Source organism: Flavobacterium paronense (assembly GCF_030409795.1).
GTDB lineage: Bacteria > Bacteroidota > Bacteroidia > Flavobacteriales > Flavobacteriaceae > Flavobacterium > Flavobacterium paronense.
In genome coordinates, this window is record NZ_JAUFQN010000019.1 from 2,076,171 (window position 1) to 2,133,841 (window position 57,671).

Below are 57,671 nucleotides of genomic sequence, written 5' to 3' on the forward strand. Positions count from 1 at the left end.
ACTTCTTTTGATACTGAAAACAACAATGATATTTTAAGAATCTACAATGGTAATAGTGCAACAGCTCCTTTAATTGGTTCTTATTCGGGTACAAATTTACCTCCACCAATCACTTCATCTGCTACAAATGGATGTTTATATTTTGTATTTATATCAAATGGATCGATAACTCAAGCTGGTTGGTCATCAAATATTACTTGTGCTCCAGCAGCTGCTTGTCCTAATCCTCTGGGTGTAACAGCGAGTAATGTAGTTACTACAACATCGCAATTAAGTTGGGTTGAAGCAGGAAATGCAAATTCTTGGCAAATTCTAACTTTACCTTGCGGTTCTCCAGCACCTACAAATAGCGCTACTGGTTGGATTTCAACTAACTCAAATCCATATACTGTAACTGGTCTTACACCAAATTGTTGTAATAAATATTATGTTAGAAGTGTTTGTTCAGGTTCAGAAACAAGTAATTGGACGCCTGCCTACCAAAATCTAGCTGGTAGTTATGTTGTGTGGAATTCAGCTAGTGACGCAAGTACTTTATCTGGAACTTATCCGGGTGGAACAGTTACCCTTTCTTTCACTGGTGCTGGTAACGCTGTAACTATTGATAGTCCTGCTGGTACTGCTACAAACCTAGTGGTAACCGGCAACAACACATTTGCTACTAATGGACCTTCTGATACTCCTCCTTCAAGAAGATTGACATTTACATTCTCTACCCCTGTAATCATTGATAGATATAGTATGGCTGACATTGATATAGATACTTGGGATGATTCATTTGATTTTGTTGGTGTAACATTCACCTCTACAACATCAACTAATGTTACTACTACTCTGACAGGCGCTGTTGCAACAAGTATAGGTGGTAATAATAGCGCATATGCATCATGGTTTGGAAGTACAACTCCAGTAACTAGTTTTTCAATAAATTATTTAACAACAGGCGGCCTTACCCACGCTTATTTAGCTTATGCTTTAAAAGTTGCTACAATTTGTCCTATCCCACTTGCTACTTTGAACGTAAGTGTTAATAATCCAATAGTATGTCAAGGAACACCGGCGAACGTAATTGCGACACCTAGTACTTTAGGAACATATAATTATATATGGACAGTGCCTTCAGGAGCTTCAAACCCTGGAAATGTAGCTAGTTTCTTTACTAATGTAGCTGGAATTTATAGTGTCATCATTACTGATACAACAAGTGGAGCGACCAGTCCTAACGCTTCGGGAACCGTTACTGTTAATACGCCTGTTATCTCAACTTTTAATGCCATTCCTGCTATTTGTAATGGTGGAACTACTCCTTTATTACCTTTAACTTCAATCGAAAGCATTACAGGAACTTGGCTGCCAAACACAATAAATAATTCACAAACCACAACTTACAATTTTACACCAACTATAGGACAATGTGCAAGTCCGGGAAGTATTATTGTAACCGTAAATGACAATATAACACCAACATTTACAACACCAGCATCTATTTGTCTTGGAACCACTGCTCCTACATTACCTCTAAGTTCATTAAATGGAATTGCTGGAACTTGGTTACCAACGGTTGTCGACAATACACAAACTGCTACTTATGCCTTTACTCCAAATTCTGGTCAATGTGCAAGTTCAGCAAGTGTTGTCGTTACTGTAAATAACAATGTAGTAGTACCAACGTTTATATCACCTGCGCCAATTTGTACTGGTGGTGTTGCACCAACATTACCTTTAACTTCATTAAATGGAATTACGGGAACATGGTTACCAAATGTTGTTGACAATACACAAACTGCAACATACACCTTTACTCCAAATTCTGGTCAATGTGCTTCAACCACCACATTATCAGTTACAGTTTATCAAGATTGTTCTTTTGGTAGTTTTGCAAGCGCAGTTTGGTTGACGAATTGTGAGAATAATGATTTCTTTAACACTGTTGGTTCGGGTGCTTCTATCATTGGACCAGTTACAAATGTTTTCCCTAATACTGATTTTGGAACTTATATTTCTAACTCAAACACTTTTAAATTAAGAGGTGCCGAAGTAAAAACATTTAAGTCAGTAACCGCAAATGTTTGTAGCGCTCGATTGAATTATAGAATTTATCCACAATCAGGAACTCCAGGTGCCTTTACTATTTTAGATTTACCATTTTATAACAATTGCGTAAGTGGTTCTTTCCCGAGTGGTGGCCCTTGTAATCCGGGTGATCAAAAATGGCAAGAAGTCTTAAACAATAATGAATCTCCGATAGATTTGACAGCTTATCCTGCCGGTGACTATGTCTTGGAGGTCTTCTATGATGTTACTGGAGATGTAAATGCTACAACACAATGTGATGATACTATTTATATAAATAATAATGGTAATAATTATATCGCTACTTATACATTACAAAATACCCCAGGCTATTTTGGAACAAATCCAACTACATGTAATGGAACAGATGGTTCGATTTTAATTACAAATCTAGCTCCTAATACCCAATATGATTTATCTTATGAAGATGATGGAAGTCCCGTAAGTACAGTTATTACATCGACTACTAATGGAGACTACACTATTACCGGATTGAATGCTGGTGATTATAATAATATATTCATACATGCAAATGGTTGTTTGATAGCTAGTGGCTCCTATTCTCTTTTTGACCCAATTACAACCCCAACATTTGAACCAATTTTACCAATATGTAGCGGTGAAACTTTGAATCCGTTACCAACTACTTCAATTGAAGGGATTACAGGAACTTGGTCACCAGCGTTTAACAATACAGCTACCACCACCTATACTTTTACACCAAATTCGTCGAGTTCTTCTTCTACTAATTTGATTCCTAATGGTGATTTTTCAGCTGGCAATACTGGATTTACTTCTGATTATCAGTATTTAAATGATGCTGGATTATCTGGAGTTCAAAAAGCTTATGGTATAGTAACCGCTGCAAATTTATGGTTCCAATTTTTTCCATCGTGCACAGGACATACTGCTACGTCTGGGAATATAATGGTTGTTGATGGCTCAACTACTAATGCAGGAAATGATAAAGTATGGGCACAAACAGTTACCGTAATACCAAATCAAGACTACACTTTTAGCTATTGGTTACAAACAGTAGCAACTCCAAATCGAGCCAATATTGACGTAACTATTAACGGAACATCCATTGGAGCAATAACAGCACCTGCTACCAATTGCGAATGGGCACAAATTAGCTATACATGGAATTCAGGAACATCTACTTCCGCACAAATAGCCATTTATGACAGAATAATTTTGTCAAATGGAAATGATTTCTCTTTAGATGATATTACATTTAGTCCAAATGTGCTAACCCAATGTGCTACAACTACTGATTTAACAATAACAGTAAATGAACCTGTAGCGGCTACATTTAATACTATTCCTGCTATTTGTAGTGGCGGAATTGCTCCAAGCTTGCCAGCAACTTCTATTGAAGGTTTTACCGGAACATGGACTCCAAGTATAGTTGATAACGAACAAACATTACCTTATACGTTTAATCCAACTGCCGGACAGTGTGCCACTTCAGGTAGTGTCGTTGTAACAGTTAATCCAAATACAACTCCAGTTTTTGAAATTGGAACTTCAATTATAAGTTGCGCCGGAGTATCTCCACAAGTAGAATTACCAACTACTTCTCAGAATGGAATAACTGGAATCTGGAATCCTTCAACCTTGGATTATTCTATTGAAGGGACAACAGTGTATACTTTTACACCAACTTTCGGAATTTGTGCAACTACTGCAACTTTGACGGCGATTATTAGCCCAAATAGTACTCCGACTTTTACTCAAGTACTTCCAATTTGTTCTGGAGCACAATTAACTGCTTTACCAACTACTTCCATAGAAGGCATTACTGGAACTTGGTCACCAGCATTGAATAATTTGGGAACAACTTTATACACATTTACGCCTACTATAGGTTTATGTGCTGTTCCAACTACAATGACAATTGTTGTTAATCCAAATAGTACTCCGACATTTAATGCTATTGCTCCGTTATGTACCGGTGAAACTGCTCCTTCTCTTCCATCGCCATCGATTGAAGGAATAACAGGAACTTGGTCACCAGCTGTAATTGACAATACAACTTCTGGAACTTACACATTTACTCCAACAGCTGGACAATGTGCTATTAATGGTAGTCTTTCTGTAACGGTTCAAAGTGCTTTTGATTTCGAATTATCAGGGCAATGTGTAGGTGAAGATTTTATTTTGGAAGTTACCGCAGTTAATAACACCATTAATCTTAACACAGCTAATTTTGTTTGGTTTAATAGCAATAATCAAGCTGTTGGTAATAATTCAAGCACTTTTAATGTAACTGAATATTTAAATTCAACGGAACCAATTGAAGAATTGCCTATCACTTTTTCATTAACTGTTACTAATTCTGATGGTTGTTACAGAACAGAACCGATTACATTACCTAGAATTTTCTGTGGTATTCAAAAAGGAATTTCTGTAAACAATGATGGGGATAACGAATTCTTTGACCTGACTTTATTGAATGTAAAACATTTGAGCATTTTCAATAGATATGGAATGAAAGTCTATACCAAAGGTGGTTATACCAATGAATGGAAAGGACAATCTGATAAAGGTGATGAATTACCGGATGGTACTTATTATTATGTTATTGATTTCAAAGATAATCTTCCAGCGAAAACGGGTTGGATTTATATCAACAGAGAAAATTAAATAAAAAACGTCCCGAAAATATTGGGACGTTTTTTTTATGATAGGTTTTATTAATTAGTCAATTCCGTATTGATCGAACAAGTACATTAACGAAGCCATCGTTGCTGCACCAAGTTCTAGTTCTCGTTTATTTACTGCATCAAATTTATCATTTGCTGCATGATGATAATCGAAATAGCGTTGCGAATCCGGAATCAATCCTGCTTTTACAATTTTTGCAGAAGTTAGATGTCCAATATCAGAACCTGTTTCTCCAATTGTAAAACTATGTATCAAATAAGGCTCGAATAAATATTTCCAGTTGGTTATTTTTTCGAAATTAACGCCATCACATTCAAAGGAAAATCCTCTTGGCGAAAATCCACCAGCATCACTTTCAAGGGCAAAAATGTGGTTTTCCTTATATGTTTTTGATAACTCTTCATATTTTTTCCCGCCTCTGCTTCCAAATTCTTCATTCATAAAAAGCACCACTCTGATCGTATTTTTTGGTTTGTAATTTAGTTTTTTAAACAGTTCAATTACTTCAATACTCTGCACAACACCAGCGCCATCATCATGTGAACCGTCTGCCAAATCCCAAGAATCAAGATGTCCTCCTACAATCATAATTTTTTCAGGATGCTCGAAACCTTTGATTTCACCAACTACATTATAGGAAATCACATCATCAAATGTTTGACAAGAAAGTTTCATAAAGAATTTTAAAGTATTATTCTCTTTAAGTTTTTTACTCAATAATTCTGCTGCATTAGTACTAATTGCTGCAGTTGGAACATATTGTTCCTTTGGCAAATCACCATAACTTTGTGCTCCTGTATGTGGAAAATCGTCTAACCTAAAATTCATTGAACGCACAATAGTAGCCACTGCACCATATTTGGCTGCGTCTCTAGCTCCATAATATCTTTGGTCAACGCAATTACCATACGATTTGAAAGCGTCTATATTTTCAGGTTCAAAAGGTCGGTTATAAAAAACAATTTTCCCTTTTATTTTATCTATACCAAGAGTTTCCAATTCTTTTAAACTATGCACTTCAATAACTTCAGCTGTTAATCCATTTTTTGAAGTGGCAATTGAACCGCCAAGTGCACAAATTGGTATATTTACTTTGGTTTTATTATCTAAAATATAAGCGGTTTCTTTTTCACCTCTTACCCATTTTGGCACCATAACTTCCTGAAGATATACTTTATCCAATCCTAAAGTTTCGAGTTGTGCTTTTACATAAGCCACTCCTTTTTCTGCTCCAACTGAACCCGACATTCGGGAACCAATTTTGTTGGACAAATCATCTAACCAAGAATAGCAATTTGATTTCGTCAATGAATAATTGTAAATATTCTTTAGCATTTGTTGGTCGTTGCTTTGCGAATAAATAATGGATGTGAATAATAAAACGGATAAGACGATTTTTTTCATAATTTAATTTTTATCAAAAATATATTAAAAAACATTTGGTCACAGAAAAAATATTCATTTACTTTGTTTTTCAAAGTACTTTAAAATGGAAAACGAAAAATACCTTAAAGACATTTCAGAAATCAAAAACATCATGGATAAATCATCCCGATTTATTTCATTGAGTGGATTTTCCGGAATATTAGCGGGAATTTATGCGCTGATTGGCGCTTGGCTTGCTTACAACACTATCTATTTTGATACGACAACTTTAGGTGAATATGATAATCTAATAGTCACTCAACCTATGATTGAAAGACTATTTATTATTGCGTTTACTGTTTTGATTGCTTCTATTATTACTGCAGTTGTAATGAGTGCTAAAAAAGCTAAAAAAAATAATGATAGTATTTGGAACGCTTCTTCAAAACGATTGCTAATTAACTTTATGATTCCATTAGCGTCAGGTGGATTCTTCATTTTGTTTTTAATTGAAAAGGAAATGTTTGGTTTGGTTGCTCCTTTAACTTTATTGTTTTATGGTTTAGCTTGTGTAAATGCTAGTAAATACACCATTGGTGATATTCGTTATTTAGGAATTACCATGATTTTGCTAGGGTTGCTTTCAACATGGTTTCTCGGATATGGATTGTTATTTTGGGCATTGGGATTTGGTGTTTGTCACATTGTTTACGGAAGTATGATGTATTTTAAATACGATAGAAATTAATCTTGAAAACCATCATACAAAATATCAACAAATCTTTTGATCACCGAATTCGTCTCGGGATTATGTCAGTGCTGATGGTCAATGAAAGTGCCGATTTTAATATGCTCAAAGAAATGCTAGGCGTTACCGATGGAAATCTTGCCAGTCATACCAAAGCCTTGGAGACCGAAAACTATATTATGATTGAAAAACAATTCATCGGAAAGAAACCAAACACGAGGTATATTGCAACGACTGAAGGAAAAAAAGCATTTAGAGAACACATTGAAGCATTGGAAAAACTAATCCAAAAAAGTTAATCTATTTTTTTATCCATAAACTTTGAATTTCAAAGTACTTTTAAATAAATTAAAATCGTATTTCACAATTATTAACTCAAACATAAAAACAATTAAATCATGGAAATTTCAGAAAAAGAACCACAAGAAGAAAGAACTGGCTTCTTTCAATCAACAACCGCAAAAATGCTAATGGTAGGATTCCTAACTTTAGTCTTATTAATTCCGCTATTTTTTGTGCAGGATTTAATTCGGGAACGTTCACAACGAAAAACAGCAATGGTTGATGAAGTGACCAATTTATGGGGAAAAGACATTTTATTCTACGGACCGATTTTACGAATTCCGTACACCAGTTATGAAGCCTACAATGTCACCAATCCCAAAACTGGAGTAACAACAATCGAGAGAAAAGCAGTAAGTAATTATGCTTATTTCTTTCCGAATGAATTGAAAAATACTTCAAATATCAAGAAAAATGAATCGCTGAAACGCGGTATTTTTAATCATGTTGTCTTCAAGGCAGACATGAATTTCAATGGAAATTTCACAAGTCCAAATTTTACAAAATTGGGCATAACCGAAGAAAATATTCAATGGAACAAAGCATCCATAATTGTAAAAACTACCAATCTAAAAAGCATCAAAAGCGAATTGAAAATTCAATTAAACAATGACAAATTCTCTTTTGAACCACAAAATAATGACAAAAGTGATTACAGTATTTTAGCCACAAACAGCTTTGATTACAAAGCCTTAATCAAAAATGATAAAATCAATTTTAATTTTGGAATAACCTACAACGGAAGCAATAGCGTGAAGTTTATTCCTGTTGGAAAAGTTACTACCGTAAGCGTAGATTCTGATTGGGAATCACCAAGTTTTGAAGGTTCATTTGCTGCGAGCGATACCACAAAAACCATAAATAATAAAGGTTTTCACGCCGATTGGAAAATTCTGGATATCAACCGAACATTTACACAACAATATGTGAACGCTTTGCCTGATTTGGATGATTATCTGTTTGGAGTAAAACTTATCCAAACTGTTGATGAATACCAACAAAACGAACGTGCTTCAAAATATGGTTTTCTGGTTATTGGTTTGACTTTCCTGATTTTCTTCCTAATTCAATCGGTTAGCAAAATCAATATTCATATTTTCCAGTATTCTATGATTGGGTTGGCGCTGATTATGTTTTATACTTTGCTGATTTCAATTACAGAACACAGTACGTTTAGCTTTGCTTATACCGTTGCCGGAACTTCAGTTGTCGCTATGATAACTATGTATTCTATTTCGATTTTGAAAAATAGAAAGTTTCCAATGTTCATCGGAATTTCGCTTTCAGTTTTATACACCTTCATCTACGTGATTATTCAAATGGAAGATTACGCATTATTGGTTGGCAGCATTGGATTGTTCTTAATACTTGGAGCTGTGATGTATTTCTCTAGAAAAATCGATTGGAGTAAGTGAATTTGTAACTGATAAATAAATTATAATGGAACTATTCGTTGAAAAAGATTCAATAGTTAGAGAAATCTGGGGAAAGAGCGATACGGTGCTTTTTATATTTGCCGGAGCTTCTGCTGAGTTTGCGCTAAATAAGGCTGTAGACTGGCTCTATTTTACAGGAAAACTGCCTTCGGATCCTTTGGGAAGATTGTTTTCTACAGTAAAGTATGCAAAGTCGATTGTCTTTTCGCCTAAGGATGATGCGAATGCTTCGATTGATGTACTCAGAAAAATACACGGTAAAGTAGAACAAAACAGAGGTACTCAGATTCCAGATTGGGCTTATCGCGATGTGTTATTTATGTTAATTCATTACTCAATTGCATCTTATGAGCTTTTGGAAACAAAATTGACTTACGATGAAAAAGAAGAAGTCTATAATGTTTTTCATCGTGTCGGAACAAGAATGGGGTTATCTGAGTTGCCTTTAAATTATAAAGATTGGCTACCTATAAGAGAATCACATTTGAAGGAAAACTTAAAACAAAGCAAATACACTTTTGACCTATTTAAACAATATAAAAAGCATCTTGGAGTACTGAGATATAAAGTGCTGATAGAAGCTCAAAAATTAGTAGTTCCAAAACATGTAAAAAAGGAATTATATCTAAATGATTTCTCCTTACTCACGATTGTTATCCCTATTTACAAATTCAGTCGAAATATAAAGATTGATAAATTCTTTAAAAATATATTGCTCCCAGCTAAATATAAAACAGAAATTAAAGAGTTAGATATACATCCAGGATAACATAATTTTCAAAAGAAAAACCTGTTCAATTGAGCAGGTTTTTTATAAATTAAAATTCCATTCTTTGTTTTTATCATACCAAAGTTGTCCATTAGAAACCGTCAACGGAGAGTCAAAATTATTAGTATATAAACTTCCTGTTCCTAATCCTTGAGGCATCAAATTACTTTGCAAAAAAGTAAATTGAGCAATGGCGTTCAAACCAACATTACTTTCCAAAGCGGAAGTAATCCACCAACCAATATTTAATTTTTCAGCTATAGAAATCCACTCTAAAGTTCCTCTAAATCCGCCAACAAAACTTGGCTTTAAAACGATGTATTGTGGCTTAATTTCTTGAAGTAAATTCTCCTTTTCCTTAGTAAAAAAAACGCCAATAAGCTCTTCATCTAAAGCTATAGGAATTTGGCTATTTTTACACAAGACTGACATCGTGTCAGTGTGTTTTTTTTTAATGGGTTGTTCAATACTATGAAGTTTAAAACCAGTTATTTGGTTAATTTTATATAAAGCTTCATTTTCATTGAAAGCACCGTTAGCATCAACCCGAATTTCAATAGCTTTTTCATCAAAATTAGCTCGGATAAAGCGCAACAAATCGATTTCTTTATCAAAATCTATGGCTCCAATCTTCAATTTTACACAACTAAAACCTTGTGAAATTTTGTCCTCAATTTGAGCTTTCATGAACGCTTCATTACCCATCCAAACCAAACCATTTATCGAAATGCTTTTAGTGTTTTTTGTAAAATCAGAAGGAAATAAAACAAATGGATTTTCACTTTTTAAAGACAAAAAAGCCATCTCAATTCCAAATTGAATTGATGGAAATTCGACTAATTCTTCCCAAAGTTTTTGCTCTCCGAGATGCATATTTTCACATGTCCATTTTAATTTTTCTTCATAATCGGGTCTGTCATCTGCAGATAATCCACGAAGAATTCCGCACTCACCTATTCCTTTTTTACCGTCTTTTTCCAAGATGATAAACCAGGTTTCTTTATCGGTTAAAATGCCTCTTGAAGTTCCTGAGGCTTGTTTGAAATTGAGTATGTATTTGAAGTAAGATGCTTTCATCATTAAAGCGAAATGCTTTCTCCAATATCTAAAAGCATTAAATCTTTTCCAGCGTCAAAGAATTTCTTTTTGGCTTCATCGTGATTGATAATAATAAAACCAAATGTATCATAATGACAACCTAAAATCTTATCGCAATCAACAAAATCTGCAGCCATGATAGCATCTTCAACATCCATAGTGAAACAATTACCTATTGGCAAAATCGCTAAATCCAATTTAGTTCGCATCGGAATTAGTTTCATATCCATTGTAAGTGCTGTGTCACCGGAAATGTAAATATTTTTGTGCTCGCCTTCAATTACAAAACCACCGGGATTTCCGCCATAAGTAGCGTCAGGAAAAGAACTTGAGTGTATTGCGGCAACATATTTAACTCTTCCAAAATCAAACTGCCAGCTTCCGCCGTGATTCATCGGATGATATTGAAACCCTTTATTACCAAAATAAGTAGCTATTTCCCAATTGGAAACAATAATCGAATTGTTGTTTTTAGCAATAACCTCAACATCTGCAATATGATCAAAATGAGCATGCGTTATGAGAATATAATCTGCTTTTAAGGCAGCAATATCAATATGAGTAGCTTTTTCATTTCCTGAAATAAACGGATCAACTAAGATGTATTTTCCGCTGACTTCAATTCCGATACAAGCATGTCCGTAGAATGTAATTTTCATAATTAGATATAATTAACCAATAAATCAGAAATAAAATAGATTAAACTCAAAGCCAGTAAAATTGAGAGAAAGAAGGTGCTCAATGCTAATTTCTTTAACTCAGGATCTAACAGTTTTGGATTTCTGTTTTTACGCACTCTTATCAAATGACCAGCTAATGGAAAGTAAGCGGCTACAAAAATGTATTGATCAAAATGAAAGTCATTTAAAAAAGCAAAAGCAACTACCAAAACCATGGCAGACAAAACTAAAAAATAATGGTATTTTTTTGCCCACGCACCGCCCTTTTGAACAACAATTGTATTCTTACCAGCTTTTCGATCGCTAGCTTCATCACGCATATTGTTTAAATTCAACACACCAACGCTCAAAAAACCTATTGCTGTTGCAGGCAATAATAAAAGCCAATCTATTTCTTTTGAAAACATAAAATACACACCAAACGTGCTTACTAATCCGAAGAAAATAAAAACAAAAACATCACCATATCCGCGATATCCATAAGCGCTATTTCCAACAGTATATCGAATAGCCGAAGCGATAGCTAAAATTCCCAAAAACAAAAAGATAAGTGAATAAAGCAGATAACTTTCCTTGAAAGCAAAATAGATTAGTGAAATGGCAAAACCTAAGGTAACAATTGAAGTTAAAATCATTGCGTTTTTCATTGCAAATGGCGTAATAACTCCTTTTTGAATGGCTCGTTTTGGTCCAACTCTATCATCGTTATCAGTGCCTTTTATTCCGTCACCATAATCATTGGCAAAATTGGAAAGAATCTGCAATCCTAAGGTTGTGAGCAAAGCAAAAATCACAATGTTCCAATTAAACATAGCTTGTGACATAGCATAAAAACTACCAACAATAATTCCCGAAACCGAAAGTGGCAATGTTCTTAATCGTGCGGCTTCAATCCAATGTTTCATTTGATATAATATTAAATCTAATTATTTTTTCTGCTTTCTGCTACTGCTTACTGAACACTTTTTATGGCAACCATTTCTTTTCAAAATTTGGTTTTCTTTTTTCTAAAAATGCATCTCTTCCTTCTTTGGCTTCATCAGTCATATAGGCTAATCTTGTAGCTTCTCCTGCAAAAACCTGTTGTCCAACCATACCGTCATCTGTTAAATTCATTGCAAATTTTAGCATTTTTATAGATGTTGGTGATTTTTCCAGAATTTCTTGCGCCCATTGATAAGCTGTATCTTCAAGTTCAGCATGAGGAATAACGGCATTGACCATTCCCATATCAAAAGCTTCTTGAGCCGAATAATTTCTTCCCAAAAAGAATATTTCACGCGCTTTCTTTTGTCCAACCATTTTTGCCAAATAAGCCGAACCATAACCGCCATCAAAGCTCGTTACATCAGCATCGGTTTGTTTAAAAATTGCATGCTCTTTGCTGGCTAAAGTCAAATCGCAAACCACGTGCAAACTATGTCCGCCACCAACTGCCCAGCCGGGAACAACACAAATAACAGCTTTTGGCATAAAGCGAATTAGACGTTGAACATCTAAAATATTTAATCTATGATATCCATCATCTCCAACATAACCTTGATGACCTCTTGCTTTTTGGTCACCTCCTGAACAAAATGACCAAACACCATCTTTGGAACTTGGTCCTTCAGCCGAAAGCAGAATCACCCCAATTGAAGTATCTTCTTGCGCATCATGAAAAGCCTGTAATAATTCAGCTGTGGTTTTAGGACGAAATGCATTGCGAACATCAGGGCGATTGAAAGCTATTCTAGCAACACCATTGCATTTTTTATAAGTTATGTCTTCAAAATCTTTAACTGTTTTCCATTTAATTGAATTCATGTAAAAACTAAAATTTGTTAAAATAATAAGTTAAGGAAAATAAATCGCTCTATTTCAGCGTAAAAATAAAGCATTTTTTACTCTTAACTACAAAAACAAATTGTAAATCCTTATGACTAAATCAATATTTCACATTCCTTTCCTATATTAGATAAAAAGCTATTTTAGTTATGTTGATTAAAGATGATTTGATTAAAAAACGAAATGAACACTTGGAGTAAAATCAAATGACTTTACAAAAATGGACCTACAGGAATCACATTCTTACAGGTTTTTATTTTTATTTCTATATTTAACAAATAAAATCCATAGAAATGAAACTCTTTACCACCAAAGAAAAATTCCGAATTCTATTTAGTTTCCCAGTAATTATTGCCTCACTTGGATATTTTGTTGATATTTATGATTTATTACTTTTTGGCATTGTCCGTATTCCAAGTTTAAAAAGTATGGGTTTGGATGCAGATAAAGTGGGCACGATGATTATTAATTATCAAATGATTGGACTAGTCCTTGGCGGAATTATTTGGGGTGTTTTTGGAGATAAAAAAGGACGGCTTTCGGTTTTATTTGGTTCTATTATAGTTTATTCGTTAGCCAATATCTCTTGCGGATTTTTACCTCAAATGAATTTTGCGGACAAAGGAACCATTTATGCTGTCTTACGTTTCATTGCTGGTATTGGTTTAGCTGGCGAATTAGGTGCAGGAATAACATTAGTTTCAGAAACCCTACCTAAAGAATTGCGTGCTATCGGAACTTCAATTGTGGCTGGTTTTGGCGTACTTGGTGCTGTAGTTGCCCAATTTACTGTTGAATTAGCCGGAAGTTGGACAACAGCTTACATCATTGGCGGATTACTGGGTTTGGCATTATTAGTATTGCGAATTAGCGTAGCTGAAAGCGGAATATTTAAAACTGTCAAAGAAAACAAAGCAATAAAACGCGGTGATTTCTTTTCCTTTTTTTCTAATAAAGAGCTTTTTCTTAAATATATGCGTTGTGTTTTTATTGGAATTCCCATCTGGTATTGCATCGGGATTTTGGTTTTTATGGCAAACCAATTCGCACCCGAAATGGGAATCGTTTCAATCAATCCCGGAAAAGCGATTATGTGGTGCTATATTTTTGCATCGATTGGTGATTTTTCTAGCGGATTCATTTCGCATGCATTCCGCTCACGAAAGAAAACTATTTTAACAATGCTTTTATTTAACGCTGTTGGCGTTTGCTTACTTTTCTTAAGTGGACACAAAACTGAAAATATGTATTATTTCTATTGTGCCTGGGTTGGACTGGGTGGCGGTTATTGGGCTATGTTTGTCACTGTAGCAGCAGAACAGTTTGGCACTAACTTAAGAAGTACTGCAACCACGAGCGTTCCTAATATGGTTAGAGGTTCTGTCCCGATTATGCTTATTGGTTTTGATTATCTAAAACAAACTCGCAGCGTAATTGTTTCTGCCGCAGTTATAGGCGCTATTGCTTTTGGATTGGGAATTTATGCAACATTTACTATCAAAGAAACTCATGATAAAGATTTGGACTTTGTAGAGTAATGGAAAGACTCTTTTAATATTAAACAAAAAAAAGCAGCGATAAAGCTGCTTTTTTAATTATTTTTTGTTGCGCTATTCATTTTTCAAAGACGCCATATCGATTACAAAACGGTAACGCACATCGCTTTTTAACATTCTTTCGTATGCTTCATTGATATCCTGCATCTTAATAATTTCAATTTCGGATACAATGTTGTGTTCCCCACAAAAATCGAGCATTTCTTGGGTTTCTGCAATACCTCCTATTAAGGAAGCAGCTACAGCTTTTCTTCCCATTATTAAGGGAACAGTATTTAAAACGGGGTCTAATCCACCTAAATAACCAACCAAAACCAACGTTCCGCTAATTCCTAACGTAGTGATATACGGATTTACATCGTGTACATAAGGCACTGTATCAATAATTAAATCAAATTTTCCCGCTACTGAAGCCATATGAGCATCATCTGTAGATATGATTACGGCATCGGCACCTAAATCTAAAGCATCTTTTTCTTTGCCTGGAGATCTTGAAAACAAAGTTACTTCAGCACCTAATCCTTTCGCTAATTTTATAGCCATGTGCCCTAATCCGCCTAAACCTACTACAGCTACTTTACTTCCTTTACCTACTTTCCAATGACGTAATGGAGACCATGTAGTTATTCCGGCACAAAGTAATGGAGCGACAGCAGCTAAATCTAAATTAGCTGGTACTTTCAAAACATAATTCTCATCTACTACTACTTTTTCAGAATAGCCACCGTACGTAATTCCGCCAAGATGTTTGTCGACACTATTGTAAGTACCAATCCATCCGTTTAAGCAGTATTGTTCTAAGTCTTGTTTGCAGCTATTACATGTTCGGCAAGAATCGACTAAACAGCCTACTCCAGCAAAGTCACCTACTTTTAGTTTGGCTACACCGCTTCCTACTCTAGTTACTTTACCTATAATTTCATGTCCTGGAACCGTAGGATAAGTTGTGAATCCCCAATCGTTTCTTGCAGTGTGCAAATCAGAGTGACAAACGCCACAAAACAGGATTTCGATTTCTATATCATTTTCTAAAACCTCTCTGCGCTCAATGGTCATTTGCCCTAAAGGAGCATCAGGAGCACCTGTCCCATATGCTTTTACATTTGTTGTTGTCATATTTTTTTGGCTATAAATTATGTTTTTGTTTACTCTTGAAAGATAGTGTTTATTCATTGGATCAACTAAAGTTCATTGATAGTATTTGCAAATAGTGATATAGTTCACTTTTTTGTTTTATATTGATTATTTTAAAATCTCATTAGATAAATTTGTGATGAAAAAACAATCACAAAAAACAAAAAAATCCAAATGGTGTTAACGCCATTCTAAAATTTACCTTTGTATCTTTGTAGCGAAAAAAATGGAACATGGAAACCCTTTTAGATACTAATTTGCCTGTAGGAAAGCCTAAATGGCTGAAAGTAAAACTACCTATTGGTCAAAAATATACTGAACTCCGTGGCTTAGTCGATAAATACAAACTCAACACTATTTGTGCTTCGGGTAGTTGCCCAAATATGGGTGAATGCTGGGGCGAAGGCACCGCTACTTTTATGATTTTGGGAAATATTTGTACACGCTCCTGTGGTTTTTGTGGTGTAAAAACTGGTCGTCCGGAAACGGTAGATTGGGATGAACCCGAAAAAGTAGCGCGTTCTATTAAAATCATGAAAATCAAACATGCCGTAATTACTAGCGTTGATCGCGATGATTTAAAAGATATGGGGTCTATCATTTGGTTAGAAACCGTTCAAGCAATCCGCCGAATGAATCCCGAAACAACTTTGGAAACGCTAATTCCCGATTTTCAAGGTGTAGAAAGAATCATCGACAGAATTGTAGAAGCCAATCCTGAAGTAGTATCGCACAATGTAGAAACCGTTCGTCGTTTGACACGTGAAGTTCGTATTCAGGCGAAATATGACAGAAGTTTGGCTGTTCTAAAATACTTAAAAGATCAAGGAATTCGTAGAACCAAATCGGGCATCATGCTTGGTCTTGGTGAAACTGAAGAAGAAGTGATACAAACCATGAGCGATTTGCGTGACCAAAATGTTGATATTGTTACCATTGGACAATACTTACAACCAAGCAAAAAACATTTGCCTGTAAAAGAATTCATTACTCCGGAACAATTCGCGAAATACGAAAAATTGGGTAAAGAAATGGGATTCCGTCATGTTGAAAGCGGTCCGTTAGTACGTTCCTCTTATCACGCTGAAAAGCATATTCTATAATTATTTTGAATTTTAAATTCTAAATGAAAAAAACACTTGTCGCCATTAATGGTTTTGGCCGTATTGGAAGAAATCTTTTCCGGTTGCTGCTTAATCATTCTTCAATTGAAGTCGTCGCCATTAATGATATTGCCGACAATAGAACGATGGCTCATTTGATAAAATACGATAGTATTCATGGTGTTTTACCTTATGATGTTTCCTTTGATGACACATCGATAATCGTTGACGGAAAGCCGTATTTGTTCTTTCACCAAAGAGAAATCAATAATATTAATTGGAACAATATTGATTTTGTAATAGAATGTACTGGTAAATTCAACACATTTGATGATATTAACAAACACATTTTAGCTGGAGCCAAAAAAGTAATTCTATCAGCACCTTCTGAAGTACCAGAAATTAAAACTGTAGTTCTTGGTGTAAATGAAAATATCCTGGACGGAACTGAAAATATAGTTTCTAACGCTAGTTGCACAACCAATAACGCAGCTCCAATGATAAAAATCATTAACGAACTGTGTGGTATTGAGCAAGCTTATATCACAACCGTGCATTCCTACACAACTGACCAAAGTTTACACGATCAACCGCATAAAGATTTACGTAGGGCTCGGGGTGCAAGCCAAAGTATTGTTCCAACAACAACAGGTGCAGCCAAAGCATTAACTAAAATTTTTCCGGAAATGGAAGGTAAAATTGGCGGTAGTGGCATTAGAGTACCAGTTCCTGATGGCTCTTTAACTGATATTACCTGTTATGTAAAAAAAGAAGTTTCGATTGCTGAAATCAATGCTGCCTTTAAAAATGCATCTCAAACTTTTCTCAAAGGAATTCTGGATTACACAGAAGACCCAATCGTTTCTGTTGATATTATTGGCAATAAAAATTCGTGTCTTTTTGACTCGCAATTAACTTCCGTCATCGGAAAAATGGTAAAAGTTGTTGGTTGGTATGATAATGAAATTGGTTATTCTTCCAGAATAATTGACTTAATTCTTTTGTTAAGAAAATAATTTCCCTACATTTAGCCTCCCTAATTTTTATTGGCCAAGCTAAATGAAATGGATTTTGATTTTCCTGTTATTTCCTATTGTCTTTTTTGGGCAAAGAATGTCAATAAAAAAAATTGATAGTACTGCTTATTACATACAACTGGCCAACTTCAATAAAAAGACAAACAACTATAAATCTTCATTAGCTTTTTCTCAGAAAGCTTTTAATTACGCCAAACTTAATAATAAAATTAAAGGAAAGGCAGATGCCTTATTTTCGCTTGGCTTAACGTATTTTGAGTTAAAAAAAATGAATGATGCTCTGGAGTCTTTCACCAATAGTGCCGAATTATACAATCAACTTTTGCCATCAACCGATTATGCCTTGTGTTACTACAATATGGGCCTTTGTTATATGAGTTTGGAAGAATTTGACAAAGCTGAAGATAGTTTTGATAAAGCAGAATCCGTTTATAAAGTTTTGAAAATCGATGCTTCTCCCTTTATGAATTTACAAAAAGGTATTTTATATAAAAATAACGGAAAGACAGAATTGGCTTCCAAGTTATTTAATGAAATCATTTCAAAAGACGATAGTAAAGATTTATTTAAAACCAAAGCCGAAGCTTTATACCAATTAGGAACGATTGAAGAAAAATTAAACCATTACAATTTAAGCGTTAACTATCTTAATAGAGCGTTAACCTTAAGTACAAAAGATAAAAATTTAGATCAAAAAGCTAAGATATTATTAGATTTAAGTATGTCTTACGAGAAACTTCTTGACTTAAAAAAATCGTACATCTATCTTAAAGCACACATAGAATTAAAAGACAGTCTTTCCCATCTGTACAATAAAAAATTAAATGTTAATGATTATGTAAGTTTCAAAGAAAGTGAACGAATGAAGGCCATTGAGCAAATGACAAAAGAATATGAAGCTCAACAAAAGACTAATAAATTTGCTAAGCTTATTAGTATTTTAGCTATTGCTCTGATTACCATTTTGTCGCTTTTGAGTTTGTCATTATATAAAAATAATATTATCAGAAGCCAATCAAACAATATCTTAAAAGAGAAAAATTTTGAATTACAAATAGCAAAAGATAATGCTGAAAAAGCATCTAAAGCTAGAGCAGAATTCCTTTCAACTGTAAGTCATGAATTAAGAACTCCATTAAATGCAATCAATGGAATTACACATTTGTTGCTTGAAGACAACCCAAAACCAAATCAATTGCATTATTTAAATTCGTTAAAATTTTCAGGCAATTACTTATTGACGTTTATTAATGAAATCTTAGAAATTAACCGAATTGAATCAAGCAACATTGAAATTGAATATATCAATTTTAACATCAAACAATTGCTGCTGGATATTCAAAATTCAATGACTGAAATTGCTTCAAATAACAACAATAAATTCACTTTAGAAATTGATGAAAATATCCCCGAAATAGTTCTTGGCGACCCAACCAAACTCTCTCAAATATTTATCAATTTGATTAATAACGCACTCAAATTTACTAAAAATGGGGAAGTTAAAGTGATGGCTAAATTAATCGAAACAGGGGATGATTTTTCAAGAATAAATTTTGCAGTAAGTGATACTGGAATTGGGATACCCGAAGATAAACAGGAAACTATTTTTGAGAGTTTTTCGCAAGGTTCAATTGAAATAAACAGAAAATATGGCGGAACAGGTTTAGGTTTAACCATTGTTAAAAAAATAGTAGATTTACTTGGAGGAGAAATCAATTTAGAAAGCCAAGTTGGTGTTGGGACAACATTTGATTTCGAATTAAATCTATTTAAAGGAACCAAAGAAGTTATCACTGAAAAACCAAAAATGTACTCGGATGATATATTAATAGGTAAAAATATTTTGGTTGTAGAAGATAATAAAATCAACCAAATGGTAACTAAAAAGATGCTGGAGAAAAAGGAGGTTATATGTCAAATTATTGACAATGGTGAAGATGCTGTTGAATTATTGAGCAAAGAAAATAATTTCGATTTAGTATTAATGGATGTTCATTTACCAGGCATAAATGGCACTATTGCAACACAAAAAATAAGAGAGTTTGATATAAAAAAGCCAATCATTGCGTTAACGGCTATTTCTCTAAATGAAAATAGAGAAATGCTATTATCTTTTGGCATGACCGATGTCATCACCAAACCTTTTGAACCCGAAAATTTCTACAGAATTATTGCCTTGAATTTGAGTTAGAACTGTAGAATTAATTCTTTGATTAACTTTCTAACTTGAGGTTCCGCTTTTGCTGCTGCTTTTAGAACTTCATCGTGGCTCACTTCTTCCATACTTGCTTCAACATCTCCCATATCTGTAACTACAGACAATCCAAAACATTCGATTCCCATGTGTCGAGCTACAATTACTTCAGGAACTGTAGACATTCCAACACAATCAGCACCAAGAATTTTTACCATTTTGTATTCAGCAAAAGTTTCAAACGTTGGACCTTGCAAACCAAGGTAAACACCATCATGAACTGTAATATTATTTTCAACTGCTATTACTTTGGCTTTTTGAATCATAGCTTTATTATAAGCTTCATTCATATTCAAAAATCTAGGGCCAAAACGCTCGTCATTTTTCCCTCGTAACGGATGCTCTGGGAAAAAATTAATATGATCTTTAATAATCACAACTGAACCTACTTCATAATCAGAATTTACCCCACCAGAAGCATTGGAAACAACTAATTTAGTAACTCCAAGATATTTCATCACACGAACCGGAAAAGTTACTTGCTTCATGTCGTAACCTTCATAAAAATGAAAGCGCCCTTGCATTGCCATCACTTTTTTATCGCCAATAGTTCCAAAAACCAAAGCTCCTTTATGTCCTTGAACAGTTGACACAGGAAAATTTGGAATTTCGTTGTATGGTAATGTAAATTCAATAGTGATATCGTCAGTAAAACTTCCTAATCCAGATCCTAAAATAACACCATATTCAGGCGTGAAATTGGTTTTATTTTTAATATAATTAACGGTTTCTTGTACAAGTTCCCACATAGTTTAAAATAGTTTGATCAAAAGTCTCTTGATTACTCAAAAATTGACTTTTTATTGGTAAATAAAATAATTGCTTTCTTAAAATTTTAGCATCCAAACGTACAAAATCTTTTTCAGTTGTAACGATGATTTTATCAATGGCTCTACTTTTAATGGATAAAATTTCGCTCTCACTAAAATGATGATGGTCAGAAAATGTCATAATTTCATCAGTATCAGCTTGTAAAAATTCGAAAAAAGGTCTTGGTTTTGCAATTCCGGCAAGTAAAATTTTTTGTATTAATTTAACTTCACTAACTGCTAAAGTTGTTTCTTCATTATAGACTTTATCGTCATAAGAAACACAGCTAAAAAAAATTGGTAAATCAATTCCTAATTTCTTTTTGATGTTTTCTTGTTGAAGTTCTGTACTGTTTGCCGGGCATTTAGTTACAATGATTAAATTCGCTCTTTTAGCTCCGTTTCTGCTTTCGCGAAGATTGCCTGTTGGCAATATATAATCATCGCAAAACAAATCGTCATAAGCCGTCAAGAGTATATAAAAACCTGCTTTTACTTTGCGATGTTGAAATGCATCATCTAACAAAATGATTTCTGGCTTTGTTTTTTGTTTTAACAATTGTTCGATTCCGTTGCGTCTGTCAGCATCAACAGCAACCTGAATAGTTGGAAATTTTTTAAAATACTGAAAAGGTTCATCACCCAGAGTTTCCGCATTAGCATTGGCATCAGCCAAAATAAATCCTTCTGACTTTCTTTTATAACCACGACTTAAGGTTGCCACTTTATAATTAGGCGAAAGTAGCCGAATTAAATACTCAATTTGAGGTGTTTTTCCAGTACCACCAAAATTTAAATTCCCAACAGCAATAACAGGAATATCAACTGAATACGATTTTAGTATACCTTTATCATAAAGATAATTTCTTAAAAAAGTTATAAAACCATACAATATGGCAAAAGGAAAGAGTAATTTTCGCAACAAATTCATACTACGAAAGTAACGATTTTTTATCTTTGAATAAAAATTATTCTGATTACAATACGCAATGAAAAAACAGTGTCTAAAAATATTTTTGATTTTTTTTCTTATTTCATCAGCAGCATTTTCTCAGGAAAATGACAATGCTGCTATTCTAAAAATAATTTTTACCAAATATTATAAAACCGAAAAAGTTATTGCCAAAGGAAGATTACAATTGCTTAATTTTTATTGCAAAAAAGCACCAAATAACGAAGAAGTTTTGGAAGTAATATCCCAAAGTGATTTACTCAAAAAAAACGCTGCCGAAATCAAAAAAGAAATTATTGTTGGCATTGATGAAGATTGGTCTGTAGCTTACAACCTGTTATTTGACAATCAAAATCAATATTTGAAAAGCAAAGTTAATGCGTGTTTATCTTTTGAAGAATTTAAAACTGTTTCTGATCGAGAAGGTCTAAACAACCAACGTTTACTGATTATAAACAAACCAATATATTTTGATAACAATAATTTTGCTTTAGTTAAAATTGCTTTTTACAGAAACATTGAGCACAACAGCGGTAGTTTTTTGCTACTTGAAAAAGTAAACGGTATTTGGGTAATTAAAGACTATTTAAATCAATGGGCAACATGAAAATAAAAGAAATACTATCAATTTTAGAAGAAATGGCGCCTTTGGCTTATGCCGAAGATTTTGATAACGTTGGTTTGCTTGTTGGAAATCAGGAAAACGATGCTACAGGAATTCTGGTTTGTCACGATGCTTTGGAAACTGTTATAGAGGAAGCCATTACCAAAAAATGTAATTTGGTTGTTTGCTTTCATCCAATCATTTTCTCAGGTATAAAAAAAATTACGGGTAAAAATTATGTAGAGCGTTCAGTTCTTAAAGCCATCAAAAATGATATTGCCATTTATGCAGTTCATACAGCTTTAGACAATCATAAAAACGGTGTTAATAAGATTTTTTCAGATGCGTTGGGTTTGATTAACACAAAGATTTTAATTCCCAAACAGAACTTTATTCAAAAACTAATTACCTATACCATTCCCGAAAACGTAGAAGAATTGCGCAATGCCTTATTTGATGCCGGTGCCGGAAAGATTGGCAATTATGAAGATTGTAGTTTTAATTCAAAAGGTATTGGGACTTATATGGGAAACGAAGACAGCAATCCTCAACTTGGAGAACGATTCGAATTTGTTGAAACACCTGAAATTAAAATCGAAGTCACTTTTGAAAAACAATTACAATCCAATATACTAAAAGCACTTTTTAAAAATCATGTATACGAAGAAGTGGCGTATGAGATTTATGATTTGCAAAATACACACCAAAACATTGGTTTGGGAATGATTGGCGAACTAGAAAAACCAATGAACGAAGACCATTTTTTTGCGTTTGTAAAAGACAAAATGCAATGTGGCGGAATTCGGCACAGTATATTGCGAGGAAAACCAATTCAAAAAGTTGCTGTGCTTGGCGGTTCAGGAAGTTTTGCTATTAAGATTGCAATTCAGGCAAATGCTGATGTTTTCCTGACTTCTGATTTGAAGTATCACAACTTTTATGAAGCTGAAAATCAATTGGTTTTGGCCGATATTGGGCACTTTGAAAGTGAAAGATTTACAAAAAATTATATTGTTGATTTTCTTAAGAAAAAAATCCCTAATTTTGCAATCATTTTTTCGGAAGAAAATACAAATCCAGTTAAGTACTTATAAAATATGGCGACTACAAAAGAACTAAATGTTGAAGACAAATTAAGAGCTATTTATGACCTTCAAATCATAGATACAAGAATTGATGAAATCAGAAATGTACGAGGCGAATTGCCTTTGGAAGTGGAAGATTTAGAGGATGAAGTTACTGGTTTAAGCACTCGTTTAGATAAATTAAAAAGTGATTTGGTTACTATAGAAGAGCAAATCAAAACTAAGAAAAACAATATTGACGATCATCAGGCAGCCATAAAAAAATATACGGCTCAACAAAAAGAAGTTCGTAACAATAGAGAATTCAATTCTTTGACAAAAGAAGTAGAATTTCAAGAATTAGAAATTCAATTAGCTGAAAAACAAATTAAAGAATTAAAAGCTTCTATAGATCATAAAAAGGAAGTGATTTCAAATTCTAAAGAAAAATTAGATCAAAAATCAACTCACTTAAAACATAAGAAAGCTGAATTGAGTGATATCATGGCAGAAACTCAAAAAGAGGAAGCCTTCTTAACCGAGAAATCAGCTGAATATGAAGCGCTAATCGAAGAAAGATTATTAGCAGCTTACAAAAGAATTCGTTCAAGTGTTCGTAATGGTTTAGCAGTTGTATCCATTGAACGTGGTGCTTCGGCTGGTTCATTCTTTACGATTCCACCACAAACACAAGTAGAAATTGCTGCTAGAAAGAAAATCATCACCGATGAACATTCAGGAAGAATCTTAGTAGATGCTTCTTTAGCAGAAGAAGAAAGAGAAAAAATGCAAAAATTATTTGCTCACCTATAATATACTAATCCCGATTTATTCGGGATTTTTTTATGAAGAAAATTCAATTCTTTATTATCACTAAATCAGTTGGGATATATCTCAACGTATTGAGCTATGTCAATTTGGAAGTAGCTAAAAACAAAGCATACGAACTTTTTAGTCAACCCAGAAAAGGCAGAATCAAAAAAGAGAAAATGCCAAAAACATTACAGAACGTAACTTATGAAACCTTTGAATGCCAAAATGAAAAGTTTCAAACCTACATTTGGCATGGCAACGACGAAATAATACTATTGGTTCATGGATGGGAAAGCAATGCTTCTCGTTGGAAAAAATTATTACTTTATTTAAAACCTTTAGGTAAAACCATTATTGCTATTGACGCACCAGCTCATGGATTAAGTGATGGTAAAGAATTCAACGCACCAAAATACGCAGAATACCTTCATGTTTTAATCCAAAAATACCAACCTAAAATTATCATTGGTCATTCTATTGGTGGCGCTGCTATTGCTTATTATCTGAACAAATATCAAAATACAGAAATTGAAAAAATAGTTCTACTTGGAGCGCCTTCCGATTTTAAAATTTTGAGTGACAACTTCATTAAACTTCTGAGTTTAAACAACAGAATTAAAATGCAATTAGAGAATTATTACCACGAAAAATTCAACATTCATATCGATGATTTTTCGGGTCACAAATTTGCCAAAAACTTTACCCAAAAAGCTTTTATCGCACATGATAAAGAGGATAAAGTAGTACTAATAGATGAAGGTCGGAAATATGCCAGCACTTGGGAAAACACCATCTATATAGAAACAACTGGATTAGGACACAGCATGCATGACGGAGAATTATACCTTAAAATAGTTGATTTTATTACCCAAAACTAGAATTAGTTTTTAATAATTTTTTGAATAAAACTTTTCCCCATTTCAGAAACTTTAACAAAGTACAATCCACTTGATAATTGAGATGCATCAATAATCTTATCAATTGGTAAATTAGAAGTATAAACCAATTGTCCTAAACTTGTATAAATTTCAATAACAGCATCAGTAGAAATCAAATCACTTGACATTATAGTAAACTGATTCGCTATTGGATTTGGATAAATATGAAATTGAAATTTTTCTTCTCCCTTAACGCCCAAAGATTCATTGAAAACTCTTTGAATGGCTGCTTGCATATTAGGAATAGGTCCTATATTTCCAGACACACCTGTTCCTTGAGCAATTCCAGTTTCTTGCATTATATTTTTTAATTGCTGAGGACTCAAATAGGCATTTCTTAAACTAAAATAATAGGATTGTAATATTGCTGCACATGAGGCTACAATTGGTGTAGCTGAACTTGTTCCGTTAAATGTTACATAACTTTGATTAAAATCATTCCCTATCAAGGTGTAAAAATTTCCTAATTTACCTATTGTTTGTACATTTTCTCCCCAAGCTTGTAAATCAACTCTTGAACCATAAGTACTAAAAGAAAGTTTATCATGATTTACTGTTGAAGTACCAGCACCAACAATTATGGCACCGCTATCACCTCTTGCCATATAACTTGCAAAGGTTGATGAATCTAAATTAACCGAACCATTGCCTGCAGCTGCAACTATAGTAATACCAGAATCAGTTGCTGCTTTGGTTAAATCCCAAATAACTTGATTGTATTCTGCCATTACATAATCAGTAGAAGTAAATGCGGTGGTTTGCATTTCATAAACAATAACATTACCACTAGTAGAATTATTAATACATTGAGAAACCGCATTAATTCTATCATAGCCGGATTGCTGCCATTCGGGAAATAAGATTAATTCTTGAGCACCATAAGCTAAACCTGAAATACCATAACTTCCTTTATCAGCATACAAAATTCCAAAAACGCCTGTTCCATGCTCCGTATAGGCTTCAGTAGCGCTTGTAGAAATGGTCATTCCACTAGCTAAACTGGCATTAGCATCAGCTAATTCCTCATGGTTTTTATTAAAACCATATTCAACATCTCTCAATTTTATATTTTGTCCATTCAAACCTAAATTCCACGCATATTGCATATTTACTCCAGGATTTGATTGAATATAACCTTGATTAGCTTCATAATTTGCTGTAGTCGGCGCAATATCAACGGGTGGTTTTATGGGTTGAAGAGAAGTCAAACAACAGTATTCAACAACATCCAATTTTTCAAGAGCCATACCAACTTCCAAAAGACGTGAGTTAGTAGGATTTTCAATTTTGATTTTAAATATATTCCGAAGCTTTCTAACGGCGTCATAATTTCCATGGAGCTGCTTGGCATTTTCTTCCATAGTATTTAATGTGTTCTCCGAAATCGTAATGCCTTTTTGAAACTCAATCCCATACTCTTCAACAAGTACTTTAAAATCAGGATTACTTTCTTTAAGTTCTTGAAAAAAAGACGTTGAATAAAGTGGAACGTTTAAACCAAAAGAAACAAACAAATCGTGCTTAGAATCTGAGGTCAAATAAAGTTGCCCTTTTCGTTGCTGAGCAAAAGAAGTTGATACAATAATTATAAATAGATAAAGTAGATTTTTTTTCAAAGCTTAAAGAATCAATAAGTTAAACATCAAAAGATTGTAGTGCAATATAAGAATCTTTTCAGTTACTTTATCTTAATTCAACTTCACAAAACATTTTTTTATCTAAAACATAACATTTTGAGATTCTGAAACTTTAAAAAATTATAATACCCTTTTTATTTTTTTGCCATTTCTTCAAAAAAAATACATCCCAACAATAAAAATTTCCTATTTTTAACAAAATCATTACTAAATACTTTTACTAATTATTCTTAATCATGAAAATAGATAAAATACAAGCACTTCGTGGTCCAAATATTTGGAGTGTTCAACGTAAAAAATTAATCCAAATGCGCCTTGATTTGGAAGAAATGGAACAATTTCCAACCAATAAAATTGAAGGTTTTCGTGAAAGAATAGAAGCTATGTTTCCAACTATGATTGAACATCGTTGCTCCGAAGGTACACGCGGCGGTTTCTTTTCCCGTATTGAGCGAGGCACATGGATGGGTCATGTAATTGAACATATTGCTTTAGAAATTCAAACCTTGGCCGGAATGGAAACTGGTTTTGGAAGAACTCGCGAAACCAAAACTCCAGGAATATACAACGTTGTTTTTAGTTACACTGAAGAAAATGTAGGAATGTTTGCAGCCGAAAGTGCCGTTGCTATTGCAGAAGCTTTAATTGCCGGAACTGATTATGATCTTGAAGCTGATATTCAAAAAATGCGTGAAATTAGAGAGCGTGTTCGTCTTGGACCTTCTACAGGAAGTATTGTTGAAGAAGCTGTTGCAAGAGATATTCCTTGGATACGATTAGGAACAAATTCATTAGTACAATTAGGTTATGGTATCAATCAAATGCGTTTTCAAGCTACAATTACCTGCAAAACAAGTAGCATAGCTGTGGATATTGCTTGTAATAAAGAACAAACTAAAAAAATGCTCGATGCCGCTTCAATTCCGGTTGCCAATGGAGGAATTTGTGTTGACGAAGAAGATTTAGATGAAGTTATCAGAAAAATTGGCTACCCAATTGTTTTAAAACCTTTAGATGGAAATCACGGAAAAGGAGCTTCTATCAACGTAAAAAATAGAGAAGATGCAGTAGAAGGTTTAGCTTATGCCAAAAAATATAGCCATCGCGTTATCGTTGAAAAATTTATTACGGGCTATGATTTCAGGGTTTTAGTTATTGATAATAAATTAGTAGCTGCTGCCAAAAGAGAACCAGCACATGTCAAAGGTGACGGAAAAAATACCATCCAACAATTAATTGACGAAACCAATAAAGATCCACGTCGTGGTTACGGACATGAAAATGTGTTAACCCAAATTGACGTTGATAGAGATACCACCGATTTATTAGAAAAATTAAATTACACTTTAGAAACCGTTCCTAAAAAAGATGAAACTGTATACCTAAAATCAACTGCAAACTTGAGTACTGGCGGAACTTCTATAGATGTTACCGATATGATGCACCCTGAAAACATCTTCCTTTGCGAAAGAATTTCGCGTGTCATTGGTTTAGATATTTGTGGTGTGGATATCATGGCTGAAAACCTAACCCAACCTTTGAAAGAAAATGGAGGTTGTATTCTTGAAGTTAATGCTGCACCAGGATTCCGAATGCACTTAGCACCATCAGAAGGACTGCCAAGAAACGTTGCTGCACCAGTTATTGACATGCTTTATCCTCCTGGGAAACCGAGTCGAATTCCAATAATTGCAGTTACTGGAACCAATGGAAAGACTACTACGACAAGACTTTTAGCACATATTGTAAAAAATAATGGTTATAAAGTTGGTTTCACCACATCGGATGGAATTTATGTTCAAAACCATATGATGGAAAAAGGAGATACTACCGGACCCGTTTCTGCTGAATATATTTTGAAAGATCCAACGGTCGAATTTGCTGTTTTGGAAACCGCTCGCGGCGGAATTCTTCGTTCCGGACTTGGCTTTAGCCGATGCGATATTGCTATTATTACTAATATTCAGGAAGACCATTTGGGCTTGAGCGATATTCACACTTTAGATGATTTGGCTCGAGTAAAAAGTACGGTTGTCAAAAGTGTTAAGAAAGATGGTTGGGCCATTTTGAATGCTGAAGATGAGCAATGTTTAAAAATCGCAAACGAATTAAGTTGCAATGTTGCCTATTTTAGTATGGATGAAAATAATCCAATTGTAAAACAGTTTTCTAAAGAAGGAAAGATTGTAGCTGTTTATGAAAATGGATTTATTACCATCAAAAAAGGAGAATGGAAAATGAGAGTCGAAAGAGCTACTCACGTTCCGTTAACTATGGGTGGAAAAGCCAAATTCATGATTGCCAATGTTCTAGCTGCCACTTTAGCAAGTTATTTACAAGGATTTAAAACGGATGACATTAGTTTATCATTACAAACATTTATTCCAAGTGCTGCACAAACACCTGGAAGAATGAATATTTTTGAGTTTAAAAAATTCAAAGTATTAATTGATTTTGCTCACAATCCTGCTGGGTATAAAGGTATTGAAGACTTTTTACAAAGTGTTGAAGCCACCAAAAAAATTGGAATTATTGCTGGTGTTGGTGACCGTCGTGACGAAGACATTAAGGAATGTGCCAATATTGCGGCTCGTATGTTTGATCATATTATCATTCGACAAGAAAAACATTTGCGCGGTAGAACGGAAGAAGAAATCATCGGACTCATTATGGAAGGTATTGCCGAATCAGGTAAAACAGTTACTACAGAGATAATCAAAAAAGAAGTTGAAGCTATTAAACATGCTATCGATAATGCCGAAGAAGGAAGTTTCATTACAGCATTAAGTGATGTTGTGACCAATGCTATTGAAATTGTTCAAGAATATTTGGATAAAGAAAGTGAAGCTTAAATAATAAATACTAAAAATCCCAAACCACAACAGTTTGGGATTTTATCTTTTTAATAGATGAGAAAACTACTTTTAATTTTAGGCCAACTGGAATTTCATATTCCAAATTACGAAAAAACCAATTTAGCTGTTTCGCAATCAACTATTGGTTGGCAAATTGACCATAGCTTAATCGTTATTAATGCCGTAGTTCAAGAACTCAAAAACTCCAGTCCAAAAAATTATAGATGGAAGTTTAATAAGATGCGGCTCTTAATCAAAATAGTAAATAAAATTCCGAGAGGAAAAGTCAGAGTGCCTAAATCGGTCAAGCCTATTGATACTGCTAAGATGGAAGAATTAAAGAACAAACTCGAATTTGCCAGAAAGAACATTGCCGACATTTCAACACTTCCGCCTAACAGCTATTTTACACATCCTTTTTTTGGAGATTTGAATTTAAAAGCTACGATTTGGTTTTTAAAATTGCATACGAAGCATCATTTGAAGATAATTGAGGATATAGTAAAAACTTCTTGATTAAGTCTTCTGCGGTTTCTTTCTAGCAGCCGGAAACAATACGTTATTCAATATCAATCTAAAACCAGGTGAGTTGGGATGCAAATCTAAAACGGTTGGCTCATCTCCTACTCGATGTTGGTAATCTTCGGGATCATGACCGCCATAAAAAGTGAAAAATCCTTTTCCTTTTTGCCCATGAATATATCTTGCTTCGTCATTCAATTCGTTTTTCCCTAAAATCAATACGTTTGACTTTATCAATTCACTGTCAAAAGAAGTCGTTTGTCCCATAAAACCTTTGATAAGTTGCGTATGATTTTGGCACAACATGCTAGGAATAACATCCCATTTTGCGGAGAATTCCATCAAAGTGAAATAATCTTTTTCAAACGGAATTCTTCTTTTTTCAGTCATGTCAATATCCGAAAACTCATAATGATCGGGCTTTCTGTCCAAAATAAAATCTTTGAAAGCAAAAGTTTTTGAATAATCAATTTTTGATTGATAATTGGGTTCGCTATCATCGCCATCAAACATGGGTTCACATATATCAGCTCCGTTTGCTGCTAAAGCAATATCAAAACTATCGGTTGCCGAACACATAGCAAACATAAATCCACCACCAATAACGAAGTCCTTAATCTTTTTGGCAACAGCCAATTTCTCTTGAGAGACTTTAGCAAAACCTAATTTGGCTGCCAAAGCTTCGGCATCTTTCTTTTGTTCGATATACCAAGGTGCGTTTCTGTAGGCTCCATAAAACTTTCCGTATTGACCCGTAAAATCCTCGTGATGCAAGTGGAGCCAATCATACAATAATAATTGATCGCTCAAAACTTCTTCATCATAAACCACTTTAAACGGAATTTCGGCATAGGTCAAAACCATCGTAACGGCATCATCCCAAGGTTGTTTTCCTGGTGGAGAATATACTGCAATCTTTGGTGCTTTTTCCAAAACCACGGTTTCCATGTTTTGTGATGGGCTTGATATATCAGCTAAAATTGATTGCATTTCTGCATCGGATAAAATTTCGAAACTTACTCCCCTGATTTGGCATTCCTTTCTAATCTCGGGAACATCGGGTAACAAAAAGGAACCGCCACGATAGTTTAACAACCAACTGGCTTTGTAACTTTTATCTAGCGCCCAATAGGTAATTCCGTATGCTTTAAGATGATTTTTTTGCGTAGTTTCATCCATGGGCAACAAAATAAAATTTGCCTTAGCAGAAAAGGAAAGAAGCATCAGGAAAATATAGAGTGTCTTTTTAAACATCTTTAGTGAAATAATGAAACCAAAGATAATAGATTTACTGTGAAGAAAAACATAAAAAAATCCCGAGAATTAGTCGGGATTGTATTTTTAAAATGGTACGTCGCTGTCGTCGTCATTGGAATTAATATTGCTTCCAAAAGCTTCGTTGGCGGATGGTAAATTCTTAGTCATAAACGGATTATCATCGTGATTCATTTTCGATGGTAAATCATCAAAAGTGCTACCATATTCCTCGAGGTTATCGAACTTTCCTAAATTTCCAATGAACTTCAATCGGATACTTTCTAAAGAACCGTTTCTGTGTTTGGCAATTATAAATTCGGCCTGGCCTGCAGTTGGTGAAGCTTCTTCATCATCCCATTCATCAATTTTATAATATTCGGGGCGATAAATAAATGATACTATATCGGCATCCTGCTCAATTGCTCCCGATTCACGTAAGTCAGAAAGCAATGGTCTCTTGCTCGAACCACGTGTTTCAACAGCCCGCGATAACTGAGATAAGGCAATAACTGGAACTTCCAATTCTTTGGCTAATGCCTTTAAATTTCTGGAAATAGTTGAGATTTCCTGTTCACGATTACCCATTCCCTTTCCGTTGCTTCCACCGGCAGTCATCAATTGAAGATAATCGACAATGATAAGTTTTATTCCATGTTGCGATGACAAACGACGCGCTTTTGCTCTTAAATCAAAGATAGAAAGCGATGGTGAATCATCGATATATAATGGTGCTTTTTCTAAGTCTTTCACTTTCGTGGAAAGTTGCTCCCACTCGTGTTTTTCGAGTTTTCCGGTTCTTAATTTTTCGGAAGACAAACCTGTTTCAGAGGAAATCAAACGTGTAATTAACTGTACTGAAGACATCTCAAGAGAAAATAGGGCTACAGGTTGTCCAAAATCTATTGCTATATTTCGTGCCATAGAAAGTACAAAAGCTGTTTTTCCCATACCTGGACGAGCTGCAATAATGATCAAATCTGAAGGTTGCCAACCCGAAGTTATTTTATCTAACTTTTCAAAACCAGTTGCAATTCCGCTTAAGCCTTCTTTATTAGCGATTTCTTCAATACGTTTTTTGGCTTGGATTACAAGACTTTGAGCTGTTTCAGAACTTCTTTTTATATTTCCTTGAGTAACTTCATATAATTTCGATTCCGCTTTATCTAATAAATCAAAAACATCTGTAGTTTCATCATACGATTCTTCGATGATTTCGGAAGAGATTTTTATTAAGCTACGTTGAATATATTTCTGTAAAATAATTCTGGAATGAAACTCGATGTGAGCCGAAGATGATATCTTTTGAGTAAGCTGAATAAGGTAAAAATCACCACCCGCTAAATCTAATTTGGCGCTCTTTTTTAGCTGAGCCGAAACTGTTAATAAGTCAATAGGCTGAGAATCTGTGAATAATTGAAAAATAGCTTCAAAAATGTGCTTGTGTGCTTCCTTATAAAAAGCATCTGGTTGTAAAATATCGATTACCTCATCAACCCCTTTTTTATCAATCATCATGGCGCCGAGCACAGCTTCCTCTAAATCGAGTACTTGTGGCGGGAGCTTACCTTTTTCTAGGTTTATAATAGTAGTTTTATCTACTTTTATAGGGTTCATATTTCTGAGATTTTCCATGTAGCGAAAGTAACTATTTTGATGTGATTATTGGGATTGAGTTATTCAAAAAATATGTTTATAAGTTTCTTTTTTTTGTTAACAACCAAAAAAAAATCCGAAACTGTAGGGCTTCGGATTTTAGTATATTTTATAAGAAATTACTCTTTATATTCGCCCATTTTGCTGTATTTGTCCATCCTTTGAGCAACTAAATCTGCTGTTGATAAATCTTTTAATTCGTTAAACGCTTTCATAATATATTGTTCAACCGTTTTGAAAGCCGTTGCTTTATCATAATGTGCACCACCAAGCGGTTCCGGAATAACATCATCAACCAATTTCATTTTTTTCATATCGGTAGAAGTCAGTTTCAAGGCTTCGGCAGCTTGCTCTTTATACTCCCAGCTTTTCCATAAAATAGAAGAACATGATTCAGGAGAAATAACCGAATACCAAGTATTTTCCATCATCAAAACTCTATCTCCAACACCTATTCCTAATGCACCACCAGAAGCACCTTCGCCTACAATGACGCAAATTATTGGTACTTTCAAACGAATCATTTCAAAAATATTTCGGGCTATAGCTTCACCTTGTCCTCTTTCTTCTGCTTCTAAACCAGGATATGCACCAGGTGTATCAATTAAAGTTACAACAGGAATATTGAACTTTTCTGCCATTTTCATCAAACGCAAAGCTTTACGATACCCTTCAGGACTTGCCATTCCGAAATTACGTAGCTGACGCATTTTAGTATTGATTCCTTTTTGTTGTCCGATAAGCATAAAGGACTGACCGTCAATTTGACCTAATCCGCCAATCATCGCTTTATCATCTTTAAAATTTCTATCACCAAAAAGCTCCAAGAATGTACCTTTTGTCAAATTGGTAATATGCTCTAAAGTATACGGTCGGTTCGGATGACGTGATAATTGAACACGTTGCCAAGCCGTTAGATTTTTGTATATTTTTCGTTTGGTTTCTTCTAATTTTTTTTCGATTTGTTTGCAAGTCGCAGTGACATCTACATTGGATTCCGATCCAATTATTTGGCATTTATCGAGTTGATCTTCCAGTTCTTTTATAGGAAGTTCAAAATCTAAATATTCCATAGGTTAGTTTGTTTTGATTTAATCGAATAGCAAATATAAAATTTTAAATCGTGATAAAAAGTACTTTTTAAGTTTATTGTAAACAAAATTAATCTTTCAATAGTGCTCTTTTAAATTCGTTTTTTATAACTTTTTATCACAGAATTCAACAATACTGTAATCAAAATAATTACCGCTCCAATGTAAAACTCAAAGCTCATTCTCTCTTTTTCTTTAAATATCAATACGGCTAAAATTATCCCATAAATAGGTTCCAAATTGATGGTAAGCATCACTGTATATGGACTTAAAAATTTCATTATAGAGGTAGAAGCAATAAAAGCATAAGCCGTACAAACCGAACTTAAAATCATTAAATACATCAAATCTTTTACAGAAAGCAAGAAGAAAGTTGGTGAAAAACTATGGGTAACTAACAAAAGAAAAGTAAAAAAAACTACACCTCCACTTAGTTCATAAAAAGAGATTACAATTGGGTCGTACTCTTTTACAAATTTGCTATTGATAACGGCAAAAAGTGCCGAAAGAAAAGCTGATGTTAAAGCAGTCAACATTCCCCAAAGATAATTTCCTTGTACATTAAAAATAATATAAAGTCCAACTACGACGAGTAATCCGAAGAAGACTTCGTAATAGACAATCTTTTTTCCATACAAAATGGGTTCTAGCAAAGAAGCGAAAAAAGCTCCAGTGGAAAGACAAGCTAAAGTGACCGATATGTTTGAGATTTTAATCGCGTGAAAAAAAGTGTACCAATGTAGGGCAATGATTAATCCGGCAAATAAAAATTGAAATGTCGTTTTCGTCGAAATCTTTAGTGGTATTTTTTTGTATACCAAATAAACCGAAATAAATCCTACCGCAAAAAGCATTCGAAACCAAACCAAGGGCAAAGCATCAAGAGAAATCAGCGCACCCAATACTGCTGTGAATCCCCAAATGAAAACAATTAAATGGAGGTGTAAATAACTCTTGAGATTATCGCTTGGCATTTCTGAGCAAATAAATGGCTAAGATGCCAAAAATAATATTGGGAGTCCAAACTGCAAGTAATGGCGGTGCAGTAGCTTTTTCGGCTAAAACCCCAAACACTTTATCCAAAAAGACAAAAGCAAATGCAAGAATAATTCCAATTGCTAAATTAGTCCCCATTCCGCCTCTTCGTTTCATTGAAGAAACTGCAACCGCAATGATAGTTAAGATAAAAGCAGAAACCGGAATACTATATTTTTTATAAAGCACTACTAAATAAACGTTTATATTTGAAGAACCACGAGCTTTTTCTTTGTCTATAAATTTATTTAATTCATTTAATGGCAAAGTTTCAGCAATGTAAACCACCGGAGTTAGATCTTCTAAATCAAATTTAAAAACAGTGTCTTTAACTTCTCCAGATTCTATTATATCCCCAAACTCACCAACTTTTCTTTTGGTGTAATTGTATAATGTATAATTTTTTTTGACTGGATTCCATTTAATTCTGCTGGCAAGTAATTTATATTTCAACTTATCTTTCTCAAATTTTTCCATAGAAAAATTAAAAGCCGTTTTGGAAACTTCATTAAAATTACTCACAAAAATATATTCGTTTTTACTAGTTTGACGAAACACATCGGTATTATTACGCATATCACTGACTCCATCTGTAGTTAAGTAAATGAATCTAAAACTTTTAAATCCAGCACTAGCATTAGGCACCAAATAAATAGTCATCATTAAAGCAAAAAGAGAAACAATCGTGGCGCCAATAATATAGGGTCTAAGAAATCTAGAGAATGAAATACCTGAACTCAATATCGCAATAATTTCGGTATTATTGGCAAGTTTTGAAGTAAACCAAATAACCGATAGAAATAAAAAAATTGGAAATAAAAGGTTGGCGAAATAAATGGTAAAATCTAAATAATATCTTGCTATAGCTGAGAATGCCACGTGATTCTCAATCATTTTATTGACTTTTTCCGATACATCAATCACAATTCCAATCGGAATAAACATCAGCAACATAACGATGAATGTTCCTAAGTAGCGTTTTAGAATGTATTTGTCAATTATTTTTAGCATAGACTATAATCTTTGGCTCATTTGTTTTACCATCATGTCTTTCCATGATCTGAAATCTCCCGCTAAGATATGTTTTCTTGCTTCACGAACCAACCACATATAGAAGCCTAAGTTATGAATTGTTGCAATTTGTTTACCTAAATATTCATTAGCAGCAAAAAGATGACGTAAATAAGCTTTGGTATATTCAGTATCTACAAAAGTATGACCCATTTCATCTACTGGTGAAAAATCGTCTTCCCATTTTTTGTTTTTGATATTTATTGTTCCGTTTGCAGTAAATAGCATTCCGTTGCGGGCGTTACGTGTAGGCATAACACAATCAAACATATCAATTCCGAGAGCAATGTTTTCTAAAATATTTATTGGTGTCCCAACCCCCATTAAATAACGAGGTTTGTCTTCGGGCAGAATTTCACAAACCACTTCAGTCATGGCATACATTTCTTCTGCTGGTTCACCAACTGATAAACCGCCAATTGCATTTCCTTGTTGTCCAGAGTTAGCAATATATTCCGCTGATTGTTGACGTAAATCTTTATAAGTACTTCCTTGAACAATTGGGAAAAAAGTTTGGTCAAAGCCATATTTTGTGGGTACTTTTTCTAAATGATTGATGCATCTGTCTAACCAACGATGTGTCATCTTCATTGATTTTTGCGCATAGCGATAATCGCATGGATATGGCGTACATTCATCAAAAGCCATAATGATATCGGCACCAATTGTTCGTTGAATTTCCATTACATTTTCGGGTGTAAAAAAATGCAAAGAGCCATCGATATGCGATTTGAATTTAACACCTTCTTCTTTTATTTTTCGGTTAGCCGAAAGCGAATACACTTGGTAACCACCAGAATCTGTTAGGATATTTCTATCCCAATTCATAAACTTATGTAAGCCACCCGCTTTTTCGAGAATAGCGGTTTGTGGACGCAGGTATAAATGATAGGTGTTCCCGAGAATTATATCTGGATTAATCTCTTCTTTAAGTTCCCGTTGGTGCACTCCTTTGACAGAAGCAACGGTACCAACAGGCATAAATATTGGAGTTTCAATTACGCCGTGGTCAGTAGTTATACTTCCGGCACGCGCTTTTGAATTAAGGTCTTTCGCTAATAAATCAAATTTCATCTATTTCTTTTAATCAGTCGGCAAAGATAAAAGAATTAGGATTCAGGATTTGGGATTTAATAATTTATTTAACAGTTATATTTTATTACCAAATTAGTCACTTATAGAAATATAGAAACCACAAAGCAATTTGATTGTAAATAAATATATCTTTGTTAAAATTACCTAAAACAACAATTATGAGCGATACTATTTACCAAGAACAGCATTTAAAAAGTTCCGATTTTATAACCGATGTAGTAATCGGAATGAGCGATGGCTTAACCGTTCCTTTTGCACTAGCAGCAGGATTAAGCGGTGCTGTTCATGATAATGGCATAGTCATCACAGCCGGAATTGCCGAAATAGTTGCAGGTTGCATCGCGATGGGATTAGGAGGCTATTTAGCCGGAAAAACAGAACAAGAACATTACGAAAGCGAACTAAAAAGAGAATATTTTGAAGTGGATAACTACCATCAAAAAGAAATTGATGAAGTAAAAGAAATTTTTGCTGATTATGGAATTGATGAAGCTGGACAAACTCTAATAGCAAATCAATTAGCCAAAGACAAGAAAAAGTGGGTTGATTTTATGATGAAATTTGAATTGGGTCTAGAGGAACCACATCCAAAAAGAGCCAGAAATAGTGCTCTAACTATCGGAGTCGCTTATTTTATTGGTGGCCTTTTGCCTTTGTCAGCTTATTTTTTCACTTCTAATCCACAAGACGGATTACTAGTTTCTGCCATCATTACTACTTTATGTCTTTTTGTATTTGGCTATTTTAAAAGTAAAGTAACTGGACAACCTAAGATTAAAGGGGCTTTAAAAGTAACCGCTATTGGTTTAATTGCTGCTGCTGCTGCATTTAGTATTGCTAAATTTATATCTTAATTATTTGAATCTTATTATTTAAAAGTGCTAAATCTTAGGGGTTTTTATAACTTTTCATAACTTTAAAAACAACTAAAATATTTAAATCGAATTATCTGATTATCTTTGCGCCATTATAATTTTTAACTACAAAAAATGTCTAACACACAACAACTTCAAGATTTTACAACACAAACCAGAAGAGACATTCTTCGCATGGTACACGCTGTAAACTCAGGTCATCCTGGTGGTTCTTTAGGATGCGCAGAGTTTTTAACGGTATTGTATCAACATCAAATGAAAAGAAATGCGGGTTTCACTATGGACGGTATTGGTGAAGATTTATTCTTCTTATCCAACGGTCATATTTCTCCTATTTTCTATAGTGTTTTGGCACGTAGCGGTTATTTCCCCGTTGCCGAATTGGCTACTTTTAGAAAACTAAACACCCGTTTACAAGGTCATCCAACAACCCATGAAGGATTGCCTGGCGTTCGAATTGCCTCTGGTTCTTTAGGACAAGGAATGTCGGTGGCTATTGGTGCGGCGCAAGCTAAAAAACTAAATGGTGATACTAATTTAATCTATTCTCTTCATGGTGACGGAGAATTACAAGAAGGTCAAAATTGGGAAGCGATTATGTATGCTTCAGCTAAAAAAATTGACAATTTAATTGCAACAGTTGATTTAAACGGGCAACAAATTGATGGTTCAACTAATGATGTTTTGAACTTAGGAAATTTGAAAGCTAAATTTGAAGCTTTTGATTGGGATGTATTAGAAATCAAAGAAGGAAACAACATCGAGGCTATCATTAAAGGTATGACTGAAGCCAAAAGCAGAACCGGAAAAGGAAAACCAGTTTGTGTCTTGTTGCACACCGTTATGGGACATGGAGTTGATTTTATGATGTACACTCACGCCTGGCATGGTAAAGCACCAAACGATGAACAATTAGCAAATGGATTGGCACAGAATGCTGAAACTTTAGGAGACTATTAGAATTATGAAAAAATATACAAACACAGGAAGTAAAGATACTCGTTCGGGTTTTGGAGCTGGAATGACCGAACTGGGACAAAAGAATGAAAATGTTGTAGCACTTTGTGCCGACTTAATTGGTTCATTAAAGTTTGACGATTTTAAGAAAAACCATCCAGAACGATTTTTTCAAATTGGGATTGCAGAAGCCAATATGATTGGGATAGCAGCTGGTTTAACTATTGGTGGTAAAATTCCGTTTACGGGAACGTTTGCTAATTTTTCTACCGGAAGAGTTTATGATCAAATTCGTCAATCGGTAGCGTATTCTGATAAGAATGTTAAGATATGTGCGTCGCATGCTGGATTGACTTTAGGAGAAGATGGAGCAACACACCAAATTTTAGAAGATATCGGTTTGATGAAAATGCTACCAGGCATGACGGTAATCAATACTTGTGATTATAACCAAACGAAAGCAGCAACTTTGGCGATAGCAGACCATCACGGCCCAGTTTATTTACGCTTTGGTCGTCCTGTTGTACCTAACTTTACGCCTTCGGATGAACCTTTCGTAATTGGAAAAGCGATTATACTTAACGAAGGTAACGATGTAACCATTATTGCTACTGGACATTTAGTTTGGGAAGCTTTAATTGCGGCGGAAGCGTTGGAAGCTAAAGGCATTTCGGCTGAAGTAATAAACATTCATACAATTAAACCTTTGGATGACGCTGCTATTTTGAAATCAGTAGCAAAAACGGGCTGTGTGATTACCGCTGAAGAACATAATATCTTAGGTGGTTTAGGTGAAAGTGTCGCCAGAGTTTTAGCTTTGAACAATCCAACACCACAAGAGTTTGTTGCGGTAAATGATAGCTTTGGTGAAAGCGGAACTCCGGAGCAATTAATGGAAAAATACAAATTAAACAATCAAGCTATTGTTGAAGCTGTAGAAAGAGTAATCAAGAGAAAGTAATTCTTCTCAAATTATATATTAAAAAAATCCCGTTCAAATTGAACGGGATTTTTTATTAATTGCCATGACAACTTGGATCCAGGTAATTTTTCTTTCCATTTCCTGAACCTCCACAAGTTGGTATATCTGCTAAAGGATAGGCATCACCAGTTATAGGGTTTTTGATTTCACTCGCAGTTGTATAAAAATCACCATCATCATCAACGTCTAAAAAATCTGGAACTTCTTCATTTTTATAACTTCCATCAGGTTGCAAAATAGGCGTGCCGTCGTCAGTATTATCAGGATTTGCAACACCTTCTGGCAAAACGTAAACATAACCATCTGGAACACCTGTTGTGATAGAAACGGTACCATCATTATTTACAATTGACGTTGCCAAATCTTCTTGATAAGATGGTATCCCATCAGCATCTTGATCTGCTCTTTGGATTTCATATAATTTAAAACTAAATATAAGAGGCGAATAAGAAGGGATTCCACCTGTAGAATTACTAAAATAGGCTAATCCGGATGGAACAAACATTACTCCAGCACCAAAATCATTAAAAGATGTTGTCCCATCAGGATTCCCTGAATAGGTTCCTGTTTTAAACTGTGGAAATATTTCACTCCAACCTCTTATGACTCCAGTCAGATTAAAATAAGTTTGTGGATTAATTGATTCTTCAAATTCTTCTGATTTGATAGTTGTAACATCAACTCCGCTAATAGTTTCTGTACTACTAAAAATATATTCTCCTCTGTAAGATGTTAAAACTCTATCGACATTACATGGTGATTTACTTGTGGCACCAGAACCTTGTCTTAATTCTAAAAAGTATATTTTATATACAACATCAATATCATTTTGTCGAACCTTAACCATCCTTGTTTTTATTGGATATTGTGTTTGGTCCCAAATAGATGTTTGAGTTCCTCCTTCTGGAATTAAAGTAAAAGTGACATCCTGATCGTCAGTTGCTCCCGGATTATTAACTACTTCAATATAATGGGTATGCATATAGGTTTCGATATTGGCTAAATCCTTTGTATATTGTTCAGCGTAATCGCGAAGAGGTTCCGAACTACTATCACTTTTAGAGCAAGAAAATACTGTTAAAACTAGAGTAAAAAGAAAAATAATTTTTAAAAAGTTATTCATTATTGTTTGAATTTTGAGCTCGCAAGATACAATATTGATTTATTTTTGTAAACAATTTAACGTTGATTTTGGAAAAAAAATGAGAGTAGATAAATATTTATGGTGCGTCCGCTATTACAAAACCAGAAACATGGTAACAGAAGCTTGCCGAAAAAATCATATTACTGTTAATGGTCAAGTAGCTAAGCCTTCAAGGGAGGTTTTTCCGATGGATAAAGTTACCTTTAGAAAAGATCAAATTACATATTTGATTCAGGTTTTAGATATACCACAAAATCGTGTTGGTGCAAAACTAGTAGACATTTACAGAAAAGATGAAACACCTCCTGAAACCTTTGCTCATCTAGAGTTACTTAAACTTTCCAAAGAACATTATCGCAAAACCGGAACTGGAAGGCCAACAAAAAAGGACAGAAGAGATTTAGATGATCTTGAATTAGGTACTGAATAAATAAGTTGTCAAAATATAATATCGGTTGAAAAGTAAACTTATATTAATTTATTACTTTCTTCGTCACCACAATTCCATCAACTGATTTTATTTGAACCAACAAAACTTCATTAGTTAAACCAATACTGAAATTAGTTTGCAAGGAATTGATATTGTTTTTTTCTAGTAGCAACCTTCCTCGGATATCAAAAACTTTTAAAGTAGACATCATAATGTTTCCTGAAGAAACCTCAAACTCATTGCTTGGCTTGTTTTTATAAATCACAACAGTATTTTCATTAAATACTGGGTTTAAGTTTCCTAAAGTTTCAGTAGTGTAACGCAACACAAAACGATCATCAAAAGTACCAATACTTGTAGTAAAACTATACGGTCCATTTTTCAAATCATATATTATATTTAAAATTTTATCTTCTAAATATATATTTTGAGTTGTAAATAATCCATCATAATCTATTAAAGAAATGTTGTAAGTACTGGCAATAGTTGATTTATATCCTAATGGAATATAATCATTTACATCAAATGGCAATGGTCTACCTTGTATACTTAATTTTGTATCATCTACCTTTGAATAAAGTGTAATTGCATTACCAACATCTACCATTTCTCCATCAAACAAACGATCTAATCCCATAGTTGCTCCGTCAACATAGCCTAATAATACTTGTTTAAAAGCGCCTTGTGTATTGTATACATTTATCCAATAACGATGTTTTTCTATTTCAGATGTAACTGTAGTATTAGGTGTTGTCATTTTAAAAAACTGATCATTATTACCTGCGATACGCATCGTGTTTTTAAAAGTGGCGTTTCCATTAGATAGTCCTTTGATAAAAAATCCTTGACCCGATGCAATTTTACCATTTGGAGGTAAAACGCTAACACCAGGATTATTAGTAGCTCCACTAGGAACACCTCCAACAACTCCTCCTAAATAATTATATATTGCGTAATCACTTCCTGTATATTGGTAGGAAGCATTTAATGGTGTATTGTGTGTCCAAAAATATAACGTCCCACTTAATGTAGCAGCATTAGAAGCGTCCAATAAAAAAGCATCTGCTGAGAGAGCACTTGGGTATGGGTTCCCTAATAAATTAAACTGACTTGCTACACCTGTTGTTGGTATTGTAATAGTTCCAGTGTTTGGTACTCCAATAAAATTTGCTGTAAATGCTTGTGGTGTTGCTGGTGCAGCAATTGGAAAATTTGTAGGTGCTCTCCAAATATATCCTTTACCAGAAACCATACTAGTGGTTCCAGGATTAGAAATATATTGCCAAGAATTAGTAGCAGAATTAAACTGCAAAAATAAACTTGTAGGTGATAGAGGAGAAACATCCAATAAAATTTGAGGACTAACTGGACTAGACCAATAAGTATAATCAAATTTAAACATTGGTGTTGATACTCTTTTATAAGTAATATTTCCAGTATTTGAAATAGGAATACCATTGTTATCTAAAGAATTGACTTGAACTAAACTTGAGTTATTATCAAAAGTTAGCGAACCGCCTGTTACTCTAACATCATTTTGCACAGTTAATGTATGACCAGTGTTGAAGACAACAGTTCCAGAAATCACCTCAACAGAACACGCTTGCAAATTGGTAGTTGAAGAAAAACTACCATTAAAAATGGCTCTAGTTGAACTATTTGGGAGTCCATTACTCCATGCAGTTCCGTTCCAAGTTGTAGATACAAAAGTTATAGAAACAGAATTACTATAAACCAGAGGACATGAACCGCTTTGTAATACTACTCTATAATAGCGCGTACCACTAAAACTTCCAATAATAGCAGATGTTAAAGTACTAGTTGTATTAGTTATAGAGGTTAATCCAGTTGTAAAAGTTGCATTTGTTGCGTATTCCCATCTAACAATTGGCCCAGAGAAGGCTGTCAAAATTAAATCATTAGGCAGCCATGCAGAGCAAATAGTTTGGTTTGCAGACAATGTCCCTGTAGTAACAGATGGCTGTACTGTAATTGTAGCTGTAGAACTCGTAGAACAACCATTTGCTCCCAATGCTGTACCAGTGTATGTTATTGTACCATTTGGTTTTGCATAGATAAATGAAGCTGGTGTTCCTGCTATGTATGGATTAGTTGCTGCACTATCAAAATATAAATTGGTTACTGGTGACCAATTTACTTCTAGCGCTAAGTTACCTGTAATTTTAAAATTATCTACTGCCCAACCATAACCATAAAAAGCATCAAAATAGAATCTAAATTTAACCGCGGGATTTCCAACTAAACTATTTAAGCTTACAGTAACATTTACAAAACCCATAGAATTAACAGCAGGTGTAGAAGACGTTTGAGTAGAAACCGTAGTCCAAGTAGTACCACCATTTATTGATGCTTCAACTCGCGCTATATTGCCTCCTAATAATCTTAAATAATGCCAAAAACTTAAACTTGCAGTATTATAGGCTGCTAAATTAATTGTTGGAGACTCTAAATATGTTCTTGTTCTTGGACTGCCTGGGGATGAGCCTTGTGCATCTGAATTAGTGAAATAAAAACGAGAAGCATCATTACTACTTAAATTAATTCCACCAGACCAAGTACCAGTATAACTATATACACTATTACGAAGTGTCCAGTCGGAATTTGCTATAGTTCCTCCTGTTGAAGAATTATATGTTGTCCAACTATTTGCTCCATTAAATGTTTCCTCATAAATTGTAACTTGAGTAGCTGTTGCTAAACTAGATGTTAAGAGTTGTGTTTGCCCTTGACATATAGTTGCCGTAGCAGGAACAACAGTAATTGGAGGAGGTTCTGGATTAACAGTTACGGTGAAGCTCAAATTTGAAACACAAAGACTTCCGGAGGATTGAGAGGCTGTTAAGGTATAAAGAGTCGTAATTGTAGGACTAAATGTATATCCAGCTCCTATTGAACCAACAATTCCTGTTGACGGAGTCCATACAAAAGTAGTATAGGATGCTGTTGAGCCAGAAACCGTAACAAGAGGAATCGTCTCGCCACTACAAATAGTTGCACTTGTTTGACTTAACGAAATTACTGGTGCAGTAGTTATAACGGCATCAACTTTAGTAAGTAGTGATTTACAAATATTTGAAAGTTTCCAGTTATAAGCATACCAATATGTGGAGTTATCATTGTCAGTACCTAAAAGATTCGCCACTGAGGATGTATAAGAACTATAATCATTACTTACTACATTAATTAACAATCCTGAAGTAGGCAAAACATCCGTTGACAATTTATAAGTACCAGGAGTTAAATCAATATTAAAATTTATAGTTTGAGGTGTATTTCCTCCAGCCACACTAGTAAAATAAGGATAGGATGCAATTATTACATCTGAAGAATTTCTTATTGTAAATGTCCCACTTTGTCCAGAAACTAAGGGATAAATATCTATTGACTGTAAATTTGTGGAAGCAATGACAGAAAAACTAATCTTTACTGGAGTAGTTGATGTTCCTAAAGACCCACCATGACTAAGTGGCGAAACAGGTCCAACAGTGACTAAACCACCTGGAGCTTTTGATTGTGCATAGTATGAGGTTGTAGCAGAAAGTGTTGGAGTTACAAAACTATTTCCAGTTCCTAAAAGTATTGTTCCTGCTGAGTCTGCAAACCATTCAATAACTGAACCTGAACTAGCAGTAGCTGTCAATGTTGTTGATCCTCCTCCACATAAAACTCCATTAGTTACACTTAAATAATTTGAAGTTGAACAATCTGTACTAAAAGTTTGGTACAAACTCCAAACACTACTGTCTGATCCTCCACAATTACCTCGAACCCATACATAATACAAAGTAGCAGCGGAAAGCCCAGTAATAGTAGCTGAATTAACTCCAACCCCAACGGAACCTGTTGGTGTTGCTGTTATTGCTGGTTGAGAATTTGAGTTACTAACATAATAGTCATAACCATTGGAAGGTGGAGATAATGGTGGATCCCAAGAGATAGTAACATCGTTTATACCTACAGAATTAACTACAATGTTATCTGGCTCAAAACATGTAGGAGATACAATAACACTAATATCATCTATTAAAATTTTAGATTGATTGGCGGAACTATTGCCTTGAAACCCAAGATAAAAAACACCATCAGCTATTGGTGTAAAATCTACAATGGCTGTTTGATATACTGTATTAACAAAACCGGGTAAATCCAATATAGTTATATTCATTCCTGCTGCTGAAGCACCAGATCCTATACGAACTTTAAGATCTTCAGAAAATAATCCGGCAGTTAATGTGTTGTATTTAAATTTCAAACGATAAGTAACGCTTGTTAATAAATTTAATCCAGGAGTAAAAAACCAATCATCTGTACTAGCTGTATTTGTAGCTAAGTGATAAGAATTAGGCGACGAAGCTGGTAATGTATTTTGAACTTGCCATGCTACACCATCTGCATTGTCATTGGCAACTGTAAAACAAGTGGGTAAAGTATTAACTGGTGTTGCGTCAAAATTTTGAAAATAAGGTATTGGAAAAGCACCACACAATGTTGTTGCAGACACAGTCAAACTATTGGTATTGCAACTCAAGCCAACAGCACGAACTCTAAAATAATAAGTAGTTAATGGACTTAAACCAATTATAGACAAACTTGTTGAATTACTTGTTGAAGCATTAGAATAACCTGGTAAAAGCGTACTAAAAGTATTTGTAGTTGAAACATCAATAGCATAATCGGTTGCTCCGGTAACAGCATTCCATGAAGCTGTAAATGAATTCCCTCCAATAGAGGAAGAAGCAACGCTTAATGGTTCTGATATACAAGTAGTTTTTGATGTTGAAATCATACTACTTAAATTATAAAACGGACCTCCTATACAACCCGAATTGTATGGTATTGCCCAATAATAATAAACCGTATTTGGTGTCAAACCTGTTTGGGTAAAAGTAGTAGCATTAGAAATACTGACTACAGTGTATGTTGCCGAAATCACATCGTTAACAGCCCAATAAACTCTATTTGGAATCTGAATGTTAGTAGGTGCTGTATTAACTGTACTTCTTAGTATTAAATAATTTGTCGGTGACGGAACTGCCGCTGTAAAGCTATTTCCAACAAAACTAGTTGCAGTCACACTTGTAGTTCCTACTGAAAAAGCTGAAGGAACTCCCGTTGGAGTTACACAATTTGTTGAAGGTGTATAGGTGTATTTTAGACCGCTATTTGGGTATTCTGTAATACTGGTTCGAACTGTACTTGAATTAGCTGTTCCGTTAATTGTTTTTCCAGACCATGGTACATTTATATTACTAGAGCCTTGTAAACGATTATTAATATCACCCTGTAAAAAACTATTGTTCACCCCACGAATTCCAACTTGTGCATCGTAAGTTGTTGCAACCGTAGGCGAACAAACACCGTATAAAATCTCAATAACATTTGTTGTTTCATTTAACCTAATTTGAAAATTAAAATTTCCTGGAGCTATCTTTCTTGCTGCATTAGTCCATTGAACTACAAAAACTCTATTGGGTGAAGTACCAATAGTACTGTAAACGATATTATCAGTAGGTGTACCCGAAATCAAATCCCTTCCCAAAGCACTAATAGCTCCTCCATTAGTATAAGGTGTTGCCACACTTAAAGGTAAATAGTTGGTTGGAGTTGGTTGAACACCAAAAGAAATAAAACCATTCGGACTAATATAACATTGCGTTTGGTTTACTCCTTCATAATTAAATGTAAATCCAATAGGTGCTAAAAAAGCACTTCCTAAAACATGATCATCCCATGGAGCTGTATAGGCAGTTGATGGGGACGTTAATGCTGTATAACTTGAAATAGATTCCCCAAAACCATAAGTAGATACCTGAGAAAAACTAAACTGATTTACTAGTATAAAAATAGCAGTCGAAAAAAAAACAAAAAATTGCTTCTTTTTGAACAAGGCTAAATTTGGGGTAAAAATTTTAATCATATTCTTTACTTAAACTTTGAAAAAAGTAATGTAACTTAAACTAAGTTAGAAACTGTAAATTAATCACAATCATTATTATACAATTAGCAAATGTCGTAAAATTATATGAATTTTTAAAAAAAAATGTGTTTGAAACCATTATATCAAGTAAAATCGTTTAAGTGTAAAATAATATCGATTAATATTTATTTAATTGTAATAAAATTCTTTTTCATTTTAACTGATTTATAAAAACATTTAATTTTAAAAGTTGTAAAAAAAGGAATCTCTTTTTTATCTTTGGAAAAACATTACAATGAGTCAAAACATCATACTAAACGATCTAGAAATTAAACATAAAATAAAAAGAATATCTTATCAAATATTCGAAACTTTTGCTGAAGAAGATGAAATAATTTTGGCTGGAATTGCCAATAATGGTTATGTTTTTGCTGAAAAAATTGGAGAGATTTTAAAAGCTATATCTGATATAAAAATAACGTTATGTGAAGTTAAAATAGACAAACAAAATCCTTTTAACGAAATCACGACTTCTATCCCAAAAGAAATTTACTTTGAGAAGAATATAGTTCTAGTCGACGATGTTCTAAACTCAGGGACAACCTTAATATATGGTGTCAAACATTTTTTGGAAACTCCCGTAAAAAAAATTAAAACTGCCGTTCTGGTTGACCGAAATCATAAAAAATTTCCCGTAAAAGCTGATTTTAAAGGGATTTCACTTTCTACTTCACTAAAAGAGCACGTTCATGTTGTTTTCGAAAACAATAATAATTATGCCTATTTAGTCTAATAAACGAATAATTTCTTCTGTTATGAGTTGTGGATTCTTATCATCAACTAAAATTGTATAAGTGGCTTGATTATAATAATAACTTCTTTCAAACAAATGCTTTGCAATAAACTCATTTAATTGTTCTTCAGATTGATTAGCAACAAGTGGTCTGATCATTTTTTCTTTTTTAAGTCTTTCCGCAATAACACTTAATGAAGCTTTTAAATAAAATGAGATGCTGTTTTCTCCGGTCAAAAGCAAATGACTATCTGCATAACAAGGTGTTCCTCCACCCGTACTAATAATTAAACTTTCCTCATTTTCCATGATTTCTTTGAAGATTTCATACTCAATTTTTCTAAAATAAATTTCCCCTTTCTGTTTAAATAGTTTACTGATACTTAAATTGGTCTTTTCTTCAATCAAATTATCTAAGTCTACATATTTAACTCCTATTTTTTCTGATAACAACTTAGCTATTGTAGTCTTCCCAACAGCCATATATCCAACTAAAATAACTTTCTTCATTACATTAAAACCTTATATATTAAGCCATTAACAGCCATTGTCAAAAAAAGCCAAATTTATAATAAAATTGCTTTGAAATATAAATAATAAGGTCTTATATTTGCACCCGCATTCAAGAAAAGAAAAAGACTCGATAGCTCAGTTGGTAGAGCACATCACTTTTAATGATGGGGTCCTGGGTTCGAGCCCCAGTCGGGTCACATTTTTTTTCTTAAACACACTTAAAGACTCGATAGCTCAGTTGGTAGAGCACATCACTTTTAATGATGGGGTCCTGGGTTCGAGCCCCAGTCGGGTCACAAAAAGTCGTTCGCCATGGCGAATGGCTTTTTTTGTTTTTTGGCCATGTGGAGAAATTGGTAGACTTGCCAGCTTGAGGGGCTGGTGTTCGAAAGAACGTGTGGGTTCGAATCCCATCGTGGTCACGAATAAATAAAAAGATAGTAAAAAAACATCAAGCTCGCTTGATGTTTTTTTACTATCTTTTTATTTTCAAAGCGGAGCTTTGTGGGAAAGACAAAGTCAATCCCATCGTGATCAACAATAAATAGGAAAATTCAAGATCGCTGTAAATATTTTTTACTATCTTTTATTTTCAAAGCGGAGCTTTGTGGGAAAAACAAATTCAATCCTATCTTCGTCAAGGGTAAATCAAAAAATATCCCATTCCAACTATTCGGAATGGGATATTTTAATAACTAACCTCAAAATTTATTTAATTAATCCTTGCAATGGTTTCAATTGTTCCATATTAATGTTGGCACTTTTTAATAACGATATCATGTTTAAGATATTATTGGGATTCATATCGTTTCCTAAAATTCTAACCACGGCAAAACCGTTTTCTTTCTTTTTAGCAAAAAAGATAAACTCATCGATATTATCCACATCGCCAACAAAACTGACCGAAGCTCCATCTTTACCAGAACCCACTTTCATCAACTCTTGGTATTCTTCATTCTTAAGGATTTGAGTTACTTTTTGACTTTCAACATCATATTCTGCTTTGTTAGTAGTGTCCAATTTGAAAGCCAAAACATTCATTTTATCAAATGATCCTAACGCTGTTTTTTGTTCAGCTGTTAGCTTTGTTTTATCAATATTGATGATACCCGGAGAAACATCCAACGCTACAAAATTTTTCTTTTCAGCACTTTCTACAAAATACTTCTGAAGCGTTGGTTCATTATTACAACTTGTAAGTAATAATGATATTAGTGTGGCGAGGTAAAATGTAATTTTCATGATTTTACTTTTTACCCTTTGATGCTTTTGATGCTTTTTTCAGGTCATCGCCTCCAGGTAAATTCATTTTATCTGTCAATACAGAAAGCTCGTTCAAATCAAAATCACCAATCAAGGACATCAAAACCGTTTCTTCGTTTCCTGAACCTTCTACAAACATCATCAGCTCTTTAATTTGTGAGTCAGATGCTCCGGATTTTACATAAATTTTGACGCTTTTACCTTTATCATTTATTTTCATTAACTCCTCAAGTGATGATGATTTGATATATTTATCTGAAATCGATTTCATCTCGTCTGATTTCTTATCACTTTGTGTAACAAAAACCCTTAGGTTGTCTAATTTTTTTATCAAATTCACATATTGCTGTGATTCTTTGTCTTTTACTTCCATTTTGCTCAAAAGCGCAAACATTTTTTTGTTAACGACTACAGATGTTATTCCTTCTTGGTCTTCAAACTTGTCAAACACACTTTGTGCAAAAAAGGTAGTTGTGCTTAACACTAATACTAAACTTAAAATTAATTTTCTCATGATTTCTGATTGTTTACTTTTTAAAAATTCTGTTTTTTGATTGTTCATATTCATTTAAATAACCTATGCTTCCAATACCTTTATTTACATGTTGCGAAATCATAGCCAACGCTTTTTGCGTTTCTCTGAAGGCTACTTCCGGATCATCATAAGTACCTAAATCATTTGACTTTGGTTGATTATAATTATTGAATGTAAATAAACCCACGCCAAGTAAAACCGCCACAGATGCTGCAACTGACAACCAAACTACACGTTTGTGTTTCTTAGTGTTTAATGGAATTGTTGCTGTAAATTGTTCTTGTTTTGCTTGAACTGCATAACCAAATATTGGTTTATATTGTTCTAGATGCTGCGCAACATCCGATGAAGCAAAGTAATCTTTCAATTCTTTTTCTTCTGCAATAGTGGTTTCTGCTTCGAAGTATTTTTCTAGTAATTTTTCTATTCTATCCAATGCCATAATGATGTGTTTTTATCATTTTTTCTCTTATAACTTTTCGTGCTCTTGATAATGACGTTCGAATGGCTTGCTCATTCATTTCTAAAACAGTGCTCATTTCTTCGAATTCCATTTCTTCAATGTCTCGCATTTGAACTATCAGCTTTTGTTGTTCGGGTAAGTCATTCATTATTTTTTCAACCCATTTCCAAGTGTCGCTATCTTCAATTTTTTGTTGCAAACTTGCTTCTCTGTCTGTGAAATTATTGTGAACAATTCTCATATTGCCCGCACGTTTAGATTTCAACTGGTCTAAACAATAATTTTTTGTCATGGTCATTGCAACTGCTTCAACACTTTTATATTCGTCCAACGTTTCGTTTCTGTTCCACAATTTTACCAAAACTTCCTGAGTTGCATCTTCTGCTTCTTCGGTGCTAACGAGTAAACGTTTTGCAACTCGAAAGAGCTTATCCTTAAAAGGATTTACAAGCTGCATAAACTCATTTTGATTCATTGAAACTTATTTGATTAGTTGGATACAAGGGCAAGACGACTCACATTTTTATTTGTTACAAACAAAATAAAATTATTAACCTGTTGGGTTTAATTAAAATAAATTTAAAATCACTAAAAAATTATCAAATTTTAACACATAGAAACATAGAAAGAAAAACAATATAGACCAATTCTTGGTTACACAGAGCTTTGTTTTACTATAAAAAAGTGAAACGCCTTTACAAAATCATTAAAAACTATGTTTCTATGTGTTTAAAAATTATCAAATTCGAATTTCACCCAACGGGTTAAAATTATTAACCTAAACTTTGTAAATTTACGTTTATTAAAATAAAAGCTGCTATGAAAAAATCTATCGTTTTATCGTTATTACTATTCTTATTTGTCATTCCGTTTGGTTGTTCCGATATGGATGACAATGCTGTTCCGGCTAGTGTTGAAATAAAAGATTTTGTCTGGAAAGGGATGAATTTATACTATTTGTGGCAGGCTGATGTTACTGATTTAGCTGATGACCGATTTGCCAATCAATCCCAATTAAATACCTTTTTGGAGACTTTTGCATCACCAACGGAGTTATTCAATGCGCTTCGTGTGCCTTCTCCAACAGATAGATTTAGTGTGATTTACAGCGATTATACTGTTTTGGAAGGCGTGCTTTCAGGAAATACGCTAAATAACGGAATGGATTATGGTTTGCGATATAAAACCGGAAGTACTACAGATATTTATGGATGGGTTCGGTATATCATTCCAAATTCTGATGCTTCTACTAAAGCAATTTCCAGAGGCGCTATTTTTTATGCTATTAACGGAACACCATTAACTATTGACAATTACCAATCACTTTTGTCCAATGATACCTACACTGTAAATTTTGCCGATTATGATGGAGGTGCAATTACACCAAACGGTCAATCATTAAGTTTGACCAAAACCAATTTAGCTGAAAATCCAATATTAATGAGCACCGTTATTAATCAGGGAACGCACAACATTGGCTATTTAATGTACAACGGATTTTACGCTAGTTATGACAGTCAATTGAATACCGCTTTTGGTAGTTTTGTTTCGCAAAATGTAACCGATTTAGTGTTGGATTTACGTTATAATTCTGGTGGTTCTATCAATACCGCTACCAAATTAGCAAGCATGATTACAGGGCAGTTCACCGGTCAATTATTTGCCCGACAACAATGGAATGCCAAAGCGCAAGCCTATTATTTAGCCAATAATCCTGGTTCTTTAGAAAACAAATTTGCTTCTGGTTTAAATGGCTTGCACCTCAACAAAGTATATATACTGACAACAAAAGCTACGGCTTCAGCAAGTGAATTAGTAATAAACTGTTTAAAATCTTATATCGATGTGGTTCAAATTGGAGATGTAACAACCGGAAAAAATGTTGGTTCGATAACCTTATACGATTCGCCAACTTTTGCAAAATCCAATGTAAATCCGAATCATAAATATGCTATGCAACCAATCGTGTTGAAAATAGTTAACAAAGATAATTTTGGAGATTATACTAATGGAATTTTACCAACAACTTCATTGCCCGAAAACTTTGGTAATTTGGGCATTCTGGGTAATGTTGACGAACCTTTATTGAATGTAGCCATCAATCAAATCATCGCCAGCGGGAAAATGGTGCCTCAAGTACCAAGCACTATAGAACGTGATTTTACAGATGCTAAATCAATAAATCCGTTGCGGAGTGAGATGTATTTAGATAATAAATAGGTTTATCTAAATAGTTTGTTCGGGGTTTGTTCGGGGTTTGTTCGGTAAAATGCCCATTAGGGTACCACAACCCCGAACAAATACCGAACAAATACCGAACAAAACCCGAATAATGCATTTACTATTAGCACGAAATTAGTTTAATTTTTGAGATTGTGTGAATTCCCTTTTGGTGCTTTTCCGTTTCCATTTGTAGCGTCATTGGTTCCTGTTCTATTAGAAGCGGTTCCATGATTGGCATACTGTGATGCACATGAAAATAAAACTACTGCATCAATAACAATAAGCCTATTCGGATGTTAAATAAAGTTTTCATAAATCAATTATTTGAATTACTATAAATGTACTCACTACTAAACTCCTAATTACCAAAAACTTATAGGCTAATATTATATAATTATGACTAAATCATTGCCATCGGAAAAATAGTCTCGTTTTTTCTAAATAGAATGGAGTAAGATGTAATTAGAAAATAAAATAATTATGCTTTTTTAATTGAAAAACTATTTCTGTAAGTTTTTATTGCTTTACACAAAAGATGTTTTTATATTCGCACCATAATTATCCCCAAAAATTATAACCTACTTTAGAAAATCGAATTATTTTACTAGTTCGATTTATTTTTTTATTATTTATTTCAATTGGGAGCGCTGAAAACCAAGTTTTAGAGTAAGCAAAATTAAACATACCTTTATGAAAACAAAATTACTTTTACTAGTAGTATTATGTGCTTTTTTTAATGCGAATGCAACGGTTTATTATGTAAATAAAAACGCCACTGGGACTAATAACGGTGCCAATTGGACAAATGCATTTACAACTATTGAATTAGCATTCTCTAATGCTATTGTTGGTGATCAGGTTTGGGTTGCCGCCGGAGTATACAAACCAGCAGGCACCACAAGAAGTGCCACTTTTACCATTCCAAACGGAGTTGAAGTTTATGGTGGGTTCGCTGGAACTGAAACTAGTTTAGCACAAAGAGATTTGACTGTTAATACCACTACTTTAAATGGTGACATTGGAGCAGCAGGAACACAAACTGACAACTGCTACAGCGTAGTTACGTTTACCAACGCTAGCAACTTAACAAAATTTGATGGGTTTAAAATAATAAATGCCTATAATAACCTATCATCAACCTATGGAGGTGCCATCAGAAATAACAATGGCGAACCTACTATTTCAAATTGTGAATTTCTAGCCAATTATGCTTTTTATGGTGCGGCTGTTGGAAGTAGCACAGGTGGTGCTCAAACCATGACTTTACTAAATTGTAAAATGAGAAGTAACAACGCCGTATACGGTGGTGCTGTATACGCTAATCTTGGAAATGTAAAAATAATTAATTGCGAAATCTATACTAATACCGCATCCTATGGTGGAGGAATACAAAGCGAAAACGGAAGTCTTTTTATTGACCGATGCAAAATAAGCGGTAATTCTGCAACTAATACTGGAGGCGCTATACGCTTAAGTAATTCAAGTGCTAAATTGGAAATGTACAATAGTTTAATTGTAGGTAATCTTGCTGATGAAGGAGCCGTATTGAGTTTAGCGCCAATAAGCAATCAACAGGTTCATAAAATCATCAATTGTACTATTTCAGGAAATAGAAATATTAGTACTTCAACCTCTACCTCTACCCTAATAGTTTTATCTTCAGCTAATAATAGTATTATTGCTAATTCGATTATTTGGGGTAATGTATGTTACCGACAATTATTAAATGGTAATGCCAACAATTGTATTATTTTAGGTAATTATCTGCCAGATAACTCTACTAACATTTCAACCACTAATCCTGGTATGATTTCTATGGGCGATGGAAACAATGCTCCGTTTACGCAAGATGCTTATAACTATAGAGTACCTTCAACATCTAATGCCGTTAATACGGGTAATAATTCATTTGTAAATTCGTTATACAATTTAGATTTAGATGCCACTACTAGAATTCAAGACACAACTGTAGATGTTGGTTCCTATGAGACAAACCCATTTTTATCAGTTGATGATTTCGTTAAAAACAGAGTTTCAATAGCTCCTAATCCTGTTTCAAACACTATTACTATTACTGCAACTAAATCATTTGATGGTGATACTAAATATTCAATTTTTGACATCAATGGTAGAGAATTAAAGTCTGATGTACTAAATAATTCAAACACGATAAATGTTGAAGATTTTGCTCAAGGTGTTTATATCCTTAAAATAAACGGCATCGATAAAGGAATTAAATTTTCTAAAGAATAAATAACTTTAAAAAAGTAAACAAAGTAAAAAAGGCTAACCTCTCAGTTAGCCTTTTTCATTTATAAAATTATATTCAACCCCAATTTAAAATTCCTGCCTCGAGTAGAATACCCCACATTTTCAACAAATTCTTCGTTGAAAATATTGGTAGCTGAACCAAAAATAGTCAACCTACTTTTAATCAATTCATATTTAACTAAAGCATTTACCAATTGGTAAGAACCCAACTTTGTTGTTACTACGCCAAAGGTATTTCCATCAAAAAACGCATCGTTACGCCCATCAAAATACTGGTAGTTTACACTAAAAAGTGTTCTGCTTGTTGCTTGAAAATCAAAACCCGCATTAACTTTGTGTTTCGGAATTAATCGGTCTACCGCTTTATCCACTTGTGTAAAAGTATAGTTTCCGTTAAGTTGTAGTTTAGATGTTAGGGCAATGTTTAAAGATGTTTCAACGCCTCTTGCTTTGGTTTCTCCATTTACATTAATATAGTAAGCATCAAAAGTAGATGGATCAAAATAAAAATCAATGGCGTTGGTTTGGTTACGGAAGAACCCCACAGCGTTCAGTCTTACTTTTTTGTTTACCAACTCCGTTTCAAAACCAGCTTCAACGGTAGCATTTTTTTCCGGAGTTAAATTGGCATTGCCATATTCTGAATACAATTGATACAAACTTGGTGTGACATAAGCTGTGCTGTAAGAAGCCAAAACTTTCAAAGGAAATGAAGTCTTGAAATTGTAAGATGGATTAAAATTGTAAACAAAATTATTACCATAAGCGCTATGATTATTCAATCGCGCTCCGGCATTAATGTTCAAACCAAAGTTAGCATTATACACCAAAGTAGTATAACCATCAATGATGTTGAACTTGGTATTTTCGTTTGTAAGAGTGCTGAAAGGCGTTTGACTTTTCATATCGTTAAACTGATAATTGACACCCAAAATCAGGAACAGTTGGTTACTAAATTTGTATTTATTAAATCCATCAACAACAATACTTCGTGATTCATACAAAGAATAATCAATCGTGTTGGAGAACGTGTTTAACTCCTTATAATCGCGTGTTATTTTGGTAAAACCAGAGTTCAATACAAATTCTCCTTTAGTGTATTTGTATTTTGGCGAAAACCCAAACCGAATTTGTTTCGAAGTTGTAACATTATCAGCCGTATCATCAAAACCTGTATTGTCAAAAGCTAAATCATACTTGTTTTTGATTCTATCATAATTACCAAAGAAATCTAAAGTCAATTTCTGTGTCGCTTTAAAACCAAGCTTTGCCATAAGATTTTGTCTCGAAAAAGAATCGGGTTCATAATTTTGCCCTGCAATTTGCGACATGCCTTTGGTTTCAGTACTATTGAATCCGGCTAAATAGTTTGCCTTTTTGAAGTTGCCATTCACGGAAAGCCCTTGGTTAAAATCTTGTCCGTTGTATTTGTGATTGTCCGCGGTGTTATTCGAGCCAATATTGACATACGCATTGCCTTGAATTTCTTTTTTTGCCGATTTTTTCAACGTAATGTTAATCACTCCAGTTGCTGCACCAGTACCATAAAGCGTGCTTGAAGCGCCTTTCATAATCTCAATTTTCTCGATTTGTTCTGCCGGCAATAACCGCAAATCATACTCAAAACTAATTCCGGAAGCATCGGTAACCGGAATACCATCAATCAAAATCAACACCTGACGGTTTTTTCCTCCTCGGATGTAGTAGCCTAGGTTTTTTCCGTTTGCCGATTGGTTTCCGTTGATTTCAACTCCGGCGACTTGCGATAAGACGTTTGCCAGACTTTGACCAGACTT

Annotated in this window: 45 protein-coding genes and 3 tRNA genes (2 of these 48 cut by a window edge); 25 read left to right on the plus strand and 23 right to left on the minus strand. The window is 34.0% G+C overall.

What is annotated here, in order from left to right:
• A protein-coding gene (locus QWY90_RS10330) for a CUB domain-containing protein (protein WP_290285850.1) crosses the window boundary here: on the plus strand, positions 1–4,722 show its 3' portion. Its footprint begins 3,564 nt before the window's first position; only the last 4,722 of its 8,286 coding nucleotides appear in the window; the start codon falls outside the window, past its left edge; it ends in the stop codon at positions 4,720–4,722.
• A 54-nt stretch (positions 4,723–4,776) separates the two neighbouring features.
• On the opposite strand, the gene QWY90_RS10335 is transcribed toward QWY90_RS10330, so the two are convergent.
• The gene (locus tag QWY90_RS10335) at positions 4,777–6,147 is read right to left on the minus strand and encodes a M20/M25/M40 family metallo-hydrolase (protein WP_379691506.1); all 1,371 of its coding nucleotides are present in this window, start codon (positions 6,145–6,147) and stop codon (positions 4,777–4,779) included.
• 85 nt (positions 6,148–6,232) lie between these two features.
• Here QWY90_RS10335 and QWY90_RS10340 point away from each other — a divergent pair, with 85 nt between their 5' ends.
• The 4 genes from QWY90_RS10340 to QWY90_RS10355 all read left to right on the plus strand — a co-directional run bounded on the left by QWY90_RS10340 (position 6,233) and on the right by QWY90_RS10355 (position 9,403).
• Positions 6,233–6,856, plus strand: a complete 624-nt coding sequence (locus tag QWY90_RS10340; protein WP_290285851.1) for a hypothetical protein — start codon at positions 6,233–6,235, stop codon at positions 6,854–6,856.
• Positions 6,857–6,858: 2 nt separating this feature from the next.
• A complete protein-coding gene (locus QWY90_RS10345; RefSeq protein ID WP_290285852.1) occupies positions 6,859–7,155 on the plus strand; it encodes a winged helix-turn-helix domain-containing protein in 297 nt (98 codons plus the stop codon).
• Between the two features lie 99 nt (positions 7,156–7,254).
• Positions 7,255–8,613 (plus strand): cell envelope integrity protein CreD, encoded by a 1,359-nt coding sequence (gene creD / locus QWY90_RS10350; RefSeq protein ID WP_290285853.1) that lies wholly within the window; start codon positions 7,255–7,257, stop codon positions 8,611–8,613.
• Positions 8,614–8,638: 25 nt separating this feature from the next.
• Positions 8,639–9,403, plus strand: a complete 765-nt coding sequence (locus tag QWY90_RS10355; protein WP_290285854.1) for an oxygenase MpaB family protein — start codon at positions 8,639–8,641, stop codon at positions 9,401–9,403.
• Between the two features lie 42 nt (positions 9,404–9,445).
• Here QWY90_RS10355 and QWY90_RS10360 read toward each other — a convergent pair whose 3' ends face one another.
• The 4 genes from QWY90_RS10360 to QWY90_RS10375 all read right to left on the minus strand — a co-directional run bounded on the left by QWY90_RS10360 (position 9,446) and on the right by QWY90_RS10375 (position 12,987).
• On the minus strand, positions 9,446–10,480 hold the full coding sequence (locus QWY90_RS10360) for an o-succinylbenzoate synthase (protein ID WP_290285855.1): 1,035 nt from the start codon (positions 10,478–10,480) through the stop codon (positions 9,446–9,448).
• A gap of 2 nt (positions 10,481–10,482) precedes the next feature.
• Positions 10,483–11,160, minus strand: a complete 678-nt coding sequence (locus QWY90_RS10365; RefSeq protein WP_290285856.1) for a metal-dependent hydrolase — start codon at positions 11,158–11,160, stop codon at positions 10,483–10,485.
• Between the two features lie 2 nt (positions 11,161–11,162).
• A complete protein-coding gene (gene menA / locus QWY90_RS10370) occupies positions 11,163–12,086 on the minus strand; it encodes a 1,4-dihydroxy-2-naphthoate octaprenyltransferase (protein ID WP_290285857.1) in 924 nt (307 codons plus the stop codon).
• Between the two features lie 61 nt (positions 12,087–12,147).
• Complete coding sequence (locus QWY90_RS10375; protein WP_290285858.1) at positions 12,148–12,987, minus strand: 1,4-dihydroxy-2-naphthoyl-CoA synthase; 840 nt, start codon at positions 12,985–12,987, stop codon at positions 12,148–12,150.
• Positions 12,988–13,301: 314 nt separating this feature from the next.
• Between QWY90_RS10375 and QWY90_RS10380 the strand changes: the two genes are divergently transcribed.
• A complete protein-coding gene (locus QWY90_RS10380) occupies positions 13,302–14,546 on the plus strand; it encodes an MFS transporter (protein WP_290285859.1) in 1,245 nt (414 codons plus the stop codon).
• A 72-nt stretch (positions 14,547–14,618) separates the two neighbouring features.
• Here the strand turns inward: QWY90_RS10380 and QWY90_RS10385 are convergent, their stop codons facing one another.
• Entirely contained in the window at positions 14,619–15,680 is a 1,062-nt protein-coding gene (locus tag QWY90_RS10385; protein WP_290285860.1) for an NAD(P)-dependent alcohol dehydrogenase, read from the minus strand.
• A gap of 251 nt (positions 15,681–15,931) precedes the next feature.
• Here QWY90_RS10385 and lipA point away from each other — a divergent pair, with 251 nt between their 5' ends.
• The 3 genes from lipA (at position 15,932) to QWY90_RS10400 (ending at position 20,029) form a co-directional block, all read left to right on the plus strand.
• Positions 15,932–16,801 carry a lipoyl synthase gene (lipA, locus tag QWY90_RS10390; RefSeq protein WP_290285861.1) on the plus strand — a complete coding sequence of 290 codons (870 nt, stop codon included), beginning with the start codon at positions 15,932–15,934 and terminating at the stop codon, positions 16,799–16,801.
• Between the two features lie 23 nt (positions 16,802–16,824).
• Positions 16,825–17,817 carry a type I glyceraldehyde-3-phosphate dehydrogenase gene (gene gap / locus QWY90_RS10395; protein WP_290285862.1) on the plus strand — a complete coding sequence of 331 codons (993 nt, stop codon included), beginning with the start codon at positions 16,825–16,827 and terminating at the stop codon, positions 17,815–17,817.
• A 97-nt stretch (positions 17,818–17,914) separates the two neighbouring features.
• Complete coding sequence (locus QWY90_RS10400; protein ID WP_290285864.1) at positions 17,915–20,029, plus strand: tetratricopeptide repeat-containing hybrid sensor histidine kinase/response regulator; 2,115 nt, start codon at positions 17,915–17,917, stop codon at positions 20,027–20,029.
• Here QWY90_RS10400 and QWY90_RS10405 read toward each other — a convergent pair.
• Both QWY90_RS10405 and lpxK read right to left on the minus strand, forming a co-directional pair.
• Positions 20,026–20,841, minus strand: coding sequence for a purine-nucleoside phosphorylase (locus QWY90_RS10405; protein WP_290285865.1), 816 nt, complete (start codon positions 20,839–20,841; stop codon positions 20,026–20,028). The genes QWY90_RS10400 and QWY90_RS10405 overlap by 4 nt on opposite strands.
• Positions 20,813–21,832 carry a tetraacyldisaccharide 4'-kinase gene (gene lpxK, locus QWY90_RS10410; protein WP_290285866.1) on the minus strand — a complete coding sequence of 340 codons (1,020 nt, stop codon included), beginning with the start codon at positions 21,830–21,832 and terminating at the stop codon, positions 20,813–20,815. Before lpxK ends, QWY90_RS10405 begins: the two co-directional genes overlap by 29 nt.
• A gap of 85 nt (positions 21,833–21,917) precedes the next feature.
• Here lpxK and QWY90_RS10415 point away from each other — a divergent pair, with 85 nt between their 5' ends.
• From QWY90_RS10415 to QWY90_RS10430, 4 genes are read left to right on the plus strand one after another with little or no spacing between them, the layout of a single operon-like run.
• Positions 21,918–22,460, plus strand: a complete 543-nt coding sequence (locus QWY90_RS10415) for a hypothetical protein (RefSeq protein ID WP_290285867.1) — start codon at positions 21,918–21,920, stop codon at positions 22,458–22,460.
• On the plus strand, positions 22,457–23,551 hold the full coding sequence (locus QWY90_RS10420) for a Nif3-like dinuclear metal center hexameric protein (protein WP_290285868.1): 1,095 nt from the start codon (positions 22,457–22,459) through the stop codon (positions 23,549–23,551). Before QWY90_RS10415 ends, QWY90_RS10420 begins: the two co-directional genes overlap by 4 nt.
• A 3-nt stretch (positions 23,552–23,554) precedes the next feature.
• Positions 23,555–24,334 (plus strand): zinc ribbon domain-containing protein, encoded by a 780-nt coding sequence (locus tag QWY90_RS10425; RefSeq protein ID WP_290285869.1) that lies wholly within the window; start codon positions 23,555–23,557, stop codon positions 24,332–24,334.
• Positions 24,335–24,366: 32 nt separating this feature from the next.
• Entirely contained in the window at positions 24,367–25,212 is an 846-nt protein-coding gene (locus QWY90_RS10430; RefSeq protein ID WP_290285870.1) for an alpha/beta hydrolase, read from the plus strand.
• Positions 25,213–25,214: 2 nt separating this feature from the next.
• Here the strand turns inward: QWY90_RS10430 and QWY90_RS10435 are convergent, their stop codons facing one another.
• Positions 25,215–26,888 carry a S8/S53 family peptidase gene (locus QWY90_RS10435; RefSeq protein WP_290285871.1) on the minus strand — a complete coding sequence of 558 codons (1,674 nt, stop codon included), beginning with the start codon at positions 26,886–26,888 and terminating at the stop codon, positions 25,215–25,217.
• 257 nt (positions 26,889–27,145) lie between these two features.
• On the opposite strand from QWY90_RS10435, the gene cphA reads away from it, so the two are divergent.
• Together cphA and QWY90_RS10445 are read left to right on the plus strand one after the other, a co-directional pair.
• Positions 27,146–29,761, plus strand: coding sequence for a cyanophycin synthetase (gene cphA / locus QWY90_RS10440; RefSeq protein ID WP_290285872.1), 2,616 nt, complete (start codon positions 27,146–27,148; stop codon positions 29,759–29,761).
• Positions 29,762–29,818: 57 nt separating this feature from the next.
• Entirely contained in the window at positions 29,819–30,280 is a 462-nt protein-coding gene (locus tag QWY90_RS10445) for a DinB family protein (RefSeq protein ID WP_290285873.1), read from the plus strand.
• On the opposite strand, the gene QWY90_RS10450 is transcribed toward QWY90_RS10445, so the two are convergent.
• The 6 genes from QWY90_RS10450 to tgt form a co-directional block, all read right to left on the minus strand.
• On the minus strand, positions 30,281–31,540 hold the full coding sequence (locus QWY90_RS10450; RefSeq protein WP_290285874.1) for an asparagine synthetase B: 1,260 nt from the start codon (positions 31,538–31,540) through the stop codon (positions 30,281–30,283). It lies immediately after the preceding gene.
• 87 nt (positions 31,541–31,627) lie between these two features.
• The gene (gene dnaB / locus QWY90_RS10455) at positions 31,628–33,175 is read right to left on the minus strand and encodes a replicative DNA helicase (RefSeq protein WP_290285875.1); all 1,548 of its coding nucleotides are present in this window, start codon (positions 33,173–33,175) and stop codon (positions 31,628–31,630) included.
• 140 nt (positions 33,176–33,315) lie between these two features.
• Positions 33,316–34,269, minus strand: a complete 954-nt coding sequence (locus QWY90_RS10460) for an acetyl-CoA carboxylase carboxyltransferase subunit alpha (RefSeq protein ID WP_290285876.1) — start codon at positions 34,267–34,269, stop codon at positions 33,316–33,318.
• A gap of 110 nt (positions 34,270–34,379) precedes the next feature.
• Positions 34,380–35,261 carry a DMT family transporter gene (locus tag QWY90_RS10465; RefSeq protein ID WP_290285877.1) on the minus strand — a complete coding sequence of 294 codons (882 nt, stop codon included), beginning with the start codon at positions 35,259–35,261 and terminating at the stop codon, positions 34,380–34,382.
• Complete coding sequence (locus QWY90_RS10470) at positions 35,248–36,333, minus strand: LptF/LptG family permease (RefSeq protein ID WP_290285878.1); 1,086 nt, start codon at positions 36,331–36,333, stop codon at positions 35,248–35,250. Before QWY90_RS10470 ends, QWY90_RS10465 begins: the two co-directional genes overlap by 14 nt.
• Before the next feature lie 3 nt (positions 36,334–36,336).
• On the minus strand, positions 36,337–37,467 hold the full coding sequence (gene tgt, locus QWY90_RS10475; RefSeq protein ID WP_290285879.1) for a tRNA guanosine(34) transglycosylase Tgt: 1,131 nt from the start codon (positions 37,465–37,467) through the stop codon (positions 36,337–36,339).
• Between the two features lie 179 nt (positions 37,468–37,646).
• On the opposite strand from tgt, the gene QWY90_RS10480 reads away from it, so the two are divergent.
• The 3 genes from QWY90_RS10480 to QWY90_RS10490 all read left to right on the plus strand — a co-directional run bounded on the left by QWY90_RS10480 (position 37,647) and on the right by QWY90_RS10490 (position 40,281).
• The gene (locus QWY90_RS10480; RefSeq protein WP_290285880.1) at positions 37,647–38,342 is read left to right on the plus strand and encodes a VIT1/CCC1 transporter family protein; all 696 of its coding nucleotides are present in this window, start codon (positions 37,647–37,649) and stop codon (positions 38,340–38,342) included.
• Between the two features lie 135 nt (positions 38,343–38,477).
• The gene (locus QWY90_RS10485) at positions 38,478–39,323 is read left to right on the plus strand and encodes a transketolase (protein WP_290285881.1); all 846 of its coding nucleotides are present in this window, start codon (positions 38,478–38,480) and stop codon (positions 39,321–39,323) included.
• Positions 39,324–39,327: 4 nt separating this feature from the next.
• The gene (locus QWY90_RS10490; protein ID WP_290285882.1) at positions 39,328–40,281 is read left to right on the plus strand and encodes a transketolase family protein; all 954 of its coding nucleotides are present in this window, start codon (positions 39,328–39,330) and stop codon (positions 40,279–40,281) included.
• Between the two features lie 55 nt (positions 40,282–40,336).
• Here QWY90_RS10490 and bamM read toward each other — a convergent pair whose 3' ends face one another.
• Positions 40,337–41,425, minus strand: coding sequence for a BamM family beta-barrel-assembly machinery protein (gene bamM, locus QWY90_RS10495; protein WP_290285883.1), 1,089 nt, complete (start codon positions 41,423–41,425; stop codon positions 40,337–40,339).
• 79 nt (positions 41,426–41,504) lie between these two features.
• Between bamM and QWY90_RS10500 the strand changes: the two genes are divergently transcribed.
• Positions 41,505–41,876, plus strand: a complete 372-nt coding sequence (locus QWY90_RS10500; protein WP_290285884.1) for an RNA-binding S4 domain-containing protein — start codon at positions 41,505–41,507, stop codon at positions 41,874–41,876.
• A 43-nt stretch (positions 41,877–41,919) separates the two neighbouring features.
• Here the strand turns inward: QWY90_RS10500 and QWY90_RS10505 are convergent, their stop codons facing one another.
• Positions 41,920–47,814, minus strand: a complete 5,895-nt coding sequence (locus QWY90_RS10505; protein ID WP_290285885.1) for a RemA C-terminal-like gliding motility protein — start codon at positions 47,812–47,814, stop codon at positions 41,920–41,922.
• Positions 47,815–48,109: 295 nt separating this feature from the next.
• Here QWY90_RS10505 and QWY90_RS10510 point away from each other — a divergent pair, with 295 nt between their 5' ends.
• Positions 48,110–48,607, plus strand: coding sequence for a phosphoribosyltransferase family protein (locus QWY90_RS10510; RefSeq protein WP_290285886.1), 498 nt, complete (start codon positions 48,110–48,112; stop codon positions 48,605–48,607).
• Here the strand turns inward: QWY90_RS10510 and QWY90_RS10515 are convergent.
• On the minus strand, positions 48,599–49,117 hold the full coding sequence (locus tag QWY90_RS10515) for a shikimate kinase (protein ID WP_290285888.1): 519 nt from the start codon (positions 49,115–49,117) through the stop codon (positions 48,599–48,601). The genes QWY90_RS10510 and QWY90_RS10515 overlap by 9 nt on opposite strands.
• Before the next feature lie 127 nt (positions 49,118–49,244).
• Here QWY90_RS10515 and QWY90_RS10520 point away from each other — a divergent pair.
• From QWY90_RS10520 to QWY90_RS10530, 3 genes are all read left to right on the plus strand, one after another.
• Positions 49,245–49,317: transfer RNA gene (locus QWY90_RS10520), tRNA-Lys, on the plus strand.
• A gap of 26 nt (positions 49,318–49,343) precedes the next feature.
• Positions 49,344–49,416: transfer RNA gene (locus QWY90_RS10525), tRNA-Lys, on the plus strand.
• A gap of 42 nt (positions 49,417–49,458) precedes the next feature.
• A tRNA-Leu gene (locus QWY90_RS10530) sits at positions 49,459–49,542 on the plus strand.
• Between the two features lie 286 nt (positions 49,543–49,828).
• Here the strand turns inward: QWY90_RS10530 and QWY90_RS10535 are convergent.
• Genes QWY90_RS10535 through QWY90_RS10550 form a run of 4 tightly spaced genes read right to left on the minus strand, consistent with a single transcriptional unit; the run spans position 49,829 to position 51,856 of the window.
• On the minus strand, positions 49,829–50,362 hold the full coding sequence (locus QWY90_RS10535; protein ID WP_290285889.1) for a GFO_1091 family lipoprotein: 534 nt from the start codon (positions 50,360–50,362) through the stop codon (positions 49,829–49,831).
• Positions 50,363–50,366: 4 nt separating this feature from the next.
• Positions 50,367–50,897 (minus strand): GFO_1090 family protein, encoded by a 531-nt coding sequence (locus tag QWY90_RS10540; RefSeq protein ID WP_290285891.1) that lies wholly within the window; start codon positions 50,895–50,897, stop codon positions 50,367–50,369.
• A 13-nt stretch (positions 50,898–50,910) separates the two neighbouring features.
• Positions 50,911–51,360 (minus strand): PG0215 family putative anti-sigma factor, encoded by a 450-nt coding sequence (locus QWY90_RS10545; protein ID WP_290285892.1) that lies wholly within the window; start codon positions 51,358–51,360, stop codon positions 50,911–50,913.
• The gene (locus QWY90_RS10550; protein WP_290285893.1) at positions 51,347–51,856 is read right to left on the minus strand and encodes a GFO_1088 family ECF-type sigma factor; all 510 of its coding nucleotides are present in this window, start codon (positions 51,854–51,856) and stop codon (positions 51,347–51,349) included. Before QWY90_RS10550 ends, QWY90_RS10545 begins: the two co-directional genes overlap by 14 nt.
• 344 nt (positions 51,857–52,200) lie before the next feature.
• Here QWY90_RS10550 and QWY90_RS10555 point away from each other — a divergent pair, with 344 nt between their 5' ends.
• Positions 52,201–53,601: a GFO_1087 family putative carboxy terminal peptidase gene (locus tag QWY90_RS10555; protein ID WP_290285894.1), complete on the plus strand. Its 1,401-nt coding sequence runs from the start codon at positions 52,201–52,203 to the stop codon at positions 53,599–53,601.
• A 693-nt stretch (positions 53,602–54,294) separates the two neighbouring features.
• Complete coding sequence (locus QWY90_RS10560) at positions 54,295–55,857, plus strand: T9SS type A sorting domain-containing protein (RefSeq protein WP_290285895.1); 1,563 nt, start codon at positions 54,295–54,297, stop codon at positions 55,855–55,857.
• Between the two features lie 59 nt (positions 55,858–55,916).
• Here the strand turns inward: QWY90_RS10560 and QWY90_RS10565 are convergent, their stop codons facing one another.
• Positions 55,917–57,671: the 3' portion of a TonB-dependent receptor plug domain-containing protein gene (locus tag QWY90_RS10565; RefSeq protein ID WP_290285896.1), read on the minus strand. It continues 186 nt past the right edge of the window; 1,755 of the gene's 1,941 nt are visible here — the last part of the coding sequence; its start codon lies beyond the right edge, outside the window; its stop codon occupies positions 55,917–55,919.

What these genes read in the sequence shown, in the direction of transcription:
- QWY90_RS10335 (WP_379691506.1), bottom strand. Translation starts at nt 6,147, where the DNA reads ATGAAAAAAATCGTCTTATCCGTTTTATTATTCACATCCATTATTTAT.
- QWY90_RS10340 (WP_290285851.1), top strand. Translation starts at nt 6,233, where the DNA reads ATGGAAAACGAAAAATACCTTAAAGACATTTCAGAAATCAAAAACATC.
- creD (WP_290285853.1), top strand. Translation starts at nt 7,255, where the DNA reads ATGGAAATTTCAGAAAAAGAACCACAAGAAGAAAGAACTGGCTTCTTT.
- QWY90_RS10355 (WP_290285854.1), top strand. Translation starts at nt 8,639, where the DNA reads ATGGAACTATTCGTTGAAAAAGATTCAATAGTTAGAGAAATCTGGGGA.
- QWY90_RS10360 (WP_290285855.1), bottom strand. Translation starts at nt 10,480, where the DNA reads ATGAAAGCATCTTACTTCAAATACATACTCAATTTCAAACAAGCCTCA.
- QWY90_RS10365 (WP_290285856.1), bottom strand. Translation starts at nt 11,160, where the DNA reads ATGAAAATTACATTCTACGGACATGCTTGTATCGGAATTGAAGTCAGC.
- menA (WP_290285857.1), bottom strand. Translation starts at nt 12,086, where the DNA reads ATGAAACATTGGATTGAAGCCGCACGATTAAGAACATTGCCACTTTCG.
- QWY90_RS10375 (WP_290285858.1), bottom strand. Translation starts at nt 12,987, where the DNA reads ATGAATTCAATTAAATGGAAAACAGTTAAAGATTTTGAAGACATAACT.
- QWY90_RS10380 (WP_290285859.1), top strand. Translation starts at nt 13,302, where the DNA reads ATGAAACTCTTTACCACCAAAGAAAAATTCCGAATTCTATTTAGTTTC.
- QWY90_RS10385 (WP_290285860.1), bottom strand. Translation starts at nt 15,680, where the DNA reads ATGACAACAACAAATGTAAAAGCATATGGGACAGGTGCTCCTGATGCT.
- lipA (WP_290285861.1), top strand. Translation starts at nt 15,932, where the DNA reads ATGGAAACCCTTTTAGATACTAATTTGCCTGTAGGAAAGCCTAAATGG.
- gap (WP_290285862.1), top strand. Translation starts at nt 16,825, where the DNA reads ATGAAAAAAACACTTGTCGCCATTAATGGTTTTGGCCGTATTGGAAGA.
- QWY90_RS10400 (WP_290285864.1), top strand. Translation starts at nt 17,915, where the DNA reads ATGTCAATAAAAAAAATTGATAGTACTGCTTATTACATACAACTGGCC.
- QWY90_RS10405 (WP_290285865.1), bottom strand. Translation starts at nt 20,841, where the DNA reads ATGTGGGAACTTGTACAAGAAACCGTTAATTATATTAAAAATAAAACC.
- lpxK (WP_290285866.1), bottom strand. Translation starts at nt 21,832, where the DNA reads ATGAATTTGTTGCGAAAATTACTCTTTCCTTTTGCCATATTGTATGGT.
- QWY90_RS10420 (WP_290285868.1), top strand. Translation starts at nt 22,457, where the DNA reads ATGAAAATAAAAGAAATACTATCAATTTTAGAAGAAATGGCGCCTTTG.
- QWY90_RS10425 (WP_290285869.1), top strand. Translation starts at nt 23,555, where the DNA reads ATGGCGACTACAAAAGAACTAAATGTTGAAGACAAATTAAGAGCTATT.
- QWY90_RS10430 (WP_290285870.1), top strand. Translation starts at nt 24,367, where the DNA reads ATGAAGAAAATTCAATTCTTTATTATCACTAAATCAGTTGGGATATAT.
- cphA (WP_290285872.1), top strand. Translation starts at nt 27,146, where the DNA reads ATGAAAATAGATAAAATACAAGCACTTCGTGGTCCAAATATTTGGAGT.
- QWY90_RS10445 (WP_290285873.1), top strand. Translation starts at nt 29,819, where the DNA reads ATGAGAAAACTACTTTTAATTTTAGGCCAACTGGAATTTCATATTCCA.
- QWY90_RS10450 (WP_290285874.1), bottom strand. Translation starts at nt 31,540, where the DNA reads ATGTTTAAAAAGACACTCTATATTTTCCTGATGCTTCTTTCCTTTTCT.
- dnaB (WP_290285875.1), bottom strand. Translation starts at nt 33,175, where the DNA reads ATGGAAAATCTCAGAAATATGAACCCTATAAAAGTAGATAAAACTACT.
- QWY90_RS10460 (WP_290285876.1), bottom strand. Translation starts at nt 34,269, where the DNA reads ATGGAATATTTAGATTTTGAACTTCCTATAAAAGAACTGGAAGATCAA.
- QWY90_RS10465 (WP_290285877.1), bottom strand. Translation starts at nt 35,261, where the DNA reads ATGCCAAGCGATAATCTCAAGAGTTATTTACACCTCCATTTAATTGTT.
- QWY90_RS10470 (WP_290285878.1), bottom strand. Translation starts at nt 36,333, where the DNA reads ATGCTAAAAATAATTGACAAATACATTCTAAAACGCTACTTAGGAACA.
- tgt (WP_290285879.1), bottom strand. Translation starts at nt 37,467, where the DNA reads ATGAAATTTGATTTATTAGCGAAAGACCTTAATTCAAAAGCGCGTGCC.
- QWY90_RS10480 (WP_290285880.1), top strand. Translation starts at nt 37,647, where the DNA reads ATGAGCGATACTATTTACCAAGAACAGCATTTAAAAAGTTCCGATTTT.
- QWY90_RS10485 (WP_290285881.1), top strand. Translation starts at nt 38,478, where the DNA reads ATGTCTAACACACAACAACTTCAAGATTTTACAACACAAACCAGAAGA.
- QWY90_RS10490 (WP_290285882.1), top strand. Translation starts at nt 39,328, where the DNA reads ATGAAAAAATATACAAACACAGGAAGTAAAGATACTCGTTCGGGTTTT.
- bamM (WP_290285883.1), bottom strand. Translation starts at nt 41,425, where the DNA reads ATGAATAACTTTTTAAAAATTATTTTTCTTTTTACTCTAGTTTTAACA.
- QWY90_RS10500 (WP_290285884.1), top strand. Translation starts at nt 41,505, where the DNA reads ATGAGAGTAGATAAATATTTATGGTGCGTCCGCTATTACAAAACCAGA.
- QWY90_RS10505 (WP_290285885.1), bottom strand. Translation starts at nt 47,814, where the DNA reads ATGATTAAAATTTTTACCCCAAATTTAGCCTTGTTCAAAAAGAAGCAA.
- QWY90_RS10510 (WP_290285886.1), top strand. Translation starts at nt 48,110, where the DNA reads ATGAGTCAAAACATCATACTAAACGATCTAGAAATTAAACATAAAATA.
- QWY90_RS10515 (WP_290285888.1), bottom strand. Translation starts at nt 49,117, where the DNA reads ATGAAGAAAGTTATTTTAGTTGGATATATGGCTGTTGGGAAGACTACA.
- QWY90_RS10535 (WP_290285889.1), bottom strand. Translation starts at nt 50,362, where the DNA reads ATGAAAATTACATTTTACCTCGCCACACTAATATCATTATTACTTACA.
- QWY90_RS10540 (WP_290285891.1), bottom strand. Translation starts at nt 50,897, where the DNA reads ATGAGAAAATTAATTTTAAGTTTAGTATTAGTGTTAAGCACAACTACC.
- QWY90_RS10545 (WP_290285892.1), bottom strand. Translation starts at nt 51,360, where the DNA reads ATGGCATTGGATAGAATAGAAAAATTACTAGAAAAATACTTCGAAGCA.
- QWY90_RS10550 (WP_290285893.1), bottom strand. Translation starts at nt 51,856, where the DNA reads ATGAATCAAAATGAGTTTATGCAGCTTGTAAATCCTTTTAAGGATAAG.
- QWY90_RS10555 (WP_290285894.1), top strand. Translation starts at nt 52,201, where the DNA reads ATGAAAAAATCTATCGTTTTATCGTTATTACTATTCTTATTTGTCATT.
- QWY90_RS10560 (WP_290285895.1), top strand. Translation starts at nt 54,295, where the DNA reads ATGAAAACAAAATTACTTTTACTAGTAGTATTATGTGCTTTTTTTAAT.